Source organism: Arthrobacter sp. CJL-S3, from assembly GCF_056711635.1.
The window spans coordinates 4,267,963-4,322,890 of record NZ_CM160046.1; the positions used below are offsets into that span (position 1 = coordinate 4,267,963).

Sequence of the window (54,928 nt, forward strand, 5' to 3'; positions counted from 1 at the left end):
CTCATGGACGTCGCCTTCGGAGCTGGCGCCGTCGCCGAAGTAGACCATGACGGCAGCCTTGGGCTCCGGGGCCTGGCCGGCCGTTCCGTCCGCGAGTGCGGCCGACGCCGCGAACTTCTGGTCGCGCTGGATCCCCATCGCGTAGCCGACCGCATGCGGGGTCTGCGCCGCGAGGACCAGGGTGTAGAGGTGGAAGTTGGTGTCCTTGGGGTTCCAGCCACCGTTGGAGACGCCGCGGAACTGTCGCAGCAGTTCGGCCAGGTCCACGTTGCGGGTCAGGGCGACGCCGTGTTCGCGGTAGGTGGGAAAGATGTAGTCCTGCGGCTGGCTGGCCCGGCCGGATCCTATCTGGGCGGCCTCCTGACCGGTGAGCGGAACCCAGAGGGCCAGCTGGCCCTGCCGCTGCAGCGCGGTGGCCTCGACGTCGAAGCGGCGGATTTTCGCCATGTCGGCATAGAATCCGCGCAGTTTCTCCGGGTCAAGCCGCTCGGCGTAGTCCGAAAACACGGGATCGGAACCGAGCGTGCCATCGGGACCGAGGAGCTGCACCATCGGCTCGGCCGGATCACCCAGGCGGGCTTCGGCCTCGGCCTCAAGCCGGTCCTCTACATCGGTTCCATCGAACTCGGTAGCGGGCAGATGTGTGGCGCCCATACCGTCTCCTTGCTTGCCGCATCCGAATGCGCCGCAATCGCTGGGATATATGCCGGACCGGTAATACATTCCCGGCCCGGCATATATATTGGCTAACTCGTCCCTACTTTATCCGCAGCCGGTTGGCGGCGGCCGTTATGTTAAGCGCTAGGAACGCATCGGTGGTTTTGTATAGATCGCACAGAGTTCCAGGAAGCGGGTGTTGGCCTCGGTCTCGCCGATGCTGACCCGCACACCCTCGTTGGCGAAGGCGCGGACGGAGAGGGCCCGTTCCCCTGCCATTGCGGCGAACTCCGCACTGTCCGCACCGAGATTGAGCCACACGAAGTTGCCCTGGGCCTCCGGCACAAACCAGCCAAGGTCCCGCAGGCCGGCGGTGACGCGGTCCCGTTCATCCACGAGGCTTTGTACCCTTTCTACAACCTCGCCGAAGTGCTCCAGCGAGGTCACCGCCGCGATTTCGGCGATCTGGGACACGGCGAAGGGGGTGGCCGAAACCCGCAGATGCTGCGTGAGGTCCGGTTGGGACACGCTGTAGCCGACCCGCAGCCCGGCCAGGCCATGGGCCTTGGAGAAGGTCCGCAGGACTGCGACGTTGGGGTACTTCCGGTACATTTCGATGCCGTCGACGGCCTGCTCGTCGCGGACGAATTCCTGGTACGCCTCATCGATGACCACGACGACGTCGGAGGGAACCCGTTTGATGAAGCGCTCGGTTTCCTCGGTGGTCAGGATCGGTCCGGTGGGGTTGTTGGGCGTGCACAGCAGGATCATCCGGGTGCGCGCCGTTACCGCGGCGGCCATGGCGTCGAGATCGTGGCGGCCCTCGCCGGTCAGCGGGATCCGGACGCTCTCGGCGCCGGCCAGGCCGACGCAGATCGGGTACGCCTCGAAGGAGCGCCAGGCGTAGATGACCTCGTCGGGCTTGCCGTCGTCGTTCTGCCCGGCGAAGGTGGCCAGCAGCTGGTTCAGCGCGCCGAGGCTTCCGGCGCCGGTGACGATGTCCTCGGCGGGAACCGCCAGGAACTGGGAGAGAGCGGCGCGAAGCTTGCTGCTCAGCGGATCCGGGTAGCGGTTGAAGTCGGTCTGCGCCGCGATGGCCTGCTGCACTGCAGGGATCGGGGGCAGCGGGTTTTCGTTGGAGGAAAGCTTGTAGCTGACCAGTCCCTCGACGGGGACCGGCGGTTTGCCGGCCGCGTAGCGGGGAAGGAGGTCTACCACCGGACGGGGCCTGATGCCCCCGGCAGTGTTCTCTGATGAAGTCATGCCAACTAGCCTACTTCGGGCTGCCGCAAGAGGGGGATATGGTCCCTGCCGCTGCCGCCGGGCCTGTGACAGCATGAGCCCATGCGCTCCTTCATCGTACGAGTCATCGTCAACGGGCTGGCCCTGGCCATCGCGTGTTGGATCCTCACCGGCCTGGATATCTCCACCGCGAGCGACAGCACCATCAGCATCATCCTGGGCTACCTGTTCATCGGCCTGATCTTCGGCCTCGTCAACGCCTTCGTCAAGCCGATCGTCAGCCTCCTGTCGCTGCCGATCACCATCCTCACGCTGGGCCTTTTCACGGTCGTCATCAACGCGGGGATGCTTTATCTGACGTCCTGGATCAGCAGCTACACCACCGTGCACTTCACCATTGACAGCTTCTGGTGGACGGCGGTGTTCGCCGCCCTCATTATCAGTGCGGTGTCCCTCGTAGCGAGCTTCCTCCCCGCGCTCGACCGTTAGGGACGTCGCCCGGAACCCCGGCGCGGGCGGGAACGAGGGGCGGGAACTGGTCCCTATGCCGCGGGCTGCCGGGCGGAGTCCGGGGAAGTCCCTCCCGGGCTGCGCCGCGGCCCCGGAGCGACGGGCGTTCCCCGCTGGGGCGGCACGGCGTCGCGCCGGAGCGAGAAGCGGGTCACCGTGGCGGTTCCGCCCGCGCCGACCACGGCGGCGAACGCGGCGGTCGACGCCTGGAGTGATGGATCCCGGCTGGCCGCAACGTCCCGGGCGCCGTCTGCGTAGCGGTCCATAGCGTGGCCGGGCCCCATCCCCGGCCCCAGCCATTCATGTCCGGGGATCGGAGTGGTCAAAGTGACGGTCACCCGGTCCAACAGGTCCGGGTTGGGCGTCCCGTCCGCCCCGGGCACCCAGTCCTGCTCGTGTTCCAGGTGCAGGCTGCCGGTGCCGGGCCCGGGCTCGATCCCGCCCACGGGGGACCCTGCCGTGAGCACGAACTTCAGCTCGTAGTCGGCCAGAAACGCGCGGTCCCGGCCGAGGTTCATGGCGTGGATGCCGCCCTGGCTGTAGCCGACGGCGGCCACCTGGTCGCCCGCCTCGGCGCCGGCCTCCGCCAGGGCCTGACGGATGGCCGCTGCGGTCTCTGCCGAGTCGTAGCCGAGGCCCTCTGCGATACCGGCGGCGTCGAAGGGATTGGTGCCCTGCGGCAGTCCGTCCAGCTGCGTTCCGGGGATGATTACCGCCCAGGCGCGGTTGCCGCGCTCCCCCAGCCGGAGGACCTCAATCTCGCCGCTGTTCCGGCCGACGTCCCCGGCCCGCAGCAGCAGCCCGGCCGGTGAGACATCGACCTCCTCCGTCCGGGTCTCCCGGCCCGCGATCCGGACGGGCCGGGGCCGCAGGAAGTCCAGGCCCGGCGCGTCCGCCAGTCCCCGGATCGCGGCCCGGACACCGCCCGCCGGTCCCCCTGCCGCCGGTCCCCCGGCCGGCAGGCCCAGCAGCAGCGCCAGCCTTCCGGGCGCCAGCGAGAACTCGTCCTCCACCGTGTCGCGGATGGTCAGCGGCGGCAGGCCCGCCAGACCCCACAGTGGCCCGTATCCGGGGCCGGTCCGGCCGATCCGCAGGAGCAGGGTGTTCCTGGCCTCGGCGGACTCGTACTCCCGGTGGCTCGCCCGGACCTCACTGCAGAGTCGCTCCAGCTCCGTCCGGACGCGGCCGATGGCCTGCGCTCCCTCCCCGACGGCGGTAATCGCAGCGCTGCCGGAGGCGTACGAGTCGGACTGGAAGGGGAACAGCGCGCGGCGCACCCGTTCTGCCTCCGCCTCCGCGTCAGCCAGTTCCCGGACGAGGCCGTCCAGGGCCGTGGCGCCTGCCATCAGCTCCTCGAACGAGAAACTGAGGCCGCCCACTCCGCCGCGGATCCGCAGCATCCCGTCCGCCGGAGCGGCGGGGACGGGCGCTCCGCCGGATCCGGCCGGCGACACCTCCGCCATCAGGGCCCCGGCCGCCCCGGGGACAGAGCCACGTTCCGGGCATGCCGGAGCACGGCGGCGGCTGCCTCCTGCAGGGCTGCGCGGCTGCGGCGCAGGGAGGCGGCCTGCAGGGACACCGCCGTCCGGTAGGCCCGTCCCGCCGGGGACTGCCAGCTCTGCAGTTCCACGCGGGCCAGGCCAGCGAGCACCGCGTCGGTGTGGTCTGCGCAGGCGGCCACCCGGGCAGCGAGCTGCCGGACCTCGTAGCTGCGCGAGGCGCACGCCCCGGCATCCGAGGCCAGGACACCCCCCGCGGACACCCCTCCGCCTCCGGGGTTGTTGCTGGTGTGGGCGCCGATGTCGGCGCTCCCGCTGGTCATATCACCGACCTTAGGGACCCCCGCGCACGGCCTGAAGCCCCCCGCCCGGCCATGTGGACAACTGCCGGTCGAACCGCAGGTAGCACCGGGAACCCCGGCCGGAAGTCACATGGATCACCGCGCTTAAGGCCCGGCGGGACTTCGTGAAAGAATCGGAGCATGCCTGAAACTGCCGCCACAGCCGATACCCGCACGCCGTCCGGACGCCTGGCCCTTGCCGCGTCCTCACAACAGATCGCGCTCGGCCCGCTGGACGGCCGGTACCAGTCCGCCGTCGCGCCGCTGGTCGACTACCTCTCCGAGGCCGCCCTCAACCGCGACCGGGTCGCCGTCGAGGTTGAATGGCTCATCCACCTGACCGGCAACAGCGTGCTCCCCGGCGCCGGGCCGCTGACCGCCGAGCAGCAGGAGAAGCTGCGCGCCATCGTCACCGAATTCGACGCCGGCTCGGTTGCCGAGCTGGCGGACATCGAAGCCGTCACCGTGCACGACGTCAAGGCCGTCGAGTACTACATCGGCCGCCGCCTGCCGGGGATCGGCATCGAACCCCTGACCGCCATGGTGCACTTCGGCTGCACATCCGAGGACATCAACAACCTCTCCTACGCCCTGGGCATCAAGGGCGCCGTGGAGGACGTCTGGCTGCCCGCCGCCCGGCAGCTCGTCGCACAGATCAGCGCCATGGCCGGGGACAACCGGGCCGTGCCGATGCTTTCCCGCACGCACGGCCAGCCGGCCACCCCCACCACCCTCGGCAAGGAACTGGCCGTCATCGCGCACCGCCTGACCCGCCAGCTGGACCGCATCGCCCGGACCGAATACCTCGGCAAGATCAACGGCGCAACCGGCACCTATGCGGCCCACGTGGCCTCCGTCCCGGGCGCCGATTGGGAGCACGTCGCCAAGAGCTTCGTTGAAGGCCTGGGCCTGAGCTGGAACCCGCTGACCACGCAGATCGAAAGCCATGACTGGCAGGCGGAGCTGTACGCCGACGTCGCGCGGTTCAACCGAATCCTGCACAACGTCTGCACGGACATCTGGAGCTACATCTCGATCGGCTATTTCGTGCAGATCCCGGTCGCCGGCGCCACCGGTTCCTCCACGATGCCGCACAAGGTCAACCCGATCCGCTTCGAGAACGCCGAGGCCAACCTGGAGATCTCCTCCGGGCTGTTCGATGTCCTGGGCTCCACCCTGGTCACCTCGCGCTGGCAGCGGGACCTCACCGATTCCTCCTCGCAGCGCAACATCGGCGTCGCCTTCGGCCACTCCCTGCTTGCCATCTCCAACGTGGCCAAGGGCCTGGACCGCCTGAAGGTCGCCGAGGACGTGCTGGCCGCGGACCTCGACACCAACTGGGAAGTCCTGGGCGAAGCCATCCAGATGGTCATGCGCGCCGAGGCCATCGCCGGCATCGAAGGCATGGAAAACCCCTACGAGCGGCTCAAGGACCTGACCCGCGGGCAGCGCGTCGACGCCGCCAGGATGCAGGAATTCGTCCAGAGCCTGGGCCTGTCGGCGGACGCCGAGGCCCGGCTGCTGGCCCTGACCCCCGGCAAGTACACCGGCATCGCGGACAAGCTGGTGGACCACCTCGCATGAGGCTCCTGCTCATCCGCCACGGCCAGACGCCCGGCAACGTCCTGGGCCAGCTGGACACCGCCCACCCGGGCCCCGGGCTGACCGAGCTCGGCGAACGGCAGGCCGCCGCGTTGGCGCGGTCCCTGGCGAATGAGCAGATCGACCTTCTCTTCGCCTCCACACTGATCCGCACCCAGATCACGGCCGCGCCGCTTTCAGCCGTCCGGGGCCTGGAGATCGAGGTGCTGGAGGGCCTGCGGGAGATCGAGGCCGGGTCCCTGGAGAAGCTCACCGACAAGAAATCGCACCTGCGCTACCTTGGAACCGTGTTCGGCTGGGCGGCAGGGGAACTGCACCGCAGGATGCCTGCCGGGCCCAGCGGGCACGACTTCTTCGAACGCTACGACGCCTCGATCACACGGATCGCCGCCGCGGCCGGCGGCGACACCGCGACGGTGGCTGTGGTCAGCCACGGCGCCGCGATCCGCGTCTGGGCCGGCCTTCGGGCCAGCAACGTGGAGGCCGGCTTCGCCGCCCGCCACGCTCTCGCCAACACCGGGATTGTGGCTTTGGAAGGGGATCCCGACGCCGGCTGGCGGCTCATCCACTGGGATGACAGTCCGGTCGGCGGCCTGGCACTGGTGGACCCGGCGGCGGAGGACCCGGCCGGCGGCAGGCTGTAGCTGAATTCTCCGAACCCTAACGCGCAGGAAACACGGCCGAAACCGGCGGTGCCTACCGTTGATCTGCATAACCCTTCGGCGAAGCGAGGCAGCCATGCAGACCAACCCGCGGCTCAACATCCGGCAGGTCACCTGGGCCAACCCGGTGGGCGCGGATCTCCGTGCAGCCCAGCAGGCCGAACTCGACGCCCGCTTCGGCACGAGCGACCATGAACCCGGCCCGCCGCCGTCGGAGGCTGACACGGCCGTGTTCCTCGTCGCCCACGACAAGGCCTCCGGTCAGCCCGTGGGGTGCGGCGGCCTGCGCATCCTCGACGCGCACACCGCCGAGATCAAGCGGCTTTACGTGCTCCCGTACACCCGCGGTTCCGGGGTGGCCAGCTCCATCCTCGCGGCCCTGGAAGCGCACGCGCACAGCCTCGGCATCACGTCCATCACCGCGGAGGCCGGCTCGGTGCAGACTGACGGCCGGCAGTTCTACCAGAACTCCGGCTTTGTGCCGGTGCCGAACTTCGGGCCGTACATCGGTGTGGAGCACTCCTACTGCTACTCGAAGGCCATCGACTCGCACAGCGCCGCCCACACCGCCATGGCCTAGGCGGGTCCGGCGTTTGCCCCCGTCAGCGGGCAGCAGCGCTGCTGCGCCTGCCGGCCAGCCGCAGCAGCGCGTCGCGCAGGGGCTGGGCAGTCTCCGCGAGCGCCAGCCGCGCCATGGCGGAGGACGCCACGCGCAAGGCCTGGCTGCGCAGCAGCCTCCGCCGGTTGTACGCCCGCAGGGCCTCCGGGACGGGGCGGGAGTCAAGCATTTCCGCGAGCGTGACGGCGTCGATCAGCGCCTCGCAGGCGCCGCGCCCCAGGTTGGGGGTCATGCCGTGCGCAGCATCCCCCACCAGCACCGCACCGTCCCGCTGGTAGCTGCCGGGGAAGGGCACCGTCCAGACCCGTTGGGCCAGCGTCCGCCCCGGCGTCGCTGCGGCCAAGACGCGGTCTATGCCGGCAGCCCGGCCGCACAGCCGCGCGCGGGTGAGCGCCAGGGCCTCCTCGACGTCGATGCCGCCGGGTCCCAGCCCCGACCGGTAGGAGGCGTACCAGTAGGTCCGGCCGCGGGACGCGGGCGTGATGCCAAACAGCTGCCCGCGGCCCCAGTATTCACCGCCGCCGCCGGGCGGAACCGCTTCGTCGATGATGCCGCGCAGCGCAAGATAGGGGCTGAGCCTGGCCCCGCTGCGTTCGCCCCAGAGCCTCCGGCGGACAATGCTGTGCACCCCGTCGGCGCCGACCACCAGGCCCGAACGCGGCAGTGATGCCACCGGGCCGTAGGCTCTGGCCACCGGTGCGGGCACCGCCGCGTCCAGCAGCCGGAGCAGGTCAGCACGTGACACCCCGATGACGCCCGGTGCCCGTGCCGTCAGCAGGACGGTCCCGGCGCCGTCCCGGAGTGCCATCCCGCCAAAATCCGACCCGGCTGCAAGGACGGCCGGGAGAATCCCCACCTCATCAAGGGCCTGCTGGGCTTCCGGCCACATGGCCAGGGACGACTCAACCGGCGGCGGCTCGTCCCGCCGCTCGTGGACGGTCACCTGAAAGCGCCCGGGGTCAAGGCATGCGGCCAGCGCCAGCCCCGCGATGCCGCCGCCGACGACCGAGAGAGCGTCCATGCCCAGAGTCTACGGCCGGTGCCGGCCCCGGCGGACCCGTCATACTCCCGCCGGCCGCGCCGCCGTCGGCTAATCTCGCACTATGGAACCGGCCGACATCACCTTCCGCACCCGCAAGTGGGTGCGGCCCGAAGACCTGAACGCCAACGGCACGCTGTTCGGCGGGAGCCTGCTGAAATGGATCGACGAGGAAGCGGCGATCTACGCCATCCTCCAGCTCGGCAACGGCCGGGCCGTCACCAAGTACATCTCCGAGATCAACTTCGTCAGTTCGGCTGTCCAGGGCGATCTGATCGAGATGGGGCTCACGGCCACCCGCTTCGGGCGGACCTCGCTCACCATGCGCGCCGAAGTCCGCAACATGATCACGCGGCAGAGCATCCTCACCATCGAGGAAATCGTCTTTGTGAACCTGGATCCGCACGGCAAGCCCGCCCCGCACGGGTACACCGAGATCACCTACGACCGGGACCGGATCCCGACGCACCACCTGACGGAGACGCTCGAGGAGGACTAGGGCAGGCTGGCCAGTCAGGCCCAGAAGTCGTCGCCTTTGGCCGTGTCCTCGGAGAACTCCCGCCCTTCCGCAATCTTTCCGCCGCGGACCACAAAAGCGACGACGGTGGCCAGGTCCAGAATCCTGCCGTTGCTTTCTCCGCGGGTCTGCTGGATCGCTACCGTGTGGTTTTCCCCGCCGACGATGTCCTGGACATTGGCCTGGAACGAACCCTGGGTCCGCGCTCCCAGTTCACCGAAGTACGCCAAGACTGCATCACGCCCCTGTTTGGTCCCCGATAGCACACCACTTCCGGCGGCGTGCCAGACGGCGTCCTCCGCGAACAACTCGCTGAGGGTCGCCATATCGCCTGCGTTGAAGGCCTCGTAGCCACGCCGGACCAGTTCAGCATTTTCTGCGGCTCCCATGTCGGGCACCTCTCCGTCATCTTTGTCGGGTTGTTGGGACGGCTTAAGGCTATTCCTGGTCCCCGGGCATGTCGATGGATCCCCGTTACCGCCGGGAAAGGCCGGCGCAGCGGCGGGAAAGCAGGGCGCGCCCGGATGTTCACCGCGTGTTGACGCCGCGGGCGCCGGACGTTCACCCGGACGCGCCAGACTCGGTGGCCAAGGTCAGGCTATTTCATCGATTTGATAGCCATTTCCGCTCAATCCGGCGCCGTCCGCTATAGGCTGGCCGGACAAATGCCATCTGGCCCCGTTCAGGAATGAGTCCCACTCGTGCGCAGATTGAAAACCATGGTTGCCGGCGCCGTCGCCGTCGCCCTCCTTTCCGGTTGTGGAGCGGGCGCCGCAGCCCCCGCCGCGTCCGAAGCAGCTACCGGGCCCGCCGCCGTCGCCCCCTCGGGACCGCCCTCCGGCGAGACACTGATCGTCTACACCAATTCCAACGGTGAAGGCCGTGGCGAGTGGCTGACGGCGAAGGCGGCGGAAGCCGGCTTCAAGATCGAGATTGTCGGCGCCGGCGGCGCGGACGCCACCAACAAGCTGATTGCGGAGAAGAACAACCCGATCGCGGACGTCGCCTTCGGGCTCAACAACATGTACTTCGAGCAGGTCAAGGCCGCCGGCGCCATCGCACCGTTTACGCCCGCCTGGTCCGCGGAAGTCGACGCCGCCAAGGGCGACCCGTCCGACAGCAAGGCGTACTGGCCGCTGGTCCAGCAGGCCATCCTGCTCGGCTACAACACCGAGAAATTCAGCGCGGACGAGGCGCCCAAGGACTGGACCGATTTGTGGACCCAGGACAAGTTCAAATCCCGCTACGAGCGGGTGACCGGCCTCGGGACGGCCACCGCGCAGCTGGTCTTCGCCAGCATCCTGACGCGGTACAAGGACGAGACCGGCGACCTGGGCGTCTCGGACGAGGGGTGGCAGCAGGTCGAAGCGTACTTCAAGAACGGGACACCGGCCGTGGCCAAGACCGACCTCTTCGCCCGCATCGCCGCGGGGGACACGGACATGGGACAGATGCCCTCCTCAATCATTCTCGAACGTGAAAAGTCGTTCAGCGTCGATGTGGCGACCGTGATGCCTTCCGTGGGCGTACCGCTGGCCATCGAGCAGGTCGCCCTGGTCAAGGGAACGGACAAGCAGGACGAGGCCCTCAAGTTCATCGACTGGTTCGGCAGCGCGAAGACCCAGGGTGAGTGGTCCCAGCAGTTCAACTCCATGCCGGTGAACAAGGCCGCCGTGGCCACGGCCAAGCCCGAGGTCGTCGAATTCTTCAACACGCTCAAACAGCAGGACATCGACTGGACCTTCGTGCAGGAGAACATGGGCGCCTGGGTGGAAAAGATCGAACTGGAATACATGAGCTGACCCGAGCGCGGGCTGCCGCCGGCCAGCCGGCTGCAGCCCGCGCTTTTTCCGTTGGACACCCCGCTTCGCCGCCAGCCAAGGACAGGTTGCCATGATCCGTTTCGAGAACATCGAAGTCACCTTCGGCGACTTCACCGCCATCCCCAGCCTTGATCTCCAGGTGGAACCGGGGGAATTCTTCACCCTGCTTGGACCCTCGGGCTGCGGGAAGACGACCGCGCTCCGCACCCTGGCGGGATTCATTGAGCCGTCCGCCGGCGAGGTCTATGTCGACGGCAAGGCCGTCACCCGGCTCCCGAGCGACAAGCGCCAGGTCGGCATGGTGTTCCAGAACTACGCCCTGTTCCCCAGCATGAGCGTGTGGGAGAACATCGCCTTCGGCCTCCGGGTGCGCAAGGAGAAGCCGGCCGAAAGTGACCGCCTCGTCCGCGATATCGCCCGGCGGGTTGACCTCTCCGAGGACCAGCTGCGCAAAAACGTGGCGGAGCTGTCCGGCGGACAGCAGCAGCGCGTCGCGGTCGCCCGGGCGCTCGTGCTGCAGCCCAAGATCCTGTTGCTCGACGAGCCGCTCTCCAATCTGGACGCCAAGCTTCGCCACCAGCTCAGGCAGCAGCTCAAGGATCTTCAAAGCGAGTTCGGCATCACCACGGTCTACGTCACCCATGACCAGGACGAGGCCCTGGCGATGAGCGACCGGGTGGCCGTCTTCAACAAGGGGGTGGTGGAACAGATCGGCACTCCGCAGAGCATCTACGACGAGTCCGCCACCGAGTTCGTCTGCAATTTCATCGGGGACAGTTCACGCCTGACGGCCGGGTTCGTCGCTGAGCTGAACCGGCAGTCAAGCCACGTCCTCGATCCCGCGGCCAACTCCTACCTTCGCGTGGAAAAGGCATCGCTGGATCCCGCCGGCGGCAACGGCTCGGCCGTCCCGGTGCAGGGAACTGTCGTCTCGAAGACCTATCACGGCCTGCACAGCCGGTTCATCGTCCGCTGCCACGGTGCCGATATCCGGCTGCTGGTCAAGGAGGACGGCGGGACCCATCCCGCCACGGGCAGCCCGGCCACGGTGTACGTCCAGCCCTCCCACGTCCTCCAGTACCACCCGGAGACAGGTGTCTCGCTCAGAAACCGCCTGCAGGAAGTGACGAGCCTGTGAGCACGGCGGGCGGCTCGAACGGCGGAAGCATCCGGAGCATGCTCCGCTCCCCCGCTGTCCTGATCGTCGGGGTCGTGCTGACCTGGTTCATTGCGGCTTTTCTCGTCTGGCCCAATGCCAATGTGCTGATCCAGACCTTCTTCCCCAATGGCAGCTTCTCCGGGCGCGCCGCCGAGAAGCTCTTCTCCTCCCAGCGGGCCATGAAATCCCTCGGCAACAGTTTCCTGCTCGCGGTCGCCCTGTCCATCACGGTCAACGTGGTGGGAATCTTCATTGTGCTGGTGACCCAGTACTTCAGGATCCGCGGCTCCAGGGTCCTGTTTCTCGGTTACGCCACCACCTTCATCTACGGCGGCATTGTGTTGGCGGCCGGCTACAAGTTCATCTACGGGGACAAGGGCATCGTGACCGGTTTCCTGGTGGGGCTGTTTCCCGGCATGGATCCCGGATGGTTTTCCGGTTTCTTTGCCGTCCTGGCCGTCATGACGTTCGCCACCACGACGAACCACATGCTGTTCGTCACCAACGCGCTGAAGGGTGTGGATTACCAGACCATCGAGGCGGCCCGGAACATGGGGGCCTCCACCTGGACCATCCTCCGGCGGATCGTCCTGCCGATGCTCAAACCGACGCTCTTCGCCGTCACCGTCCTCTCGTTCCTGACCGGCCTCGGGGCCCTCAGCGCCCCGCAGGTCCTCGGCGGCCGGGAGTTCCAGACCATCACGCCAATGATCCTCACCTTCAGCAACAGCCCGACGTCGAGGGACCTCGCCGCCCTGCTGGCCGTGATCCTCGGTGTGGCCACCATCCTGATGCTGGCGGTCATGACCCGGCTGGAGAAGGGCGGAACGTACTTCTCGGTGTCAAAAGTCTCCTCCGGGCTGCAGAAGCAGCAGATCCGCAACCCCGTGGCCAACGCCCTCGTCCACACCGCCGCGTACCTGCTGTTCGCCGTCTACACGCTGCCCGTGGTGCTGATCGTGGTGTTCTCCTTTGCCGACGGAGCCGCGATCCAGACCGGCCAGCTGCTGCCGGGGAGCCTGACCTTCGACAACTACATCCGGGTCCTCACCCAGCCCTCGGGCCTGCGGCCGTTCATCATCAGCATCGTCTACAGCGCGCTGGCCGCGCTGATCGCCGTCGGAGGCCTGCTCTTCGTGGCCCGGCTCCTGCAGAAATACCGCAACTGGGTGACGTCGGTGGTGGAGTACCTCCTCCACATCCCGTGGATCCTCCCCTCCGCCCTGCTCGCCCTGGGCCTGATCCTCAGCTACGACCATCCGAACCCGTTGGTGGGCGGCGCCGTCCTGACCGGGACCACGGTGATCCTGCTCATCGCCTTCGTGACCGTCAAGATCCCGTTCACCCTGCGGATGCTCAAGGCCTCCTTCACCTCGGTCAACTCCTCGCTCGAGGAGGCCGCCAACATCATGGGCGCCAAGACGCTGTACGTGTTCCGCCGGATCCTGCTGCCGATCGTCCTGCCGGCAGCCGCGGCGATCACGGCGCTCAACTTCAACAGCATGCTCGACGACTACGACACCGCCATCTTCCTGGCCCATCCGCTGTACCAGCCCCTGGGCCTGGTGATCAAGGCCAACACCGACGGCGCCGAGGGTGTCGACGGGGTCTCCAACACCTTTGTCTACACGGTGCTGCTGATGGTCATCACGGGTGTGACGATGTATCTGGTCTACGGCCGGGCGGGCCGGAAGTCCGCCAAAGCCGGGAGGGCAGGCACGGGTGACACGGGTGGCAAGGGGAGCACGACGCCGGTCCTCGTCGAAGCGGCGCCGGCCGAGTCGGTGCGCGTCCCCTAGCCCTCCGGGCGCCGGCGTCGGAGGGCGTCCGGTGTGAGAGTGCGGCCGGTGCTAGTGCGCGCCCGGCCAGCCGGTGTAGGCCTCGGCGAGGTAGGCCCGGCCGTGGCGGGAGGATACCACCGAGTTCAGCTCGCCGAGCTGGCGGGCGCGGGCGAAGTCGTCGGCATCGACCGGGGTGTGCAGCATGGACGTCATCCAGTAGGAGAACTGCTGGGCCTTCCAGACCCGGTCCAGGGCGCGGTCGCTGTAGGCGTCCAGAAGCACGGTGTTCCCGGTCTTGTAGAAGCTGTCGAGGCCTTCAAAGAGCACCTTGACGTCGTGCAGTGCCAGGTTCAGGCCCTTGGCGCCGGTCGGCGGGACGGTGTGGGCGGCGTCGCCGGCGAGGAACAGCTTGCCGTGCCGCATCGGGGCGTGCACGAAGCTGCGGAACTTCAGGACCGTCTTGTCGATGACCGGCCCCTCCTTGAGCTCGAAGCCGTTGCCGTTGACCCGGCTGCGGAACGCGTCCCAGATCCGGTCCTCGCTCCAGTCGTTGACGTCCTCGTGCGGGTCGCACTGGAAGTACATCCGCTGGACGGTTTCGGTCCGCTGGCTGATCAGCGCGAAGCCGTTCTCGGAGTTGGCGTAGATCAGTTCGTCGGAGCTGCGCGGGGCTTCGGCCAGGATCCCGAACCAGGCGAACGGGTACTCATGGAAGTACCACGTGCGCCGGGCTTCCGGGATCTGGAATCGGCTGTGGCTGCGCGAGCCGTCCGCGCCGGCGATGAAGTCCGCCTGCAGCTCCCATTCCACGCCGTCGGCGTCGGTGAACCAGACCTTCGGCGTTCCTTCGAGGTCATGGATGGTCGTGTCGGTGACGCTGTAGCGGACGTCGCCGCCGTCGGCCTGGCGCCGGGCGGCGAGATCGAGGAAGACATCCGTCTGGGGGTAGAGCCAGACCGACTCGCCGACGAGGTCCTGGAAGTCGATCCGGTGGCTTTCGCCGTTGAAGCGCAGCTCGATCCCGTCGTGCCGGTCGCCGTCGCGCAGCACCCGGTCCGAGACGCCGCTGTCCACCAGCATGTTCACGGAGCCGTGTTCCAGGATGCCCGCGCGGACGGTTTCCGAGATTTCCCGGTGGCTGCGGATCTCGATCACGGTGGATTCGATTCCCTGTTTGGCCAGCAGGTGGGAGAGCATCAGCCCTGCCGGTCCGGCGCCCATGATGGCGACCTGGGTGGTGATGACTTTGCGGTTTGCCATGGTGTCCTCGCTTCGTTGCGGGGCCCGGACTGGTGGGCGTCGGGGGCCGTGTGGGTTCTCTGGCTCCAGTGTGCGCCCGGGCACGTGATGGGCGTTACAAGGATTCCGTTGAATGGAAGGCGGGTGACGCCGCCGCTCCCGGCAGCTGCCGGCCGATCCCGCGGGCAGCCGTCTGCAGGGCCGGAACCAGCGCCTGAAGCCGCATCTCGCGCAGGGGTACGACGACGCCGAGCGCCGCCACGGCGCGGTTCCGCGCGTCCCGCACGGGGACGGCAATCCCCCAGGTGTCCGGGTCCACGACGCCGGCCAGCTGCGCAAATCCGTGGGCGGCCGTCCCCTGGAGCAGGGTGCGGAGTTCCTCCCGCCGGACCTTGCCGGCCGGATCGTGGAACTGGTGAAGATAGTCCGCCTGGACCGGCGCCGGCTGGTTGGCCATCAGTGCCAGCCCGGCGGAGGACACGTGCACCGGCATCCGTCCGGCGATCTGGGCCCGGTTCGCCACAGAGCCGCGGCGGGAGAGCCGCTCGACGAACAGCGCCTCCCAGCCCTCCAGCACGGCCAGGTTCACGTTCTGGTTCAGCACCTGCTGGATGTCCTCCATAAAGGGCATGGCCGCCTGGCGGAGGGCCAGGGTGGGCGAATTCCGGTTGACCAGCTCCCACAGGCGCAGGCCCAGCCGGACGGATCCCCCGCTGCCCAGTTCCAGGAGTCCGTGCCCGGCCAGCTGCCGGACCAGCCGGTGGGCCGTACTCAGCGGCAGTCCGGCCCGGTCCGCGAGCTCGGAGAGGGGCAGCACGGTGACGCCCTCGGGGAACGCCGAGATCACCCGGACCACGCGGTCCACCACGGAGTCCCCGGTGCCCGAATTAGCCATCGCCGTCACTTCCGTTGAATGGATCCTGCGTCCACTCTACGCCGCCGGCGCCCCGCCGGCCCGGGGGTGCGCGCAGCGCTAGAGGGCCCGGTTGAGGCTTCGCCGCAGGAGCCAGGCGCCCAGCACGAGCAGTGCCGCGGCCATGCCGGCCAGCACGCCCAGCTCGGGCAGGACGTCACCCAGGGTGCCGTCGTGGCGCTGGATGGTCGCTAACGCCTCGTAGGCCCAGCGGTGCGGCGTGGCGAACGAGACCGCGGCCAGCGTTTCCGGGAAGAACTCGGGCGGCACCATGCAGCCGCCCAGGCCCGCCAGCACGAGTCCGGCGCCCACACCCACGCCGGCGGCGGCGGTGTCGTTGTCCATCACCGAGCCGACCATCATCGCGGCTGCGGCCGAGACGGCGCAGAAGAGGACCAGCACAAGGGCCGAGAGCCACAGATTGCCCCAGTCGACGCCGAACAGCAGCGCGGTGCCGACCATGATGAACCCGCCCTGGACGAAGGCGATGGCGAAGCGTCCCAGCGCCTGCCCGGCCACGACCCGGCCGCTGGACACAGGAGCGGACATGACCCGGCCCACGACACCGAACCGCCGCGCCTGGATCAGCGTGGCCGCACCGGTGAGTGAGCTGAGGAAGACAAAGAGCAACAGCTGCTGCGAGGCGCCGAGATCGAACTTCCCCAGTCCCCGGAACTCCTGCACGACGTCGCCGGTGTCCACGATCTGCACTGTCGGCGCCGCCACCTGCGCGGCGGCCTGGTCCAGGGCCGGGCGGGCCTGCTCCTCGGGGATTCCGGCGCCGGTCAGGGCAGCGAGCTGGCTCCGGTCCAGGCCCACGGCCTGCACGGCCGTGCGGACCTGCTGGAGCACGGCCTGGGCGGAGGACTGCGAGGCCATCACCACGGCGAGCTGGGCCTGGCCGGCGTCGAAAGCGGCAGCGTCGGCGTCGTCGAGGAACACGCCGACGTCGGTGCGGCCGCGGCTGAGGTCCGCCCTGGCCGCGTCCTCACCGCTTGCCGTGACGTCGACGCCGGCGGACTCGAGCTCCGCGGTCAGGGCCTGGGTGAGCGTGCTGCCGGGTCCGGCGATGGTCACCCGGGGCTGGCCGCTGCCAGCCCCGAATTGCGAACCGAACAGCAGAATGAGCATGAGCGGAAAAATGAAGACGAAGAAGAGGTTCGACTTGTCCCGCAGAAAGCGCCGCAGTTCCACGGTGGCGATCGCGACCATGGCGCTCATGCCTGCGCCCCCCGGTCCGGGAGGAGGCGCGAAAGGAGCAGCCCGGCCGCGGCGAACGCCAGCATAACCGCGACCGGCCCCGTCACGTCCCCGAGGCTTCCGCCCCCGGCGGAGATCCCGAGACCCCGGATGAACGCGCCGATCGGGTTGAGGTCCAGCAGCGTGGCGGCGAAACCGGTGCCCTGGACCGGGAAGAAGGCGCCGCCCGCGATCCCCAGCACCATCGCCAGGATGGACTGCGCCACGTTGGCCTGCTCCGCCGTCCGGACCAGCCGGGCCACGACGAACGTCAAGCTGGTCGCGGCCGTCACGACGCTCAGAATCAGCGCGGCCACCACGGTTGGGGAGCCGAAGGACACGCCGAACAGCTGGGAGCCGGCGGTGAGCAGGACGGCGGTGGCAACGACGCCCAGGATGAAGCCGGTGCAGGCCTTGGCCGTGATCACGGCGCCGCCGGTGATCGGCATCGACCGCAGCCGGGCCAGGGTGCCCTGTTCCCGCTCCGCGAGCAGCCCCAGCACACCGAATCCGACGGTGAACATCAGAAACAGCCCGGCCTGGCCCGCCACAAGCGTGCCGCGGAGCGAGAGTTGTTCGGCGGCGGCCTGCCCCTCGGTCAGGGTGAGCAGGGCCGGTCCGGCCGCGGCCTGCCGGGCAAGCGCCGCGAGATCCTGGGGCGGCAGCCCGGAAAGGCCGCCGGCGGCGGCGGCCACCGTGCCGGCGGCGAACTGGTCCACGACCCCCTGGACCACGGAGATCAGCACGCCGGATTCCAGCGAGGCGTTGTCACCCTCGACCAGCTGGACCGACGCTGCCTGTCCGGAGAGCACCGCGTTGCTGAAGCCCTCGGGAATGATGATGCCGAGGTCGGCGCCGCCGGACTGGGTCTCGTGCCGGACGTCCGCGGCGGGGACCCGCTTGATGGTGACGTCCATGATCTCGAGTGAATCAACGGCGCCGAGCAGAGCGGCACCCAGCTGGTCGGCGTCGTCCGCGCTGGCGACGACGGTGGCCGGCTGCAGGTCAACGGTGTCCTCACCGAGTCCGCCGAACACCAGACTCAACACGCCCATGAGCGCGAGCGGGACGATGAGGGAGAAGATGAAGACGGACTTGTCCCGGATGCGCTGGCGCAGGTCATTCGCGACCATGGTCCACAGACCGCGCATCTCAGTCCCTCAGCGCTTTGCCGGTCAGGTGCAGGAACACGGACTCCAGGTCGGGCCGGACAATCTCGACCGACGTGACGGACATTCCGGCGTGCCCGGCTCCGGTCACGATCCCTGCGAGTGCGGTGGGTCCGTCGCTGACGGTGAGGATAAGCCCGGCCCCGTCGTTGTCGACGTGCTGCACGGCCGGCAGCCCGCGCAGGGCCTCCGCGGCCCGGGACATGCTGCCGCCGCCGCGCAGGTTGATCCGGTCCACACCGCCGGTGAGCGTGATCAGTTCGTCCTGGGTGCCCTCGGCCTGGATCCGGCCCTCGTCAATGATCGCAATCCGGTCGCAGAGCCGCTCGGCCTCCTCCATGTAGTGCGTGGTGTAGAGCACCGCCATGCCTTCGACGGAGAGCCTTTCCACCGATTCGAGGATGGCGTTGCGGGACTGCGGATCCACCCCGACTGTCGGTTCGTCCAGGATCAACAGGGTGGGGCGGTGGAGCAGGCCGATGCCGATGTTCAGCCGGCGTTTCATGCCGCCTGAGTACTTCTTGGTCAGGTCACCGGCACGGTCGCTCAGGCCGATCAGCTCCAGCACCTCGTTGGTGCGCTGGGTCAGCTCCCTGCCGCGGAGCCCCTGCAGCCGGCCGAAGAACTTCAGGTTCTCCCGCGCGGTCAGGTCGGGGTAGATGGCCAGTTCCTGCGGGACCAGGCCGATCGTGCGCTTGGCTTCCGTCTCGGACGGGGTCATGGCCCGGCCCGCCACACGGACGGTTCCCCCGTTGGCGGGGATCAGGCCCGCGACCATGGAGATGATGGTGGTCTTACCGGCGCCGTTGGGTCCCAGCAGCCCGTAGGTTTCCCCGGTGCGGATGTGGAAGGAAACACCGTCGACGGCGGTCAGCTCCCCGTAGCGCCTGACCAGTCCGCTGACATCCAGCACGTCCCTCGTTTGTGTCTGTACTACTTCCACCAGCATCCCCCGCCGCTTTGTTGTGTCCAGCCTAGCCTCGGGGTCCGGCCGGGCCATGGACAGGGACCTTAGGCCCGGTGCCGTGTCCCGAGGTGCTGCTGCGTGCCGGCCGGGCCGCGGGCGCGAGACGAAACCGGAGGCCTGACGTGAGACACATCCGGAGGCCTGGCCGCGGAAGTGATAGCGTCTAGCGGTTGTTCCCCGCGCCCGGGACACGGCACACAGAACCACATCAAGTCACACCGGAGGACCCATGCTCAAAGGATTCAAGGACTTCATCCTGCGCGGCAACGTGATCGAACTGTCCATCGCCGTCGTTGTCGGCACCGCTTTCACCGCCCTGGTCGGCGCGTTTACCTCGAACATCGTGAACCCGATCATCGCGGCAGCAGGCGGGGTTGAGACCAACGGGCTGGGCTTCCCCATCTGGCCTGGGAACGAGAAGACCTTCGTCAACTTCGGCGCCGTCATCACGGCGTTCGTCACGTTTATGATCACGGCCGCCGTCGTGTACTTCATTTTCGTGGCGCCGATGAACCGGATCAACCATCTGGTCAAGAAGCGCCTCGCCACAGCGGAGCCGGAAGAGAAGCCGCTCCCGGCGGACACCGCGCTGCTGGCCGAGATCCGTGACCTGCTGGCCCAGCTCGCCAGCGCGGAACACGGGCGGACGTCCGGCCCCACTCTGGAGCGGGACGGCGAACCGGACCTTGACCGCCCGGGCGGGCAGGCCGGCGGGCGCACTGTGGAGCAGACCCTCGAGACGGCCAGCAGGCGCGGCCGCTAGTCTGAGCGGAATCGTCACCGGCCGGCAATAGGCCTGTAACAGCCGCCGGACATCATGGGACCCATGAAGCACTCAGCCCGTGGCAAGAATCACGGCGGAACACAGGACCCGGCCGCCGCCGAACTGAGCTGCGAAGTCTGCGGCCAGATGCCCGAACCGACCAAGACCCGGCTGACCCTGGCCAACGTCGCTGTCATGCTGCCGATCGAGCTGGCCGTGCATGCCGCGGTGGTGGGGACTCACCTTTCCTACGTGGCGAAGGTACTGGTCCTCACCCTGACCGCCACCGTCCTGGTCATCTGGGTCGCGGAACCATCCGCGGCGCGGATGCTGCGGCGCTGGCTGCATGCCCCGGCCCTGCGGCACCGCCGCCGGCTGGGGCCGCACCGGCCCTGTGGCGGGCCCGCACCGTACTGAAGGACCGGCCGGGGTCACTGCAGAAACTCACGCAGTCGCTGGCCAGGCTGGACACCAACATCCTGAGCATCCATGTGCACCCGGTCGACGGCGGCGTGCTGGATGAATTTGTGCTCTCCGCGCCCGGCGAGCTGGGCGAGGCGGAGCTCCTGAAGGCCCTGCGCGATGGCGGCGGCAACGACCCGCATGTCTGGCCCACCACGGCGCTGGCCATGGCTGACGGGCAGACCGGGGCGCTGAGCCTCGCGGCCAGGATCGCGGCCAACCCGGCGGAGCTGCCGCTGGCGGTCGCTGAACTGCTCCGCGCACGGATCGAGGCCAGGCCGGATACGGGCACGGCGGCTGCCTCCCAGAAGGCGCCGGCTGCCTCGGACAACGCGGGCCCGGCCCCGGCCCAGGTCCCGGACGGCACCGTGCTGAGGATCCCGACCGCCTGGCACGGTCCCATCACCTTTGTCCGCCCCGGCGAACCGTTCACTCCGGCGGAGTCCGCCCGGGCGCACCGGCTGGCCGAGCTCGCCGAGATCCTCGCGCACAGCCCGGCCACCGGCCGGTGACAGGCTGGGGGACCTCCTCAGTCCGTGACCGCTGGCGTTAATTGCCCGCTGATTTCGACATACCTCCGGCCGCTGGCCGGGCACAGCCAGCCTCCGCCGTCCTGCTTCAGCGGGTGTCCGGCCTCTCCCACCCAGCCCGCCTGCCTCGCCGGGACTCCCACCACGATGGCGTACGCCGCCACGTCCCGCGTCACCACCGCTCCGGCAGCCACCGTTGCCCACTCGCCGATGGACGCCGGAGCGATACAAACGGCGCCGGCTCCGATGGACGCCCCCTTGCCGACCGTGACGCCGACAGCGACCCAATCATCCGCATCCTTGAGCGTCCCGTCCGGCGTGATCGCCCGGGGGTGCAGGTCATTGGTAAGGACGGCCGCGGGGCCGACGAAGACGCCGTCGGCCAAGCAGGCAGGCTCATAGACGAGGGCGTAGTTCTGCAATTTGCAGTTGTTGCCCAGAACGACGCCAGGGCCCACATATGCGCCGCGGCCGATATTGCAGTTGCTGCCCACTGTGGCGTCCTCGCGAACCTGTGCGAGGTGCCAGATCCTCGTTCCCTCTCCAATGGCGGCGGTGTCTGCCACGTCCGCGGTGTCGGCGATGTTTTTCATGACGCTCCTCCTGTAAACGGGGTCTGTGCCGGTCCGGCGCTCACACTTGCGCCGGGCGTCTTCTGACTACCCGAACGGCCACGGCACCCAGTACGGCACCAAGGGTGTTGTTCACGACGTCCCCCAGACTTGCCTGGCGCTGGCTCAATGCAAGGTACTGGACGGTTTCGATTGCGGCTGAGATCAGCGCGCCCGCGACCCCTGCCAGCCACCACCGGCGGACCGGCAGGAGCAGGGCCACCATCAGCCCCAGAGGAACAAAGAGGAGGACGTTGGCCGCCCCCTCGACGTGCATGTAGGTGATGCCGGCTGTCAGGGGGTAACCCCGCACAGCGTCGATGAGATCTTTCAGCAGACCCGCCAGCGGGCGGTCCACCGGCGTCGGCCAGTCGCCGACCACCGCGAGGCCAATCAGGTAAACGGCCAGGGCGGTGAGCAGGATCCCCCGGCGCTCCTTCGCGTTCATCGCGGACCTGCCGGGGTTTTCACGGCTGTCCCAGGGCTGCCTGCAACCGGTCCGCCACATATTGCTGCTGCGCCTCGCTGATGTGGGGGAAGAGCGGCAGCGACAGCATCCCGCCGGCCGCCCGCTCAGTGACCGGGAAGGACCCGGGACCGAGGCCCAGACCCCGATAGGCGCGGCTGAGGTGCACCGGAACCGGGTAGTGGATGCCGGCGCCGATACCCGCCTCGGTCAGGGCAGCCAGCACGCGGTCCCGTTCTGGCACTCGGATGACGTACAGGTGCCAGACATCGAGGTTCCCCGGGGCCGTGCGGGGAAGCTCGACGCCGGGCAGGTCCGCCAGCAGTTCCTCATAGCGCGCCGCGGCCGTCCGCCGTCGGTCGTTCCACAGGGCCAGCCGGCGCAGCTTCGCGTTGAGCACCACCGCCTGTATGGTGTCGAGGCGCGAGTTCATGCCGACCGCGTCGTGCTGGTATTTCCGTTCGCTGCCGTGCGCGCCGAGCATGCGGACCCGGGCTGCGACGTCGTCGTCATCCGTCATGACAGCTCCGGCATCCCCGGCGGCGCCGAGGTTCTTGCCTGGATAGAAGCTCGTGCCCGCGGCCAGTCCCAGCGTGCCGGCGAGGCGGCCATGGCGGGCAGCGCCCTGGGATTGGGCGGCGTCTTCGACAATTACGGCGCCGCAGGCTGCCGCAACCGGGGCCAGGCGCTCGACGAAGGCCGTCTGCCCGAACAGGTGGACCGGCATGATGGCCCGGGTCCGGGCCGTCACCGCCTCCGCCACCCGCTCCGGATCGATCAGCAGGTAGTCCGGGTCGACGTCGACGAGCACCGGCACGGCGCCGATCCGGCTGACTGCCTCGGCGGTAGCGATGAATGTGTTGGCGGGGAGGATGACCTCCGCTCCGGCCGTGATGCCGGAGGCACGGAGTGCCAGTTCCAGGGCGTCCGTGCCGTTGGCCACCCCGACGCAATTCCGGGTACCGAGAAACCGGGCGTAGGCCTGCTCAAATTCGGCCACGGCCGGGCCTCCGATGAAGGAGGTCCGGGCGAAGACATCCTTCAGCCCAGTCTCGACTTCAGCGGCTATCTCGTCCTGCTGGGCGCCCAGATCAACGAAAGGGACGGAAATGCCTACATTCCGGGCCGGGGTCACCGCACACCACCCGCTGCGGTCGCTGCGGGTTCCAGCACCCGCGCCGGAACTCCGGCCCAGGTCTCTCCGTCGGGAACATCGCCCAAGACGGCGGCTCCCATGCCGACCCTGGTTCCGGCCCCCACCCTCGTGCCTTCCCGCACACAGGAGTTCATGCCCAGGTAGGCCGCGCGCCCGATCCTGACGCCGCCGCCCAGCGAAACGCCGGCGGCCAGGGTGGCGAAGTCCTCCACAACGTCGTCGTGGGTAAGCGTCACTCCGGGCATCATCACGACATGGCTCCCGACTGTGATCCCGGCGGTCAGCGTGACGTTGCCCAGCAGGATGCTCCCGGGACCGACGTCGCAGCAGTACGGAACCCGCACGGAAGGGTCGATCACCGTCGCGAAGCGGTGGCTCGGGAAACCGAGCCCGGCGAGTCTGGCGACAACGCGCTCGCGCCCCTTCCCCGCACCGATGCAGACGACCACCCGCGCCTCGGGGTAACGGAGGACGTGGCTGGCCGGACCCATGATGGGTGCGCCGTCCAGGGCTGACCCGACCTGGGATTCGTCATCGTCGAGGATTCCGACCACGTCGAATTGTCCGTTCTCGCGGACGCAGGCAAGCACCTCGCGGGCAAGGCCGCTGGCGCCGATCAGCAGTAACTCAGTCATGGGAATTCCCCGCAGCCTTCAGGATTGAGTCGATGACCCGGGACTGCTCGTCCGGGGTCAGCTGGTGGTAGACCGGAAGAATCACGGTGTGGTCCGTGAGCCGCTCCGTCACGGACAGGTCCGCCCGGCCGGTGTTCAGGCCGGCGTAGGCGGGCTGACGGTGCGCGGCCATGATGCCCCGGCGGGCGGATATCCCGTCACTGGCCAGCCGCTCGAGCAGTTCCTCGCGCCCGAGGGCGAAATCCGGCAGGACTTCGAACCAGAAGGACTGGAAATTGCTGGTGCCGTACGGGGGGTCTTGGCTAAAGCGCAGCCCCGCTACCCCGGAGAGCGCCTCCCGGTAGGCGGCGACAATGGTCCGGCGCCGGGTGACGGCCTCCGCCAGCCGGCCCAATTGGACGAGCCCGACGGCGGCCTGCATGTCCGTCATCCGGTAGTTGAATCCGATTTCCCCGTACTCCTCAGGCGGCGCGAGGACTGTGGTGTGCCGGTCGTTCGCGGAGACGCTCATGGCGTGTTCGCGGAGCTTCCGGGCGCGGTCCGCCCAGGCCGCGTTAGAGGTGGTGAGCATCCCGCCTTCCCCGGTGGTGAGGATCTTGCGGGGATGGAATGACCAGGCGGCGAGCTCCGCGCCCGCTCCCACCGGCCGGCCGTGGTACGTGGAGCCTGCCGCGCAGGCCGCATCCTCGACGACGGTGATGCCCAGTCCGTCGCAGAGAGCCCGGATCGGAACCAGATCGACCGGCATGCCGCCCTGGTCGACGACGATCACCGCGCGGGTGGCCGGGGTCAGGGCGGCGGCGAGTGTCCGCACGGACACGTTTCCGGTGTCCGGCTCGACGTCGGCGAACACCGGCCTGGCGCCCACATAAGTGACCGCGTTGGCGGTCGCGATGAAGGACAGGGAAGGAACCACGACGTCGTCGCGCGGCCCGATGCCGGCCACTTTCAAGGCCAGATGCAGGGCGGTCGTGCAGTTGGAGACGGCGACGGCGTAACCGGCCTGCTGCGTGCCGGCGAACGCTTCCTCGAAACGAGCCACGCGGGGCCCCTGCGCCACCCAGCCGGAGGCGATCACTTCGGCGACGGCCTCGGCCTCCTCGGTCCCGAGCCACGGCTTCATGACGTTGATCCGGCTCAGGGCCCGGTCCTGGCTGACCGTCACCGCGCACCTCCGACCCTGGCATCCGCAATTTCAACGCGCAGCGGCCGCCACCAGTCCACCAGTTCCCGCAGTCCGTCTTCGAGCCCGGTTTCGGCTCTGAATCCCAGATCGCGGAGGGCCGCGGCGGTGTCCGCCTGGCGCCGGACGACGCCGTTGACGGCCCGCTCGGGGCCGTGCTCCACGTGCAGCTCCGAATCCATGGCCCGCAACAGCGCCTCAGCCAGTTCCAGCAGGCTGGTCTCACTACCGCTGGCGACGTTGTACACACCCTCGTCCACCCCGCTGCCCGCGGCCAGGATGTTGGCCCGGGCCACGTCCCGGGTATGGACGAAGTCCATGGTCTGCTGTCCGTCGCCGAAGATCAGCGGCGGCAGCCCGTCCTCGATTCGTTCCATCCAGCGGACCAGGACCTCGGTGTAGAGCCCATGGACGTCCATCCGGGGCCCGTACACGTTGAAATAACGCAGCAGCACATAGTCGAGTCCGGACATCGCACGGAAGCTGCGGGCCATGGACTCGTTGAAGGACTTGGCGGCGCCGTAGAACGTGTCGTTGTTGTGATGGTGATGGCGTTCCGATGTCGGGAAGGTCTCCGCCATGCCGTAAACCGAGGCGCTGGAGGCCGCCACGAGCTTGCCGACCCGCTGGGTGGACGCGGCTTCGAGCACGTTGAAGGTCCCGTCGACCAGCACTTCGAGGGCCAGCCGGGGTTCCTCGGCGCACTGGGTGATCCGGATGGCGGCCTGGTGGAAGACGATGTCCTTGCCCCGGCTCAGGTCGTGGACGAGGTCCCGGTCGCGCAGATCCCCTTCGATGAGGTGCACGCGGCCGCTCGCGATCGCCGGATCGAGGTTGGCCCGCCGGCCGCGGACCAGGTTGTCCAGCACGTCAATCCTGCCGGCGCCGGCGTTGAGCAAGTGGTCCACGACCGTGGACCCGATGGTTCCCGCTCCGCCGGTGACCAGGACCTGGGCGCCCTGCAGTGTGCTCATCGGCTGGCCCCCAGCTTCGCTTCGTTGCCGACGACAATGCTGGCTTTACCGTCCGCGCTGAGGCTGTCACTGACAGCCTCCAGCACGGACAGCACCCGCAGTCCGGACGAGCCGCTGGTCCGGGCAGGGCGCTGCTGCCGGATACTGTTGGCGAATTCGGCGACCATCTGGCCCAGCGCCTCGTGTTCGGGCAGCGCCGGTGACCAGGTGTCCCCCAGCCGGTAGGAGATGGCCGAGGCCTTCCGGTCCGCCGAGGACCGGGACTGGCGCTCCAGGCTGACTCCGCGGTCGTAGACGCTGAGCCGCTGTTGGGGATTCAAGTCATCCCAGACCAGGGTGCGCCGGGAGCCGCCGACCACCAGCTGGCGGATCTTGGTCGGACTGAGCCAGTTGACGTGGACATGGGCCATGGCGTCGTTGGGCAGCGCGAACGTCAGGTGCCCGACGCAGGCATGGCCGGTACCCAGGGGATCCGCGCCGTGCGCGGCGACTTCCACCGGCCGCAGCCCCTCCGGCAGGATGAAGTCGAGGATCGACAGGTCGTGCGGGGCAAGGTCCCAGAAAACATCGACGTCCGGCTGCACCAGCCCCAGATTGATCCGGACCGAATCGATGAACAGGATGTCGCCGAGCGACCCGTCGGCGATCAGTTCCCGGATTTTCAGGACGGCCGGGGTGTAGCAGTAGGTATGGTCCGCCATCAGGACCAGCCCCCGCTCCTCCGCTTCCTCGACCATCTCCAGCCCCTTGATCCGGCTGTCGGCGAGGGGCTTTTCGACCAGCACATGCTTCCCGGCCTTCAGCGCCGTCAGGGCGATGCCGTGGTGGGTGTGGGCCGGCGTCGCAATCGCGACGGCGTCGACGTCGGCCGTGTCCAGCAACTCGTCGATGGACCGGAAGACGGGAACCCCGCCCTGGGCCGCGGCGAGCTTAGCGGCCCGCGGCTGGTCCAGGTCGACGATTCCGGCCAGCTCCCAGTCGGGACTGGCTGCGAAGTTTCGCGCCAGGTTGGGCCCCCAATAGCCCGCACCGATGACCGCTGCCCGCATCAGGCCGCGGGAGTACCCCGAACGTGTTTCATTCATTGTGTTTCCTCACTCAGTCAGTACGCGCCGGCAGGCACGCACATAGCCCTGAAGGTGCGCCATATGATGATGACGTCGCCCATGATCGACCAGTTTTCGACGTAGTAGAGATCCAGCCGCACGGCCTCATCCCACGGCAGGTCCGAACGGCCGTTGACCTGCCACAGCCCGGTGATCCCCGGTTTGATCAGCAGCCGGCGGTGCGTGTGCCGCTCGTAGCCGCCCACCTCGCGCTGCAACGGCGGCCGGGGCCCGACCAGGCTCATCTCGCCGCACAGGACGTTCCAGAACTGCGGCAGTTCGTCCAGCGAGTAACGGCGCATCCAGCGTCCGCAGCGGGTGACCCGGGGATCGTTGTGCATTTTGAAGAGAAGGCCGGCGCCGTCGTTCTGCGCCCCGAGACCTGCCAGCGCGGTTTCGGCGTCCGTGACCATTGAGCGGAACTTGAGCATCCGGAATGGCTGACCTGCTTTGCCCACCCGCTCCTGCCGGAACAAGACCGGTCCCGGGCTGTCGCGCTTGACGATGACCGCCAGGACGAGGAAGAGGGGCGAGAGCAGGACCAGGGCAGCAGCGGCCACCGCAATGTCCAGCAGCCGCTTGAAAGCGTGCTTGGCACCGCTGTACCGGGGCACATCCACGTGCATCAACGGCAGCCCTTCCACCGGGCGCCAGTGGATCCGGGGCCCCGCAACGTTGGTCAGGGACGAGGCCAGCACCAGTTCCGCCTGGTGCTCTTCCAGACCCCAGCCCAGTTCGCGGATGTACTGGTTTCCGCCGGGGACCGGGCCGGCCACGATGACCGCTTCCGCCCCGCAGCGGCCAACCGTCCGGACCACGTCATCCGTGGAGGACAGAACAGGCACCCGCCGGCCGTCGACGTCGAACGACGTCCCCCGCCGCCCGCCGGGCAACGATACGCCAAGGATCTCGTAGACCGCGCCGGACTTCCGGGCGATCCGCTTGATCACGTAGCGCACATCCTCGGCCTGGCCGATGACGATCGCCTTGACAAGGTACTGTCCCTGCGCCTGCCGCGCGTTGTACCAGCGGCGGGCAAGCCACCGGCTGACCGGCAGCAGGGTGAGTCCCAGCGGCAGGGAGACCAAGTAGAACGCCGACGCCGGCTGGACGCGGAATGCCACCAGGCCGACGGCGAGCAGCCCGAAGACCGCGCCGCTGGCGGCAGCAACACGCTTGTATTCACTGGTCCCGGCCCCCAGGATCTTTGTATCCCGGGTGCGGTAGAGGCCAAGGGCCGCAATCCACATCACGCCGAGGACTCCGCCGATGGCGGCCGCGTTAAGGTCAGCGAGCGTGCCGGTGAAGCGCTGGCCGCCGTCGAAAGGGACCAGGAACCCGGCGATGACGCAGACGAGGACCAGCACGGCATCTGTGCCCCGCAGCAGGCGGCGCAGGAACCGCGCCCATTCCCGGCCGGAGAGCCGTGCCGGCGCCGCGGCGGGCGCGGGCGCGGCAGCGCTCAGCCCCGCCGCGTCCACAGCGGGAGGCCCGGCATGCCGCGGCGGGGCGAAGGGTGAGGGGGCGCTGTGGCCGGTCTGGGACGTGTGCAGGGCGTGGGGCGCGTACGCGAGGTCGGCCGCCGTCCCCGCAGGGCGGCCGGCGGTGTATCCGGGGGTTCGGAGGGCCAGTCCGTGCGGCAGGCCCTCGGACCGCGGCGTCACCGGCACCCGCCAGGGCCAGTGGGCCGCGGACCGGCGGACCGGTCATCCGCACAAATTAAGGATGTTCGGTCCTGAGGCCGAACATCCTGGGCGACAGCGAACCAGCGTGCCATGGCGACTCCCTCCAAAGGCAATTGGCTGCATCGTTTGATGCCTGAGCCAATCAAAGTTGGTGGGGATACTTCGGTCACGAGTGGTCTCTACTCGCCTTTGCGAACCAGACACAAAAAGCCATGTCCGGGTAGTACTCACTACCCGGACATGGCCGTCCCGCGCTGATACCGGAATATTGGCAGGCAGGTAGCGCGCAGAATGCCGGTGGAGGGGGTCTACGTAGTCATCAGGATCTTCAGGGAGTCACGCTCGACGGCCACGGCGAGATGCGTTCCGGTGCCGAGGTGGTCACCGTCCAGCTGGAATTCCTGCTCGTGCTCCAGGGTGATCTCGGCGGATTTCCCCTGGAAGTACTCCACTGATTCGGTCTCCCGCTTGTTCCGGCCGAAAATTCCGGCAACAACCCCCAGCCAGCCGAGCCGGCCCCGCGGGGCCAGGACCAGCAGGTCCAGCACTCCGTCGTCGACCTTGGCGTCCGGGAAAATCTCGACTCCGCCCATGATCCGGCCGCAGTTACCGATCATGACACTGCGGATCCTGCGGCGGACGGGTTCGCCGCCGTCGACGCTGATCCTGGCTTTGACCGGTTTGCCGGGGAGTTTACGGATGCCCGCCTCCACGTACGCGAGCCAGCCCATCCGGTCCTTGAGCACATCGACAGTGTCGGCCATGATCGCGGCGTCGTAGCCGAGTCCGGCCATCACCAGGAATATCTGTTCCTCGTCGGAGTGGTTCAGCCGCGCCTTGACGACGTCGATGGCCGTTTCGCTGCCGTTGAGCACGTCGTAGCAGGCCGAGACGGGGTCGGTGATGTCGATGCCGAGGTTGCGGGCCAGGAGGTTTCCGGTTCCCAGCGGCACCAGGCCCATGGGTGTTCCGGTGCCGGCGAGCACCTCGGCGACGCAACGGACGGTGCCGTCTCCGCCCGCGGCAATCACGACGTCGACCCCGGCCTCCAGGGCCTGGCGCGCCTGCCCGGCGCCCGGGTCTTCGACGGTTGTTTCGAGCCAGAGCGGCTCGGCCCATCCCTGCGTTTCGCACAGCCGGAGGATTGCGCCCTGGAGCGACGAACCAACGGATTTGGCGGGGTTGATGACTACGGCTGCGCGCCTAACCTGTGGGGTGCTGTCAGGCGCGGAATTGTTCTCTGGCATGGCATCCTTCGGAGGCTAGGGGGCGTAGTGTGTCCCGGTTTGAAATCCTAGCGGGATTCCGCACGTAACTTCCGCAGCCGGGGCGCGAGGCGTGGACGTCCGCGCGCCGGAGTCACTAGACTGGCCATGCTCAAGTACTGGAGCATGCCGTCCCAAGCGATTTTTGGGCCGGCTGCCTGTCCGGATCAGCCTGACAGGCAGCACTCCAGGGGCGGGAAGCGGGAGTACATGTCCGAACCACAGGAGAACTACTCGGCCGAGGCCGAAGCGTCCAGCACCGATCCCCACGACTGGGGCCGGGCCATGGCGCGGGCGGTTACGCGGCTGGCGGAGCAGATCGCCCCGGCGGACAGCGAGGACATTCATGCCTGCCTTGTGGGCAAAGACCTGCATCTGAAGATCCGCGACGACGAGGCCGGCGTCACCATCACGGTCTCCACCGCACCGGCTGCGGACCCGTCCAGCTGAGCTCCCCTAACGTCCGGAGGACAGGTCCGCGGAAATGACTTCGGCGGTGGCCACCGTGGCCGCCCGCACGGAGTCCAGGTAGGCCGCCGGGTCCGGCCGGCTCGCGACCGACTGGGCCTGCAATGACACGTTGATGGCGGCGACCACCTTGGGGCCGTCGTGGACGGGCGCGGCAACGGACATCAGCCCGAGCTCGAGTTCCTGGTTGAGCAGGCACCAGCCCTGCTCCCTCACGGTGGCAAGTTCGGCGAGCAGTCCCTCGCGCGTGCCGATGGCCAGCGGGGTCAGGGGCCGGATCTCAGTGCTGGCAAGGTAGTCCTCCAGCTGGTCGGGCGGCAGCGCCGCCAGCAATACCCTGCCCATCGAGGTGGCATACGCCGGAAAGCGGGTGCCGACGGTGATGCCGACGGTCATGATCCGGCGCGTCGCGACCCGGGCGATGTAGGCGATGTCCGTCCCTTCCAGCACAGCGGCCGACGTCGACTCCCCCAGCTGCAGCGACAGCTCCTCGAGGTGGGGCTGGGCGAGCTGCGGCAGCGACAGCCCTGACAGGTAGGCGTAGCCGAGCTGCAGCACCTTGGCGGTCAGCGCGAAGATCTTGCCGTCGGTGCGGACATAGCCCAACTCCACGAGCGTGTACAGGAACCGCCGCGCCGTGGCCCGGGTGAGGTCCGTCCGGGCGGCCACCTCCGTCAGCGTCATCTTCGGATGGTCCGTGTCGAAGGCGCGGATCACCGCCAGCCCCCGGGCCAGCGACTGCACGTACTGGTCACTGGCCGCCGGCGCGCCGCCGGCCATGGCGCCCTTTGCTGCGTCAATCATTTCCATGCCTCTCGGTCCCGCACCACTTTATCCGTGCGAGCGGATGCTCAGCTTCCAGCGGCGGACGCGGACCTCAGCGGTACCGGAACCATGTCCTGCAGCTCCTCGAGCGTGCAGCCGAAGGTTTCCCGGACCTGCACGCCGTCGGGTCCGGTCAGGAAGACGGCCTTGTCCGTGTACACGCGGGTCACGCAGCCGATGCCGGTGAGCGGGTAGCTGCAGGTCTCGACGAGTTTGCAGATCCCCTCGCGGGTCAGGAGGGTCATCATGACGAAGACATCCTTGGCGCCGGTGGCGAGGTCCATGGCCCCGCCGACGGCCGGGATCGCGTCGGGGGCGCCGGTGTGCCAGTTGGCGAGATCGCCGGTCGCGGACACCTGGAACGCCCCGAGCACGCAGATGTCCAGGTGCCCGCCGCGCATGATCGCGAAGGAGTCGGCGTGGTGGAAGTAGGAGGCGCCGGGGAGTTCGGTCACCGGGATCTTGCCGGCGTTGATGAGGTCGCCGTCGATCTGGTCCCCGGTGGCTTCGGGCCCCATGCCCAGCATGCCGTTCTCGGTGTGGAGCGTGATGTTCTGCTCCGGCTGAAGGTAGTTGGAGACCAGGGTGGGCTGGCCGATGCCCAGGTTCACGAAGGAGCCGGGCTTGATGTCCCGGGCCACCAGGCGGGCCAGGTCATCGCGGCCCAGGGGCTTCTCGGAGGTCCGGATGCCGGCGCGGCTTGCCGTTTGGTCATTGGACTGGACGCTCATCTCAGGCCACGCTTTCTGTCTTGCCTGCGGCTGCGGCCACACGGACGATGCTGTTGACGTAGATTCCCGGGGTCACGATGATCTCCGGGTCCAGGCCCCCCGTGGGAACGATCTCGGAGACCTGGACGATCGTGTGCTTGGCCGCGGCGGCCATGATCGGGCCGAAGTTCCGGGCGGTCTTGCGGTAGACGAGATTGCCCTTGCCGTCGGCCTTGAGGGCCTTGATGAGCGCGACATCGGCGTGGATGGGGGTCTCAAAGACCTGCCCGCGGCCGTCGAGGATGCGGGTTTCCTTGCCTTCGGCCAGCATGGTGCCGTAGCCGGTGGGGGTGAAGAAACCGCCGATCCCGGCGCCCGCGGCGCGGATCCGCTCGGCGAGGTTGCCCTGCGGGACCAGTTCGAGCTCGATCTCGCCGGCGCGGAACTTGGCGTCGAAGTGCCAGGAGTCGGACTGCCGCGGGAAGGAGCAGATCATCTTCTTCACCCGGCCTTCCTTGATCAGCAGCGCCAGGCCTTGGTCGCCCTGGCCTGCGTTGTTGTTGACCACGGTGAGGCCGGTGGCGCCGCAGTCCATCAGCGCGTCGATGAGTTCGAACGGCTGGCCGGCGTTGCCGAAGCCGCCGATCATGACGGTGGAGCCGTCCCTGATGCTGGCGACGGCCTCGCCGACAGTGTCTACAAAGTTCAGCATTCGCTTACGCCTTTCCAGTGTTGGTTCCGGCAACGGTCATGTTTTCGAGGACGACGGCGAGGCCCTGGCCGACGCCGATGCAGATCGCGGCGACGCCCCAGCGTTCACCGGAGGCCTGCAGGGACCGTGCCAGGGTGCCGAGGATGCGGCCGCCGGACGCGCCGAGGGGGTGGCCCATGGCGATCGCGCCGCCGTGCCGGTTCACGATTCCGGGGTCGATGCCCCAGGCGTTGACGCAGGCCAGGGACTGCGCGGCGAAGGCCTCGTTGAGTTCGACGGCGCCGACCTGGTCCCAGCCGATGCCGGCCTTGGCGAGGGCCTTGTTCGCGGCCTCCACGGGGGCGTAGCCGAAGTACTGCGGGTCGTTCGCGTGCGCGCCGCGGCCGGCGATGCGGGCCAGCGGGTCCAGCCCCAGGATCCCGGCGGCGTTCTCGGACCCGAGCCAGGCCGCGGAGGCGCCGTCGGAGAGCGGGGAGGCGTTCCCGGCGGTGACGGTGCCGCCCTCGGTGCGGAACACGGTCTTGAGCCCGGCGAGCTTGCCGGCGGAGGACCCGGGCCGGATGCCCTCGTCCCGGACCAGGTCCGTGCCCGGCACCGGCGCGACGAGCCGGTCGTAGAAGCCCTCGTCCCAGGCCGCGGCGGCGAGGTTGTGGGAGTTGGCGGAGAACTCATCCTGCGCGTCCCGGGTGATCCCGTACTTCTCCGCCAGCCGTTCGGTGGCCTCGCCCAGGGACACCGTCCAGTCCGGGCGCATGGCCTTGTTCACCAGCCGCCAGCCCAGCGTGGTGGAAACCAGGGTCATGTCCCCGGCCGGGTAGGGCTTCTCGGTCTTGGGCAGCACCCACGGCGCACGGGACATCGACTCGGCACCGCCGACCAGCATCAGCTCCGCGTCGCCGGTGTTGATCTGCCGGGACGCGATGATCGCCGCGTCCAGCGAGGACCCGCAGAGCCGGTTGACGGTGGTGCCGGGGATCGAGACCGGCAGGCCCGCGAGCAGGGTTCCCATCCGGGCGATGTTGCGGTTTTCCTCGCCCGCGCCGTTGGCGTTGCCGAACACGACCTCGTCGATGCGCTCGACGTCGAGGCCCGGCGCGCGCTTCACGGCCTCACCGATCACATGCGCGGCCAGGTCATCCGGGCGGACTCCGGCGAGCCCGCCGCCGAACTTCCCAAACGGGGTCCGCACGGCGTCGTACAGAAAAGCGTGATTCATGATTCCTCTAATTTCCGTCTGAGAATCCCGACTAGGTAGCAGATAAGGCCGTTCTGAGGGCTCAAAACGGCCCAAGCTGCCAGCTAGTTGGGAGGGGTGGCTGCGTCCAGCTCGGCAAAGACTTGCTGGGCGGTCTTGAAGGCGGTGTTGGCGGAGGGCACCCCGCAGTAGATGGCGGTCTGCAGCAGGATTTCCTTGATCTCGTCCCGGCTCAGGCCGTTGGTGACGGCGGCGCGGAGGTGCATGGCCAGTTCTTCCCAGTGGCCGTGGGCCACCATCGCGGTGATGGTGACCGCGGAGCGCATCTGCCGGGTCAGGCCCGGCCGGGTCCAGATGCCGCCCCAGGCGATCCGGGTGATCATGTCCTGGAAGTCCTCGGTGAAGGAATCCTTGGCGGCGTTGGCTCGGTCGACGTGCTCGGCTCCGAGCACCTCGCGCCGGACGGCCATTCCGCCGTCGTAGATTTCCCGGCTGGTGGCCTCCGGCTGGACGACGCCGTTCCGCAGTGCGCCGCTGAGATCTGCGCCGGTCACTTGGCTGCTCCGCTGGATTCGGTCCAGGTGATGAGGCTCCGCAGCAGCTCGGCGATGTGGCCGGGCGCTTCAAACGGGGCCAGGTGTGCCACCCCTTCGAGGGTGACGGCGCTGGCGGTGCCGCCGCCGGCGGTGATCCCTTCGACGATCGCCTCGGCGAAGGACGGCGGGGCGACGCTGTCCTGGGCGCCGGCGACGGCCTGGGTGGGGACATTGATGCTGCCAAGCTCGTCCCGGACGTCGAAGCCGGCGAGGGCCTCACAGCAGAAGGCGTAGCTGAACCGGTCGGCGTCGCGCAGGCTGTGCAGCAGCCGGCCGCTGAGTTCCGGCTGGCGTTCCATGAAACCGGGGCCGAACCAGCGCTGCGCCGAGCCTTGGATCATCACGGGCGTTCCCTGCGTGCGGACGGTTTCCGCGCGTTCCAGCCAGCCCTCGGGCGTGCCAAGCTTCGCTCCGGTGCACTGCACGGACAGGCTCTTGAGCCGTTCGCCGTGTTTGATGCCAAGCTGCAGGCCGGTGGCCCCGCCCAGCGACACGCCGGCGTAGTGGAATCTCGCTCCGGGGGCGATCGAATCCACCAGGTCGACGACGGCGTCTGCCAGCTCGGCGACGGTGAAGGTTTCCTTGGCGGCCGGTGAGATGCCGTGGCCCGGCAGGTCCCAGGCGACGACGTCGACGTCGTCCCCGAGCAGGGCGCCGGCCTGGGTCCACAGCAACGTGGACGTGCCCAGCGACGGGCCCACCACGAGGAGGGGCTTGTCGCCCAGCGGGCGCTGGGGCGACAGCAGTACTGCCTTGAGAGTTGGTCTAGCCACGGGAGGCTCCGTTCAGCTCGGGGGTCGGTGATGCGGTGTGGGACCCGGCGACTGCGTCGGTGACCCGGACGCTGTAGTCCGGGTAAGCGGCGAGGATGCGCCGGGAGATTTCGGCGGCCTGGCCGAGGTAGTTGGCCGGATCGAGCAGCTGCTCCAGCCGGGCGTCGGAGAGCAGGTCCGCCGGGACGGCTGCACGGAGCAGCCGCCGGTAGGTCGCCGCCTGGTCCGCGGCCGGGACCCGGAGGGTCTCGTCCACCACCGCCTGCAGCCGCTGCCTGCCGTCCGCATTGTTCTTACCCGCGGCGTTGCCCTCCAAAAGCGGTCCGACGGCGGCCGTGACGGCCTCGCTGAGCAGCAGCGGGCCGGAAAGGTCCAGGTTCCGGCGCATGGCCTGGGGGAAGACCTGCAGGCCCTCGGCGAGTTCGCGGAGCTGCACGGCGGCGCCGAGGCCAAGGCGGAGCAGCTGGCGGAGCGCCGGCCATTCGCTGTGCCAGGCACCGTCGGGCCGTTCATCGTTGAAGTTGGCGGCGGCAACGTGCAGCTGGGCGGCGTGGCCGGGCGCCTGCAGGGCTGCGCTGCGGATCAGCACGGAGAGTACCGGGTTCTGCTTCTGCGGCATGGCAGAGGACCCTCCCCTGCCGGCTGCGCGCGGCTCGGCGAGCTCGGCGACCTCCGGCCGGCTGAGGAACAGCACGTCGGCGGCGATCTTGCCCGCAGCGTCGGTCACGGCCGTCAGGGCGTCACCGAGGGATGTCACGGCCAGCCGGTTCGTGTGCCAGGGGGCCGGGACGGCAGCGAGTCCAAGTTCCGCGGCCAGCCGGTCGGAGAGATCCAGGGGGCTGAGGCTTGAGCCCGCCGTCAGCACGGTGCCCGCGGCCAGGGTTCCGGCCGCTCCCCCGGTCTGGACGGGGAATTCGAGGGCCGCCAGGCGGCGGGCGGCAGCGGCGAGTCCGTGGAACCACTGGGCCGCCTTGAGTCCGAAGCTGAACGGCAGGGAATGCTGGGTGAGGCTGCGCCCCACGCACAGGGTGTCCGCATGCTGTCCGGCGAGGGCGGCCAGTGCCGCGGTCGTTGCCGTGAGCTCGGTCAGCAGTCCGCGGACCGCCTCCCTGCACAGCAGCATAAGCGCACTGTCGAGGACGTCCTGGCTGGTCAGCGAGGTGTGCACGGCTTTCCCGGCACCGACGCCCGCCGCGTCGAGGGCCTTGACCTGGGCGCGGAGATCCGCCAGCAGCGGGATCACCGGGTTGGCGCCGTCCTGGGCGCGCACGGCCAGGTCCGCGACGTCATAGCGGCCCACCTCGGCCGCAGCGGCGACCACCGCGGCGGATCCGGCAGGGGCGAGCCCTGCCTGTTCCAGGACCGAGGCCCAGGCGGCCTCGACCCGGAGCAGGGCGGCCAGCACGGCCCGGTCCCCGGTCAGCGCCGCCACAAAGGGCGACGCCGCCACGGGACTCAGGAGGCCAAAATCGCCCTGCAGGCCGGCGTCGCCCCCGGTGGCTCCGCTGGTTTCACGAGAGATCACTTCGAGGCACCCTCGAAGTCGAGGAACACCGTCTCGCCCGGACCCTGGAGCCGGACGTCCCAGCTCAGGCCGCCGTCGGCGTCGCGGCGTGCGATCAGGGTTTTGCGGCGTTCCGGATCCAACGAGGACAGCAGCGGATCCGCGGCCAGGGCCTCTGCGTTCTCCGGCAGGTAGATCCGGGTGAAGAGCCGGTTCATGAGGCCGCGGGCGAAGACCGCAACGGCGATGAACGGCGCCGCGCCGTCCTCGGTGGGGCCGGGGTTGACCGTGGTGAAGGTGAAGACGCCGGTGTTGCCGACGGCGCTGCGGCCGAAGCCGGTGAAGGTGTAGCCGTCGCGCACGAGCGAACCCGTGTGGTGCGGGACGTTCCCCTCGGCGTCCGCCTGCCAGATTTCCAGGATCGCGTCCGGGATCGGGTGTCCGGCGCCGTCGTAGACGGTGCCCTGGAGCCGGACGGAGCCCGGGGAACCTGGAGCCAGCAGCTCGCGGTCCTTGGTGTAGGGCAGCGCGTAGCCGTAGAAGGGGCCCACGGTCTGGCCTGGTGTCGGGGTGAGTTTACTCATGCTGGCCTTATTCATAGTCGTCTCCTGCCGCGCCCAATGCCTCGTTCTCTGTCCAGGTCCGCTTCGACCCGGTCAGGACGATGTCCCAGTTGTACGCCAGGGCCCACTCGGGTTTGGTCTGCTCGTGGTTGTAGGTGGCCACCAGCCGGTCCCGGGCGTCCTGGTCGACAATCGACTGGTAGATCGGGTCCAGCGGGAAGAGCTGGTCGCCGGGGAAGTACATCTGGGTGACGATCCGCTGGGTGAACTCCTGCCCGAACAGGGAGAAGTGGATGTGCGCCGGGCGCCAGGCGTTGAGGTGGTTCTTCCACGGGTAGGCGCCGGGCTTGATTGTGGTGAAGCTGTAGGAGCCGTCGGCGCCGGTGATGCAGCGGCCGACGCCGGTGAAGTTGGGGTCCAGCGGTGCCGGGTGCTGGTCCCGCTTGTGGATGTAGCGGCCGGCGGAGTTCGCCTGCCAGATCTCCACCAGCTGGCCGGCGACGGGCCGGCCGTCGCCGTCGAGCACGCGGCCGGAGACGATGATGCGTTCGCCCAGCGGCTCGCCGTTGTGCTGGATGGTCAGGTCCGCTTCGAGCGCGTGGACGTCCATGTGCCCGAAGGCCGGGGAGTACAGCTCGATGGTTTCCGGATCCGCGTGGTGCAGGTCCTTGGTGGGGTGGCGCAGGACGCTGCTGCGGTACGGTGCGTAGTCCAGGCGCGGCTGGATCTCCGCCGGGGCGCCGTTCTTGAGCGCCTGCGCGTAAGCGTCGCCGAGGGCTTTCATCTCGGCGCTGAGGTCCGCCTGCGACTCTGCGGCAGTGTCCAGGGCAGGGACAGCGCGCGCATCCGTCTTCGGTGCGGCCTCCGTGGCTTCGTCGGACACGTCTTCGGTGAGCGGATCCGCGTTGTAGGTCTCAAGGTTGAATTCTTCAGGCACAGCAGCCTCCTTTCGTTGGGTGTGGTGTTTGGTTTTGCTCTGGCCGGTCAGGTCGTGGGGTTCAACTGGTGCAGGTGGTCGTACTGGACGGCGTGCCGTACCGGGGCGTTGGGCGCCCCGTAGCCGTCGTAGGCTCCGCGGCGCTCCACCATTTCGAAGAACACGCTGCCGACGGTGACGGTATAGAAGTGCAGGAACTCGCCGTCGGCGTCGCGGTCGTAGAGCAGGTTGAGCTCGCGGAGAGTGGCCAGGAAGGACGGGTCCAGGTCGAACCGCGCGTCGAGGTCCTCGTAGTAGTTTTCCGGGATCTGGAGGAAATCGAGCCCCCGGTCCTTCGCGGCGCGGGCCGTCGCCACCAGGTCATCCACGGCGAACGCGATGTGTTCCTGGTAGGTCCGGCGCTGGCCGGTGCCCGCGCTTTCCTGCACCTCCGGTGCGTCTGCGGCGCCTTCGCGCTGGATCAGCGGGGCCAGGTTCAGCACCAGGCGGACGCCGCGGTCGCGGGTGAGCATCACCTGGGACCGGACGAGGCCGCTGGGGCTGGCGACTTCCGCGTACGGCTGTGGTTCCAGGGCCAGGGCGCTCGTATAAAAGAGGACGGCTTCGTCGAAATGCTGCCAGGGCTGCGCCAGATTGACGTGGTCGATCACGGCGCTCCGTCCGGCAGCCAGGCCGGCGGCGGGGGCTTCCGTTCCTTCGCCGAATTCGCGGGTCCACACGGCGGTGCCGTCGGGGCTGCCCTGGCACAGGAAAATCTCGGTGGAGTCGGGGGCGGCGAAGCCCTGGAAAATTTCCTCGTCGGCCTGGCTCTTGCGCGGCACGGCCGGGGCCTTGAGCTGCTGGGCCCGGGCCGCGGCAATGACAGGGGAGTCGACGTCGAAGCCCAGGGCCGAGATTGCGGGCGCACCGGCGGCCTGCGGGTCGAGGGAGTCCTGGGAGGAGTCCTCATTGATGATCACGCGGGCGTGGCCCATGGTCCACAATTGCACATTCTTGGTCCGGTGGCGCCCGTTGAACGCGAATCCCAGCTGGCCGAGCAGGGTTTCCAGGGCGGCGGTGTCCGCGGCCCGGACCTCGGCAAAATTGAAGCCGGCCGGTTCGGCGACCTGCGGGAGCGTGGCCAGTTCCATCGGGTAACGGCGGCGGCGCGGCGCAGCGTTATCGGCACGGGTGCCGGCGCCGTTGTCGGAGGCCTGCGCCCCGTCCAGCCATTTGGCGCTCTGCTCCTCGAGCCAGATCAGGGACCGCATGGCATCCACGGCCGTGCGGTCGGCGTCGGACTGGCGGAAGACGTCGTTGAAGACCTCGAGGGACACCGGGCCGGTGTAGCCGGCACGGACCACGTGGCCGAGGAATTTCGCGAGCGCGAACTGTCCTTCCCCCGGGAACACCCGGTGGTGCCGGCTCCAGGACAGCACGTCCATGGACAGTTTGGGCGCGTCGGCCACCTGGACGAAGAAGATCTTCTCCGGGTTGAAGGATTCGATTCTTGCGGTGTCCCAGTCGCGGGAGAGAATGTGGAACGAGTCCAGGCAGGTGCCCAGGTTGGGGTGGTCCACCGCTTCCACGAGCCGGTGGGCGTGCTCGTAGTCGTTGACATATTTGCCCCAGGCGAGTGCCTCGTAGGCCACCTTGACGCCGTGGTCCTGGGCGAGGGCGGCGAGGGCCGCGAGCTGTTCGGCCCTCAGCCCGTCGTCATCAATGCTGGCGGTGGCCACGTTGGAGCAGACCAGGATGGTGTCCATCCCGAGCCGGGACATCAGCCGGAACTTCGCTGCCGCCCGGCGAAGGTTGGCGGCGAGCAGGTCCTCCGGCACGCTGTCGAAGTCGCGGAACGGCTGGTAGAGGTCCAGGGTCAGTCCGAGGTCGGCGGCCGTCTTCCGGACCTCTTCCGGGCTCAGCGGGGAGGTGACGAGGTCCTGTTCGAAGATTTCGATCCCGTCGAAGCCCGCAAGGGCGCAGGCCTGCATTTTTTCCCGCAGGGTGCCGGAGAGGCAGACGGTGGCGATTCCGGTGCGCATCAGGCGGCCACCTCTTCCGCGGCGACGAGTTCCAGGAAGTGGGCGCGCATCCGGTCCGCATCCGCTTCGAGGCCGGTGAAGATCCGGAAGGCGTCGGCGGCCTGTCCCACGGCCATCCGGCCGCCGTCAAGCACGTCGCAGCCCTTGGCGCGGGCCTCACGGATCAGCTCGGTCTCGATCGGCCGGTAGACAATGTCCGCGACCCAGTGCCGGGCTGCCACGAGGGACATGTCCAGCGGGACGCCGGGGTGGGCGGCCATGCCCACCGGGGTGCAGTGGACCAGGCCGTCTGCCAGCGGCATCAGCTGCGGCAGCTCCGATGTCGTCCGTGCGGTGACCAGCTGGTCCGGGAAGAAACCGGAGAGTTCGGCGGCGCGTGCCGCGCAGCGGGCCGAATCGGTATCTACCAGGTCCAGTTCGCGGACCCCGGCGGTGAGCAGGGCGTAGGCGACGGCGGAGCCGGCACCCCCCGCACCCAGCTGCACCACGCGGTTCAGCCTGGCTCCCGGCAGGCCCGTGGCGAGCGCGGCGGCGAACCCGGAGAAGTCGGTGTTGTGGCCGATGAAGCGGCCGTCCCGGATGGTCACCGTGTTGACCGCACCGAGGCGCCGGGCGTCCGGAGTGACCTCGTCCAGGTGTTCCAGGACCAGTTGCTTGCAGGGGTGGGTGATGTTCAGTCCGTTGAAGCCCAGACGGTAGGCGCCGGTGAGGAGCTCACCGACGCTCTGGCCGGGAAGCCCCAGCTCGGTCAGGTCGATGGGGCGGTAGAGGTACCGGAGGCCCTGCACATCGCCTTCGCGTTCGTGCATGGGGGGCGTGAGGGACGGCGTCACGCCGTCACCTATCAGGCCCACAAGAAAGGACTCTGCTCGATTGCTCATCCGTATAGCTCCTTTGACAACGGCACTCGGCGGGCGGGGACGCGCGGGGCGCCGGCCGCGGGCCGGGTGTTGGGGATTACAGTACCGCAAAAGTTCATATGTTGCACGGTTGTTCTACTAGCGAACACTTTTCGACGGCTCATGACGGTGCGGGCCGCGGGGCTCATTGCTGGGGCAGCCGGGCAGAGAGCTCCGCCGCCGCCGACTGGAGCAGCGGAACCAGGGCGACGAGGGCCTCCGCGCCCATCCGGAACACCGGGACCGCCGTGGCCAGCGCGGCGAAGGCGTGGCCCTGGGAATTGAAGACCGGGACGGCGACGGCGCGCATGCCGAGTTCGTTTTCCTCGTCCATCAGGGCGTAGCCGCGCTTGCGCACCAGCTCGATCTCGGCCCGGAAGGCCTCCCGGTCGGTGATGGAAAATTCGGTCAGCGGCTCCAGTTCGAGTTCTTCGACGAGCTGGCTGCGGGTGGCGTCGTCGGCGAAGGCCACGAGCGCCTTGCCGACCGAGGTGGTGTGCAGGGCGCCCAGGTGCCCCGGGTCGCTTGTGACGCGGAACGTCTGCGGGCCGTCCACCTTGTTGACGGTGAGATGGTGGTGTCCGTCGCGCACCGACAGGATGGTGGCCTCGCCCGTCTCCTCCGTGACACGCCGCAGGATCGGCAGGGCCGTGCCGGCGAATCCGTGGTGGTTGGACACCCGCTGGCCGAGCTGGAAGATGCGCAGGCCCAGGTGGTAGCGGCGGCCGTCCGGCTCGTAGTCCACGAAGCCGTCGCGGGTCAGGGAACCCAGCAGGCGGTAGGTGGTGCTGAAGGGAAGCTCCGCCCGGCGGGACAGCTCGGCGGCACTCGCGCCCCGGGGCTCGTCGCCAAGCAGAACCAGCAGCCCCAGGGCCTTGCCGACCATGTCCGTCCGGGAGTCCTCCTTGCCAGCCTTGGCGCCGGCCTTGCGCCGGCTGCCGCGCCGTTGCCGGCGGGTTCTGGAAGGGTGGCGGCGGCCGCGGCCGCTTCTGTGTCTTGATTCACACTCATGGCTCAATGCTCTCACATGGTGAGAGCTATTTCTAGATAGTGATTATTTTTGTTGACAAGTGACCGCCCTCACAGTCATGATTGCTACATCGCACAAGTAGCTCCCACCATGTGGCTACTCGTCCGGGTCTTTCCACGAACCTCCGGCTGCCGCACACTTAAAGCCAGCGGCGGCCGAGACCTTCCTGATCCATCCGCGACAATGTCGTCACACAAAAGGAACTCCATGAGCCAGACACTCCCGTCTACGACGCCGGGCACTGACGCACCGGCCGGGACACCGAAGAAGGCAGCCCTCGCCAGTTTCCTCGGCAGCGCCGTCGAGTATTACGACTTCTTTATCTTCGGATCCGCCGCCGCCCTGATCTTCCCCACGGTCTTCTTCCCCGACGCCGGCGCCAACGCGGCGATTATGTCCTTCGCGACGTTCGGTTTCGCCTACATTGCCCGGCCGATCGGCGCCGTCATCCTGGGCCACTTCGGTGACCGGGTCGGCCGCCGCAAGGTCCTGATGTTCACGCTCCTGTTGATGGGCGCCTCCACCTTTATGATCGGCTGCCTGCCCGACTTCAACACCATCGGCTGGTGGGCTCCGGCACTGCTGGTGCTGGCGCGTCTCTGCCAGGGCCTCTCCGCTGCCGGCGAGCAGGCCGGAGCCTCGTCGATGACGCTGGAACACGCCCCGGACAACCGCCGCGCCTTCTTCACCTCCTGGACGCTGACCGGCACCCAGGGCGGCCAGATCCTCGCGGCCCTCGTCTTTATCCCCGTCCTGGCCCTGCCGGACGAGATCAAGTACGGCATCGGTTGGCGTATCCCGTTCTGGCTCAGCGCCGTTGTGGTGCTTGTTGCGTTCTTCATCCGCCGCACCCTGCACGAGCCCCCGGCCTTCGAGGAAGCCCAGAAGACCGCCCAGATCTCCAAGCTCCCCGTCGCCGACCTGCTCAAGCACCACTGGCGCGATGTCCTCCGCGTCGTCGCCTGCGCCTTCATCGCCGCCGTCTCCACCGTCTTCGGCACGCTGGCCATCGCCTACGCCAAGAACGTCGCCGGTGTGGACGGCACCACCACCCTCTGGCTCGTCGTCGGCGCGAACTTCATCGCCCTCGGCACCCAGCCGCTGTTCGGCATGCTCGCGGACCGGATCGGCCGCAAGCCGGTCTTCATCTACGGCGCCGTGGCCAGTGCGGTCCTGACGCCGGTGTTCCTGCTCAGCCTCGAGTCCGGCAGCGTCCCGCTGATGTTCCTGGCCGCCATCGGCTTCTTCTCCTTCGGCTACGCTGCCGCCAACTCTGTCTGGCCCGCCTTCTACGCCGAAATGTTCAGTACCAAGGTCCGCTTCTCCGGCCTGGCCATCGGCACCCAGCTCGGCTTCCTGATGGCAGGCTTCGCACCGGCGATCGTCGCAGCCATGGGCGGCACCAAGCCCGGCGGCTGGGTGCAGATCAGCATCTTCACCGCTGTCATCTGCCTCATCTCGGCCGTCTCGGCCCTGACCGCCAAGGAATCCTTCAAGATTCCCACCAAGCAGCTCGGCGTCAAGTAACCCGGCCGCAGCATTCCCGCCCGGTTACCTTGGGCCGCAGCACCGGAAGCCCGGCGTGTTCACAGGACGCGCCGGGCTTCTCCGTGTCGCGGCGGACGGACCGGAACGCCGGGTCAGCCCGTGCCGGTCGCCAGCACCTCGGCCAGATCGTACCTGACCGGCTCTTCGAGCTGTTCATAGGTGCACGAACGCGGATCCCGGTCCGGGCGCCAGCGGACAAACTGCGCCGTGTGCCGGAACCGTGTCCCCTCCATGTGGTCGTACTTCACCTCAACCACGCGGTCCGGGCGGAGCGGAGTAAAGGAAAGGTCCTTGCCGCCGCTCCACCGGCTGCCCTCGGCATTGCGCGGGGTCCGGGTCCCTTCCTCCTGCCGGGCCCAGTCCCAGGGGTGTTCCTCGAAGCTGGTCACGAGCGGCTGGAGCTCCTCGAAGAGCTCCTTGCGCCGTTGCAGCGGAAAGGCCCCCACCACGCCCACGCTCGCCAGTCCGCCCGCGTCGTCGTAGAGCCCCAGCAGCAGCGAGCCGATCCGGTCCGGCCCGGAGGTGTGTACCCGGTACCCGGCGACCACGCAGTCGGCGGTGCGGGCATGTTTGACCTTAAACATGGAGCGCTTGTCCGGCAGGTAAGGCCCGTCCAGCGGCTTGGCCACGATCCCGTCGAGCCCGGCGCCCTCGAACTGGTGGAACCACTCCTCGGCGGTTCCCCTGTCCCGGGTCGCGGCGGTGAGGTGGACCGGGGCCGCACTTCCGGCGAGCACGCGTTCCAACGCCGCGCGCCGCTCGGCGAAGGGACGGGCGGTGAGGTCCTCGTCGTCGAGCGCCAGCAGATCGAACGCGACGAAACTCGCCGGCGTCTGTTCGGCCAGCAGCCGGACCCGGCTCGCGGCGGGGTGGATCCGCTGCTGCAGGGTGTCGAAGTCGAGCCGGTCGCCGGAGGCGCCGACCATGATGATCTCGCCGTCGAGCACGCAGCGCGGCGGGAGGTTTGCCTTCAGGGCCTCCACCAGTTCGGGGAAGTAGCGGGTCAGGGGCTTGCCGTTGCGGCTGCCGATCTCCACGTCGGCGCCGTCGCGGAAGATGATGGAACGGAACCCATCCCACTTCGGCTCGAACATCAGGGCGCCGTCGGGCAGGGACGTCACGGCTTTCGCCAGCATGGGGGCGATCGGGGGCATCAGGGGCAGTCGCATGCCCCTATTGTTGCCGGGCCCCGCGCCGCCCGCCAGAGGCCCGGCGGGGCAGGCTTTCCTCGACATCCGGCCGGGCCGAGGGTAGACATGAACGATGGCTACCCTCGGTTTCCACGCATCGCACGAACAGATCAGTCCCGGCCAGCTCCTCAAGGACGTGCAGCTGGCGGAGCAGGCCGGCTTCGACGCCGCCATGTGCTCGGACCACATCGAACCCTGGTCCGCCCGGCAGGGCCATTCCGGTTTCGCCTGGTCCTGGCTCGGGGCCGCGCTGGCCACCACCAAGCTGCGCCTCGGCGTCGTGACGGCTCCGGGCCAGCGCTACCACCCCGCCATCATCGCGCACGCCTCGGCCACCCTCGCGGACATGTTTCCCGGCCGGTTCTGGCTGGCGCCGGGCAGCGGCGAGTACATGAACGAGCACGTCACGGGGGACGCCTGGCCGGACAAGGCGACGCGGCAGCAGCGCCTCGAGGAAGCCGTGCAGATCATCCGCGACCTCCACGACGGCCAGGAGGTGACCCGGGACGGCCTGGTCACCGTCCAGCAGGCTCGGATCTGGGACGTGCCGGAGATCAAACCGCCGCTGATTGCTCCGGCCGTCAGTGTGGAAACGGCGCGCCGCGGGGCGGCCTGGGCGGACGGGCTGGTGACGGTCAACCAGCCGCACGCGAAGCTGAAGGACATGCTCGCCGCCTACCGGGATGCCGGCGGCAGGGGCAAAGCCGTGCTCCAGGTGCACCTGTCCTGGGCGCCGACGGAGCAGGAAGCCGTGGCGGTTGCCCTGGACCAGTGGCGCAGCAACGTGTTTGCCCCGCCCATCCCCTGGGATCTTCCGACGGCGGCCCACTTCGACGGCGTCAGCGCCGACGTCGGGGAGGAACAGGTCCGCCAGGTCGTGAACATCTCGTCGGACACCGGGCAGCACGCGCAGTGGCTCGCCGAATATGTCGACCTCGGCTTCGACGAGCTGTACCTGCATTTCGTCGGACAGGAGCAGCCGCCCTTCATCCACGCCTTCGCGGAACACGTGCTCCCGCAGCTCCGAGGGTCCGGGACCCCACGCCAGGACCGGGAGGCCCGGCTGTGAGAATCGCCGAGACCTCCGACCTGTGGTGGAAGAACGCCGTCATCTACTGCCTGGATCCGGAGACGTTTTTCGACGGCGACGGCGACGGGACCGGAGATTTCGGCGGTCTGATCGAGCGCGTGGACTACCTCGCGGCTTTGGGAGTGACGTGCATCTGGCTGATGCCGTTCTACCCCACCCCCGACAAGGACGACGGCTACGACGTTACGGATCTGTACGGCGTGGACCGGCGGCTGGGCAACCTGGGCGACGTCGTGGAGTTCATCCGGACCGCGAAGGACCGGGGCATGCGGGTGATCGCGGACTTCGTCCTCAACCACACCTCGGACAAGCACCCCTGGTTCGTGGAGTCGCGCAAAGCGGTGGACAACCCGTTCCGCGATTACTACGTCTGGCGCAAGGACACGCCCCCGGATACCTCGGAGCAGGTGGTGTTTCCCGGCGAGGAGACCTCCATCTGGACCCAGGACAAGGCCACCGGCGAGTGGTACCTGCACATGTTCGCCAAACACCAGCCCGACCTGAATGTGGCGAACCCCAAGGTGCGGGACGAGATCGCCAAGTCAATGGGGTTCTGGCTGCAGCTGGGACTGGACGGCTTCCGGCTGGACGCGGTCCCGTTCTTCCTGGAGCTGCAGGGCACGTCCAAGGAGGACTCGGCGCAGGTCGACCCGCACGACTACCTCAGCGCGCTTCGCAGCTTCCTCAACCGCCGCAACGGCAGCGGCCTGCTCCTGGGCGAGGTCAACGTGCCCTACAAGGATCAGCTGACGTACTTCGGCGGCGCGGCAGGAAACGAGCTGAACATGCAGTTCGATTTCCTGTCCATGCAGAACCTGTACCTGTCCCTCGCCCGGGAGGACGCCCGGCCGCTGGCCAAGTCGCTCAGCTCCCGCCCGAAGATCCACCCGGACAACCAGTGGGCCATGTTTGTCCGCAACCACGACGAGCTGACCCTGGACAAACTCAGCGACGCCGAACGCGAGGAAGTCTTTGCCGCATTCGGACCGGACGAGGACATGCAGATGTACGGCCGCGGCCTGCGCCGCCGGCTGCCCACCATGCTTAACGGCGACCCCGCACGGATCCGCATGGTCTACTCGCTGATGTTCGCGCTGCCCGGAACGCCGGTGCTCTTCTATGGCGAGGAGATCGGCATGGGCGAGGACCTCACGGCGAAGGGCCGCTCGGCCGTACGGTCCCCCATGCAATGGAACGACACCGAGAACGGCGGATTTTCGACCGCCCCCGCGAAGGACCTCGTGGCCCAGGTGGTGGACGGCTACTTCGGGCCGAAGAACGTCAACGCTGCGGCGGCGAAGCGGGACCCGGGGTCATTGTGGAACTTCATGGCCACCCTGATCCAGCGCTACCGGGAGAGCCCCGAACTGGGGTGGGGCGACTTCGAACTCATCAAACAGCCCGCCGCGAAGGTGCTCCTGCACCGGTGCACCTGGGGCGGTTCGACCGTCGTCCTGGCCCACAACTTCGGGGCGGAGCCGGCGTCGGTGGCCGCGAACCTGACCTCCGTGGGGGACGCGGAGACGGGTTTCGAGGGCACCTACCTGCGGGACCTGCTGGACGGCCAGGACATCGAACTGGCGGACGACGGCGGTTTCGAGCTGGAGCTGGGCCGGTACGGCTACCGGTGGTTCCGGATCCAGCGCCCGGGTGAACGCCATATCCCGTGAGCCGGCAGCGGCTCCGGGGCCCTAGCGGACGCCGGTAACTCCCCCGGCGTCGAACGCTTACCCACGTCTTACCGGGCGGAAACGCAGCGGCAACATTGGCGAAGGACACTGGAAGTGCCGGCAAAGAGCAGGCACCACTCTCCAGTCCAGGAGGCCCCCGCCATGTTGAAGGAAGCCACAGCCCATGTAACCCGCATCCGTGCCCTGGATCAGCTGCACCGCGGCGACGAGATCGAGGCGCGCCTCAGGGTCGGCCCGAACTACGACGACGTCGTGATCCGGCGCGGCAGCGTCCAGGAAACCGCTCCCGGAATCGGCGTGGTCTGGATCATGGACCGGCAGTCCGGAACCCGGAAAGCCATCAATACGGACGAGTGCAGTCTCTGGCGGGTCGCCTGAGACCGCTAGCCTCCCGCGACGGACTGGATGATCAGGACCTCCTGGCCCGGGGAAACCTCGGTGGCCAGACCCTGCAGGCGGCGAATCTCATTCCCGTTGACGTATATATTCACGTAGCGTCGGATCGCCCCGGTTTCATCCCTTAACCGCCTCGACAGTGCCGGGTACCCCCCGGTCACCACGTCCAGCACCCCCTCCACCGTCACCGCGGTGTCTGCGGGCGCAGTCAGGAAGGACTGCCCGCCGGCCAGCGGCTGGAGCACGCTGGGCAGCACCACACTGATCCCGGCCACGGGGCTCAGGCGCTCACCGCGGCGCCGGGTCCCGCGGAGCCGGAGGCGAACGCCGGGGTGACGGCCGCGGCCCGCACGCACAGCACGTCCGGCAGGTGCGAAGCCACTTCGGCGAAATGCTCCCCCTCGTCGGCACTGGCGTAGACACTGCCGCCGCGCGTGCCGAAGTACACGCCGGCCGGTTCCGCCGCGTCAACGCACGCGGCGTCCCGCAGCACAGAGTTGAATTCCGCTCCAGGCAGTCCGTCGTCCAGCCGCTTCCAGCTCGCGCCGGCGTCGTCGGTCCGGTGGACCGCCAGCTTGCCCTCCGGCGGGATCCGCTCGCCGTCCGCCTTGAGCGGGACCACCCAGGCGGTGCCGGCCCGGCGGGGATGCGTCAGCATCACAAAGCCGAAATCCGCCGGCAGGCCTTCCGCGATCGATTCCCAGCTCTCGGCGTCGTCGTCGCTGCGGTAGACGCCGTGGTGGTTCTGCGCGTACAGCCGCCCGTCGACGGCAGCATCAGCGGCGATCTTGTGCACACACTGGCCGAATTCCGGGTTGGGGTCGGGCATGAAGTAGGCCGAGATTCCCTTGTTGCGCGGCTCCCAGGAGCTGCCGCCGTCGAGCGAGCGGTAGACGCCGCCGGTGCTCATCGCCACGTGCACCTTCTCGCCGGTGTGGTCGACGACGATGGAGTGCGCCGCGGCGCCCCCGTAGCCGGCCCCCCATTCAGCGCGATGCGGGTGGTCCCAGAGGCCGCGGTTAAGCTCGAAGTGTTCGCCGCCGTCGGTGGATTTCCAGACCGAGATCGGCTCGCAGCCGGCCCAGACAACCCCGGGCCGGGATTCGGCGTCGGGGTGGATCTGCCAGACGCGTTCCAGCGCGGCATCGGTGCCCTCGGGGAAGCGGATGGCGCCCTCAACGGGTTCGTTCCATGTTTCGCCCAGGTCATCGGAGTGGAAGACGGTGGGACCCCAGTGCTCGGAACGCACGCCGACCAGGATCCGGGTCCGGCCGTCGCGCGTGTCGATGCCGATGCTGGGGACTTCGCTCATCAGGAAGTGCGGGCCGGACAGGGACCAGTCCCTGCGGTCGGGGCTCGTCGCCAGCCAAAGGCCTTTTTTGGTGCCGATCGCCAGGACGTAACTCTCTGCTGTAGCCATGCCCAATATGCAACCACCCGAAGAGGATGCCCGCAATGGTTTTTCGCAGGCCGGTTCTGTCCGGCCCTGCGCCGCCGGCGGAACCGGCCTCCGTGCTGCGCGCCGGACGCCGGGTCAGTCGACGAATTCGGACTGCGTCTCGATGAAGTCCCAGTCGGCGTCGCTGAGCACCCCGGACACATCATCCGGGTGCGGGCCGCCGGCCTCGGCAATGCCCTGCAGCACGGTCAGCGGCAACTCGGTGGCCCGCAGGTTCTCCCGCAGCCACTCCTTGCTCGCCAGATCCAGATCCAGCCACCACATGAAGATTTCCACGGCGGTCACCCTTTCCTGAGGTTTTCAACGTTAGGCCCCACACCGGGGGTGTTCAAGTGCCGCAGGACTCTGGCTGCCTACAGGGCCGAGAGCACGTCCGCTGTCCGCTCCAGTGCGCCGGGGACCAGCGAGTAGTACGCCCAGGTGCCGCGCTTTTCGCGGTGCAGCAGCCCCGCGTCCACGAGGATCTTAAGGTGATGGGACACCGTCGGCTGGCCGAGGTGCAGCGGCTCGGTGAGGTCGCAGACGCAGGCCTCGCCGCCGTCGGAGGCCTTGACGATGGACAACAGCCGCAGGCGGTTCGGGTCGGCGAGGGCCTTGAAGAGCTGGGCCTTGCCCTGCGCCTCTTCCGCGCCCAGCACCTGCGCCCCGGAGGGGGTGCAGCAGGCTTCCGCCGCCGTGGACTCAAGCATCTGCAGGGTTGTCATGCCTCCATTATGCACCCATATTGACAGGTGTCGATATATGGGGAGATACTCGGCATATCGATCATCATCAATCTATCCAGACAGAGGGCACCATGGCTGTAACCACCAATCTTCCCGTCGCTGTCATCGGAGCGGGCCCGATCGGCCTCGCCGCGGCCGCCCACCTTCTGGAGCGCGGCCTTGAGCCGCTGATTTTTGAGGCCGGTCCGGCGGCGGGCGCTGCCGTCGAACAGTGGCGCCACATCCGCCTCTTCTCACCCTGGCGCTTCAACACCGACGCCGCCGCCACGCGCCTGCTCGCAGCCTCCGGGTGGGAAGCCCCACGGCCTACAGCGCTGCCGTTCGGCGGCGAGCTCGTCGATGCCTACCTGGCACCCCTGGCTGCGCTCCCGGCCCTGTCCTCCCGGCTGCACACCGGCGCCCGGGTGGTGGCCGTGACGCGCCAGGGCATGGACAAGACCCACAGCTGCGGCCGGGACGCCACACCGTTCCTGCTCACGGTCGAACACCCGGGCGGCGACGTCCGCGAGTACCAGGCGGCGGGTGTCATTGACGCCTCCGGCACCTGGGGCACCCGGAACCCGCTCGGTACTTCGGGACTGCCGGCGACCGGCGAATCCGCCGCAGGTGAGCGGATTTCCTCCGCCCTGCCGGACGTCCTTGACCGAGAGCGTGCGCGGTTCGCCGGCCGACGCGTCCTCGTGGTGGGCGCGGGCCATTCCGCCGCCAACACCCTGATCAACCTCGCCGAACTGGCGCGGCACGAGCCGGGCACCAGAATCCTTTGGGCCGTGCGGGGCGCCTCGGCCGCAAAGGTTTACGGCGGCGGCGACGCCGACGGCCTGCCCGCCCGCGGCCAACTCGGCGGCCGGCTGCGGCGCCTGGTCGAGGCCGGCACGGTGGAACTGCGCACCGGTTTCGGGATCACCGCCCTGACCACGAGGGCCGACGGTGTCACTATCAGCTCCGCCGACGGCCGCAGCCTGGCGGCCGACGTCGTTGTGCCCTGCACCGGCTTCCGCCCGGACCTGGACATCCTGCGGGAGCTCCGGCTGGAACTGGATCCCGCCGTGGAGGCCCCGCGCGACCTGGGTCCGCTGATCGACCCGGAATTCCACTCCTGCGGCACTGTCGCACCGCACGGCGCCAGGCTGCTGGAGCACCCGGACAAGGACTTCTACATCGTCGGGATGAAATCCTACGGCCGGGCGCCCACCTTCCTGCTGGCCACCGGCTACGAGCAGGTCCGCTCCGTCGCTGCCGCCCTGGCCGGGGACCGCGAGGCCGCGGACACCGTCCAGCTCGATCTTCCGGAGACCGGGGTCTGCTCCTCCGACGCCGGCACCAGCTGCGACGTCCCGGCCGCTTCCGCCGACCTTGTGGTCGAGACGGCCGGCGCCTGCTGCGGCACCCCCGAACCGGTCCTGGTGGGCTTTCCCACCGGACTTGCCCACGGCCGCTCCGGCGGAAACTGACGCCGCCGCGCGGCGGACTGGGCCCATGACCGCCCCCGGGGTACCGCCGCAGCCTGCCGCTGCGGGCGCTCCCCGGGGCGGCCTGGTCTCGCTCTGCATCACCCAGACGACTGGCTGGGGCCTGCTCTACTACTCCCTTCCCGCCGCCGTGCGGCCAATCAGCGAGGACACCGGCTGGGATCCTGCCCTGGTGACGGGATCCTTTTCCGCCGGACTGCTGGTGTCCGCCCTCGCCGGCATCCGCGTGGGCCGGATCCTGGACCGCACCGGGCCGCGGACCCTCATGGTCAGTGGCTCACTGATTGGTGTCCTGGCTCTGGCGCTGGTCGGCCTGGCCCCGAACCTGCCCCTGTTTGCAGCCGCGTGGCTGCTGGCGGGGACGGCTCAGGCCGCCATCCTCTATCAGCCGGCGTTCACGGTCATCAGCCGCTGGTACGGCCGCGATAGGGTCCGTCCGCTCACCACTCTGACGCTCGTGGCAGGCTTTGCCTCCACGATATTCGCCCCGCTGACCGCAGGCCTGACCGCCGCCATCGGCTGGCGCAGCACCTTCCTGGTCCTCGCGGCGCTGCTGGGGCTGGTCACGGTCCCGCTGCACGCCCGCTTCCTCAACCGCTCCTGGCCGGCCTCGGCCCATCCCGCCCGGCCCGCCGACGACCGCCGCCGGGTTCGCGCGATCACCCGGAGTCCGGAGTTCCTGGGGCTGCAGGCCCTGATGGTGCTGCTGTGCCTGGGTCTCTACACAGTGACGCTGAACATCATTCCGCTGCTGATGGAAAAAGGCGCCGATTACGCCAGCGCTGCGCTGGGCCTGGGGCTGGTGGGGGCAGGGCAGGTCGGGGGGCGCCTCCTGTTCGCCAGCATTCCGGTCCGTGCCCGCTTGGCCACAATCGCCGGAGCTGCCGCCGGAGCGGTCCTTTCGCTCGCCGTTCTCCCGGGTCCGCCCGGGCTGCTCATCGCCGCGGGAGTGCTCGCCGGAGCGGTCCGCGGCTGCCAGACGCTGCTCCAGGCCACCGTCGTTGCCGAGCGGTGGGGCATGTCCGGCCTGGGCGCCCTGCAGGGGCGCTTTGCCGCCCCGCTGACCGCGGTGACGGCGCTGGCCCCTGCCGCCGGCCCTGCGCTGGCTGCCTGGCTGGGCAGCTACACCGGGATGGCGTACGCCATGGCGGGTGCCGCCGGCCTTGCCGCCCTGCTGGCGGGCGCGATGCTCACCGTCGGAGCGAACCGCAATGGATCACCCGGCACGAAAGGGACCTCTTCCGCACCGCTGGCCAGCGGAAAGTCCGGGGAGTAAGTCCCTGTTCCTGACGTAGGGCGGGCGCCACAATTGAGTATGTCTGCCGAACGCACAAGTGGTCCGCCGCCCCTTGTGGTCGGCGTGCTCCCGGGACAGAGCCCCGAAGTGCTGCAGACCGCCGCCTCACTGGCCTCGAAACTCGCCGCCCCGCTGATCTGCGCCCACGTGGATGAGGCGAGTTACCTCGTGGAGTGGGATCCCGCGCGGTCCGCGCACCGGCTCTCACTGCACCCGGAGACGGACAACGCCGAAATCCGGGCCGTGACCCAGGAGCTGCGGAACAGCATCGGCTCGGCCTGCGACGCCCTCGGCATCCACTGGACCCTGCGGACGCTGGCCGGGGACCCGGCCCGGGCTTTGGGCCGGCTGGCAGCCGAGGTCGGTGCCACGATGATCATCGTGGGCACCCCGGAACCCGGCCTGGGTCACCGAATTTCCGCTGCCCTCAACGGTTCGGTGGCCGCGTGGCTCAGCCACCACCAGGACCATCCGATCCTCATCGTTCCGGTCCGGGCCGCCGTCCACCACCGGACCAGGCACGGCTCCTGACATGGTGCCTGACTGTGGGCCGGCGTGACCGTGCCGCTGGATCGGGAAGCCGTCGCCGCCGCGTATCGGCGCAACTGCGCAGAGCTCGAAGCGACCCTGGCAGCGGCCTCGCCCGACGCCCTCCACCGCCGCAGTGCGGGCACCCGCTGGACCAACGAGGAGCTGCTGTACCACATGGTGTTCGGCTACATTGTGGTGCTGGCCCTGCTTCCCTTGGTGCGGATCTTCGGACGGCTGCCTGTTTCCGCTAACCGCGGTTTCGCGTCGCTGCTGAACGCCGGTACCGTCCCGTTCGACGTCGTCAACTACTGGGGTTCCAGAGGGGGCGCACGTATCTTCCACCGCCGGCGGATGGCCGCCCTGCTGCGTCGGGTGACCTCGGCGCTGGAACGGCGGCTGCGGCGGGAGACGGACCCCGGCCTGGCCCGCCGGATGTACTTCCCGACGCGCTGGGACCCATTCTTCAAAGAGACCATGACCCTGGCGGATGTCTACGCATACCCCGTGGCGCATTTCGCCTTCCATGCCGCCCAGCTTTCCCTGGACGCGGACCCGGGGGAGCAACGGGGCTCCCGAAAGTAAAGTGAATGTTGTTATTCGGGGTGCTGGCTTTCTCCGCCCGCCGCCACGTAAGCTTGGATGCGTAGGCGGGAGAAAGACCGCCGACCCAAAGACAGCTCCGGAGTGCGTATCCCCCAATAACGCACTCCGGAGCTCTTTTGTGTCCGGACATTGCGCCCGAGTGAAGGCGGGGGATACCCCCGCAGGGTACTTGCTTCATACCCCCTGGGGGTATATGTTGGGCTCATGAACGAGCCCGAAGTCCCCGTCATGGAACCCGCGGACGCCGAGCAGCATCAGCAGCACGGCTATTCCGCCAACAAGGACGCCTACCTGCTGCGGCTGAAGCGTATCGAGGGCCAGGTGCGCGGCATCGCCCGGATGGTCGATGAGGACAAGTACTGCATCGACATCCTGACTCAGGTCGCCGCCGTTACTAAGGCCCTGCACGCCGTCAGCCTTGGACTGGTGGAGGAGCATATCGGCCATTGTGTCGTCGGCGCCGCCTCCGAACCGGACGCGAAGCTGCGGGCTGAAGCCATCGACTTCAAGGTCAAGGAGGCCACCGATGCCATCGGCCGCCTGCTGCGGTAGCGGCAACACCATCCACCAACCGTCGGGGCTGACGAACCACCAGCAGCCCACCCACAAGGAGCAAGCCATGAGCACCGTTTCCACCACCGTCAACGTCTCCGGAATGACCTGCGGCCACTGCGTGTCCTCCGTGAGCGAAGAGCTCGAATCCCTGGCCGGCGTTGAAGCCGTCGACGTCGACCTCAACTCCGGAGGCATCTCCACCGTCACGATCACCTCCACCGGCGCCCTGTCGCCCTCCGAGATCGGCGAGGCCGTTGCCGAAGCGGGATACCTGGTCGTGTCCAACCAATCCTGAGCACGGCCGCCAGGCACACCCCGCGCAGC

General features: G+C 68.7%; 57 protein-coding genes and 1 pseudogene (1 of these 58 cut by a window edge). 21 read left to right on the top strand and 37 right to left on the bottom strand.

Annotated elements, in window-relative coordinates; translation table 11 throughout:
• Both pdhA and AC06G6_RS19605 read right to left on the bottom strand, forming a co-directional pair.
• Window positions 1-654 carry the 5' portion of a pyruvate dehydrogenase (acetyl-transferring) E1 component subunit alpha gene (gene pdhA / locus AC06G6_RS19600; protein ID WP_479824926.1) on the bottom strand. It extends 621 nt beyond the left edge of the window, so 654 of the gene's 1,275 nt are visible here — the first part of the coding sequence; its start codon is at window positions 652-654; the stop codon falls past the left edge of the window.
• 147 nt (window positions 655-801) lie between these two features.
• Entirely contained in the window at window positions 802-1,920 is a 1,119-nt protein-coding gene (locus AC06G6_RS19605; RefSeq protein ID WP_479824928.1) for a histidinol-phosphate transaminase, read from the bottom strand.
• An 81-nt stretch (window positions 1,921-2,001) separates the two neighbouring features.
• Between AC06G6_RS19605 and AC06G6_RS19610 the strand changes: the two genes are divergently transcribed.
• The gene (locus AC06G6_RS19610) at window positions 2,002-2,388 is read left to right on the top strand and encodes a phage holin family protein (RefSeq protein ID WP_479824930.1); all 387 of its coding nucleotides are present in this window, start codon (window positions 2,002-2,004) and stop codon (window positions 2,386-2,388) included.
• Between the two features lie 53 nt (window positions 2,389-2,441).
• Here AC06G6_RS19610 and AC06G6_RS19615 read toward each other — a convergent pair whose 3' ends face one another.
• On the bottom strand, window positions 2,442-3,872 hold the full coding sequence (locus AC06G6_RS19615) for a hypothetical protein (RefSeq protein WP_479824932.1): 1,431 nt from the start codon (window positions 3,870-3,872) through the stop codon (window positions 2,442-2,444).
• Window positions 3,872-4,231 (bottom strand): hypothetical protein, encoded by a 360-nt coding sequence (locus AC06G6_RS19620; RefSeq protein ID WP_479824934.1) that lies wholly within the window; start codon window positions 4,229-4,231, stop codon window positions 3,872-3,874. Before AC06G6_RS19620 ends, AC06G6_RS19615 begins: the two co-directional genes overlap by 1 nt.
• 159 nt (window positions 4,232-4,390) lie before the next feature.
• Here AC06G6_RS19620 and purB point away from each other — a divergent pair, with 159 nt between their 5' ends.
• The 3 genes from purB (at window position 4,391) to AC06G6_RS19635 (ending at window position 7,093) form a co-directional block, all read left to right on the top strand.
• Window positions 4,391-5,833: an adenylosuccinate lyase gene (gene purB / locus AC06G6_RS19625; RefSeq protein ID WP_479824936.1), complete on the top strand. Its 1,443-nt coding sequence runs from the start codon at window positions 4,391-4,393 to the stop codon at window positions 5,831-5,833.
• Window positions 5,830-6,495, top strand: coding sequence for a histidine phosphatase family protein (locus AC06G6_RS19630; RefSeq protein WP_479824938.1), 666 nt, complete (start codon window positions 5,830-5,832; stop codon window positions 6,493-6,495). Before purB ends, AC06G6_RS19630 begins: the two co-directional genes overlap by 4 nt.
• A 94-nt stretch (window positions 6,496-6,589) precedes the next feature.
• Complete coding sequence (locus AC06G6_RS19635) at window positions 6,590-7,093, top strand: GNAT family N-acetyltransferase (RefSeq protein WP_307456849.1); 504 nt, start codon at window positions 6,590-6,592, stop codon at window positions 7,091-7,093.
• 22 nt (window positions 7,094-7,115) lie between these two features.
• On the opposite strand, the gene AC06G6_RS19640 is transcribed toward AC06G6_RS19635, so the two are convergent.
• A complete protein-coding gene (locus AC06G6_RS19640; protein ID WP_479824940.1) occupies window positions 7,116-8,153 on the bottom strand; it encodes an FAD-dependent oxidoreductase in 1,038 nt (345 codons plus the stop codon).
• An 82-nt stretch (window positions 8,154-8,235) separates the two neighbouring features.
• Between AC06G6_RS19640 and AC06G6_RS19645 the strand changes: the two genes are divergently transcribed.
• Window positions 8,236-8,670, top strand: a complete 435-nt coding sequence (locus tag AC06G6_RS19645) for an acyl-CoA thioesterase (RefSeq protein WP_082492650.1) — start codon at window positions 8,236-8,238, stop codon at window positions 8,668-8,670.
• 14 nt (window positions 8,671-8,684) lie between these two features.
• Here the strand turns inward: AC06G6_RS19645 and AC06G6_RS19650 are convergent, their stop codons facing one another.
• Window positions 8,685-9,077: a nuclear transport factor 2 family protein gene (locus tag AC06G6_RS19650; protein ID WP_479824942.1), complete on the bottom strand. Its 393-nt coding sequence runs from the start codon at window positions 9,075-9,077 to the stop codon at window positions 8,685-8,687.
• 312 nt (window positions 9,078-9,389) lie between these two features.
• Between AC06G6_RS19650 and AC06G6_RS19655 the strand changes: the two genes are divergently transcribed.
• The 3 genes from AC06G6_RS19655 (at window position 9,390) to AC06G6_RS19665 (ending at window position 13,469) form a co-directional block, all read left to right on the top strand.
• Window positions 9,390-10,490 (top strand): extracellular solute-binding protein, encoded by a 1,101-nt coding sequence (locus tag AC06G6_RS19655; protein ID WP_479824944.1) that lies wholly within the window; start codon window positions 9,390-9,392, stop codon window positions 10,488-10,490.
• A gap of 91 nt (window positions 10,491-10,581) precedes the next feature.
• On the top strand, window positions 10,582-11,649 hold the full coding sequence (locus AC06G6_RS19660; protein ID WP_479824946.1) for an ABC transporter ATP-binding protein: 1,068 nt from the start codon (window positions 10,582-10,584) through the stop codon (window positions 11,647-11,649).
• Between the two features lie 38 nt (window positions 11,650-11,687).
• Window positions 11,688-13,469 (top strand): ABC transporter permease, encoded by a 1,782-nt coding sequence (locus tag AC06G6_RS19665; RefSeq protein ID WP_479824948.1) that lies wholly within the window; start codon window positions 11,688-11,690, stop codon window positions 13,467-13,469.
• Between the two features lie 51 nt (window positions 13,470-13,520).
• On the opposite strand, the gene AC06G6_RS19670 is transcribed toward AC06G6_RS19665, so the two are convergent.
• The 5 genes from AC06G6_RS19670 to AC06G6_RS19690 form a co-directional block, all read right to left on the bottom strand.
• A complete protein-coding gene (locus AC06G6_RS19670; RefSeq protein ID WP_479824950.1) occupies window positions 13,521-14,711 on the bottom strand; it encodes a 4-hydroxybenzoate 3-monooxygenase in 1,191 nt (396 codons plus the stop codon).
• A gap of 94 nt (window positions 14,712-14,805) precedes the next feature.
• The gene (locus AC06G6_RS19675; protein WP_479824952.1) at window positions 14,806-15,585 is read right to left on the bottom strand and encodes an IclR family transcriptional regulator; all 780 of its coding nucleotides are present in this window, start codon (window positions 15,583-15,585) and stop codon (window positions 14,806-14,808) included.
• A 78-nt stretch (window positions 15,586-15,663) separates the two neighbouring features.
• Entirely contained in the window at window positions 15,664-16,824 is a 1,161-nt protein-coding gene (locus AC06G6_RS19680) for an ABC transporter permease (protein WP_479824954.1), read from the bottom strand.
• Window positions 16,821-17,993 (bottom strand): ABC transporter permease, encoded by a 1,173-nt coding sequence (locus AC06G6_RS19685; RefSeq protein ID WP_479824956.1) that lies wholly within the window; start codon window positions 17,991-17,993, stop codon window positions 16,821-16,823. Before AC06G6_RS19685 ends, AC06G6_RS19680 begins: the two co-directional genes overlap by 4 nt.
• Window position 17,994: 1 nt before the next feature.
• On the bottom strand, window positions 17,995-18,960 hold the full coding sequence (locus tag AC06G6_RS19690; protein ID WP_479828777.1) for an ABC transporter ATP-binding protein: 966 nt from the start codon (window positions 18,958-18,960) through the stop codon (window positions 17,995-17,997).
• A gap of 247 nt (window positions 18,961-19,207) precedes the next feature.
• Here AC06G6_RS19690 and mscL point away from each other — a divergent pair, with 247 nt between their 5' ends.
• Window positions 19,208-19,741 carry a large conductance mechanosensitive channel protein MscL gene (mscL, locus tag AC06G6_RS19695; protein ID WP_479824958.1) on the top strand — a complete coding sequence of 178 codons (534 nt, stop codon included), beginning with the start codon at window positions 19,208-19,210 and terminating at the stop codon, window positions 19,739-19,741.
• Between the two features lie 63 nt (window positions 19,742-19,804).
• Window positions 19,805-20,715, top strand: a pseudogene (locus AC06G6_RS19700) (ACT domain-containing protein).
• A gap of 17 nt (window positions 20,716-20,732) precedes the next feature.
• On the opposite strand, the gene AC06G6_RS19705 reads toward AC06G6_RS19700, so the two are convergent.
• The 9 genes from AC06G6_RS19705 to AC06G6_RS19745 form a co-directional block, all read right to left on the bottom strand.
• Entirely contained in the window at window positions 20,733-21,326 is a 594-nt protein-coding gene (locus AC06G6_RS19705; RefSeq protein WP_479824960.1) for an acyltransferase, read from the bottom strand.
• A gap of 40 nt (window positions 21,327-21,366) precedes the next feature.
• Complete coding sequence (locus AC06G6_RS19710) at window positions 21,367-21,792, bottom strand: VanZ family protein (protein WP_479824962.1); 426 nt, start codon at window positions 21,790-21,792, stop codon at window positions 21,367-21,369.
• A gap of 19 nt (window positions 21,793-21,811) precedes the next feature.
• The gene (locus tag AC06G6_RS19715) at window positions 21,812-22,945 is read right to left on the bottom strand and encodes a DegT/DnrJ/EryC1/StrS family aminotransferase (RefSeq protein WP_479824964.1); all 1,134 of its coding nucleotides are present in this window, start codon (window positions 22,943-22,945) and stop codon (window positions 21,812-21,814) included.
• Window positions 22,942-23,601 carry an acetyltransferase gene (locus AC06G6_RS19720; RefSeq protein ID WP_479824966.1) on the bottom strand — a complete coding sequence of 220 codons (660 nt, stop codon included), beginning with the start codon at window positions 23,599-23,601 and terminating at the stop codon, window positions 22,942-22,944. The genes AC06G6_RS19715 and AC06G6_RS19720 overlap by 4 nt, the downstream gene beginning before the upstream one ends.
• Complete coding sequence (locus tag AC06G6_RS19725) at window positions 23,594-24,766, bottom strand: DegT/DnrJ/EryC1/StrS family aminotransferase (RefSeq protein ID WP_479824968.1); 1,173 nt, start codon at window positions 24,764-24,766, stop codon at window positions 23,594-23,596. The genes AC06G6_RS19720 and AC06G6_RS19725 overlap by 8 nt, the downstream gene beginning before the upstream one ends.
• Entirely contained in the window at window positions 24,763-25,758 is a 996-nt protein-coding gene (locus AC06G6_RS19730) for an NAD-dependent epimerase/dehydratase family protein (RefSeq protein ID WP_479824970.1), read from the bottom strand. Before AC06G6_RS19730 ends, AC06G6_RS19725 begins: the two co-directional genes overlap by 4 nt.
• A complete protein-coding gene (locus AC06G6_RS19735; RefSeq protein ID WP_479824972.1) occupies window positions 25,755-26,843 on the bottom strand; it encodes a Gfo/Idh/MocA family protein in 1,089 nt (362 codons plus the stop codon). Before AC06G6_RS19735 ends, AC06G6_RS19730 begins: the two co-directional genes overlap by 4 nt.
• Window positions 26,844-26,860: 17 nt before the next feature.
• On the bottom strand, window positions 26,861-28,528 hold the full coding sequence (locus AC06G6_RS19740) for a sugar transferase (RefSeq protein WP_479824974.1): 1,668 nt from the start codon (window positions 28,526-28,528) through the stop codon (window positions 26,861-26,863).
• Between the two features lie 329 nt (window positions 28,529-28,857).
• Complete coding sequence (locus AC06G6_RS19745) at window positions 28,858-29,796, bottom strand: diacylglycerol/lipid kinase family protein (RefSeq protein WP_479824976.1); 939 nt, start codon at window positions 29,794-29,796, stop codon at window positions 28,858-28,860.
• A 228-nt stretch (window positions 29,797-30,024) separates the two neighbouring features.
• Here AC06G6_RS19745 and AC06G6_RS19750 point away from each other — a divergent pair, with 228 nt between their 5' ends.
• Window positions 30,025-30,264, top strand: a complete 240-nt coding sequence (locus AC06G6_RS19750; RefSeq protein ID WP_479824978.1) for a hypothetical protein — start codon at window positions 30,025-30,027, stop codon at window positions 30,262-30,264.
• 6 nt (window positions 30,265-30,270) lie between these two features.
• On the opposite strand, the gene AC06G6_RS19755 is transcribed toward AC06G6_RS19750, so the two are convergent.
• The 12 genes from AC06G6_RS19755 to AC06G6_RS19810 all read right to left on the bottom strand — a co-directional run bounded on the left by AC06G6_RS19755 (window position 30,271) and on the right by AC06G6_RS19810 (window position 41,903).
• Window positions 30,271-31,086, bottom strand: a complete 816-nt coding sequence (locus tag AC06G6_RS19755; RefSeq protein ID WP_479824980.1) for an IclR family transcriptional regulator domain-containing protein — start codon at window positions 31,084-31,086, stop codon at window positions 30,271-30,273.
• Window positions 31,087-31,133: 47 nt separating this feature from the next.
• Window positions 31,134-31,838: a 3-oxoacid CoA-transferase subunit B gene (locus AC06G6_RS19760; RefSeq protein WP_479824982.1), complete on the bottom strand. Its 705-nt coding sequence runs from the start codon at window positions 31,836-31,838 to the stop codon at window positions 31,134-31,136.
• Window position 31,839: 1 nt separating this feature from the next.
• Complete coding sequence (locus AC06G6_RS19765; RefSeq protein ID WP_479824984.1) at window positions 31,840-32,529, bottom strand: 3-oxoacid CoA-transferase subunit A; 690 nt, start codon at window positions 32,527-32,529, stop codon at window positions 31,840-31,842.
• 4 nt (window positions 32,530-32,533) lie between these two features.
• A complete protein-coding gene (locus tag AC06G6_RS19770) occupies window positions 32,534-33,745 on the bottom strand; it encodes a thiolase family protein (protein WP_479824986.1) in 1,212 nt (403 codons plus the stop codon).
• A gap of 83 nt (window positions 33,746-33,828) precedes the next feature.
• A complete protein-coding gene (pcaC, locus tag AC06G6_RS19775) occupies window positions 33,829-34,278 on the bottom strand; it encodes a 4-carboxymuconolactone decarboxylase (protein ID WP_479824988.1) in 450 nt (149 codons plus the stop codon).
• A complete protein-coding gene (locus AC06G6_RS19780; protein WP_479824990.1) occupies window positions 34,275-35,093 on the bottom strand; it encodes an alpha/beta fold hydrolase in 819 nt (272 codons plus the stop codon). Before AC06G6_RS19780 ends, pcaC begins: the two co-directional genes overlap by 4 nt.
• Window positions 35,086-36,618, bottom strand: a complete 1,533-nt coding sequence (locus tag AC06G6_RS19785) for a lyase family protein (protein ID WP_479824992.1) — start codon at window positions 36,616-36,618, stop codon at window positions 35,086-35,088. Before AC06G6_RS19785 ends, AC06G6_RS19780 begins: the two co-directional genes overlap by 8 nt.
• Window positions 36,615-37,181, bottom strand: coding sequence for a protocatechuate 3,4-dioxygenase subunit alpha (gene pcaG / locus AC06G6_RS19790; RefSeq protein WP_479824994.1), 567 nt, complete (start codon window positions 37,179-37,181; stop codon window positions 36,615-36,617). Before pcaG ends, AC06G6_RS19785 begins: the two co-directional genes overlap by 4 nt.
• 7 nt (window positions 37,182-37,188) lie before the next feature.
• A complete protein-coding gene (pcaH, locus tag AC06G6_RS19795; protein WP_479824996.1) occupies window positions 37,189-38,097 on the bottom strand; it encodes a protocatechuate 3,4-dioxygenase subunit beta in 909 nt (302 codons plus the stop codon).
• A 47-nt stretch (window positions 38,098-38,144) separates the two neighbouring features.
• The gene (locus AC06G6_RS19800; RefSeq protein WP_479824998.1) at window positions 38,145-40,118 is read right to left on the bottom strand and encodes a bifunctional sugar phosphate isomerase/epimerase/4-hydroxyphenylpyruvate dioxygenase family protein; all 1,974 of its coding nucleotides are present in this window, start codon (window positions 40,116-40,118) and stop codon (window positions 38,145-38,147) included.
• On the bottom strand, window positions 40,118-40,999 hold the full coding sequence (locus tag AC06G6_RS19805) for a shikimate dehydrogenase (protein ID WP_479825000.1): 882 nt from the start codon (window positions 40,997-40,999) through the stop codon (window positions 40,118-40,120). The genes AC06G6_RS19800 and AC06G6_RS19805 overlap by 1 nt, the downstream gene beginning before the upstream one ends.
• 163 nt (window positions 41,000-41,162) lie before the next feature.
• On the bottom strand, window positions 41,163-41,903 hold the full coding sequence (locus AC06G6_RS19810; RefSeq protein WP_479825002.1) for an IclR family transcriptional regulator: 741 nt from the start codon (window positions 41,901-41,903) through the stop codon (window positions 41,163-41,165).
• A 351-nt stretch (window positions 41,904-42,254) separates the two neighbouring features.
• Between AC06G6_RS19810 and AC06G6_RS19815 the strand changes: the two genes are divergently transcribed.
• A complete protein-coding gene (locus tag AC06G6_RS19815) occupies window positions 42,255-43,574 on the top strand; it encodes an MFS transporter (RefSeq protein ID WP_479825004.1) in 1,320 nt (439 codons plus the stop codon).
• Window positions 43,575-43,687: 113 nt separating this feature from the next.
• Here the strand turns inward: AC06G6_RS19815 and AC06G6_RS19820 are convergent, their stop codons facing one another.
• Window positions 43,688-44,764, bottom strand: coding sequence for an ATP-dependent DNA ligase (locus AC06G6_RS19820; protein WP_479825006.1), 1,077 nt, complete (start codon window positions 44,762-44,764; stop codon window positions 43,688-43,690).
• Between the two features lie 94 nt (window positions 44,765-44,858).
• Here AC06G6_RS19820 and AC06G6_RS19825 point away from each other — a divergent pair, with 94 nt between their 5' ends.
• From AC06G6_RS19825 to AC06G6_RS19835, 3 genes are all read left to right on the top strand, one after another.
• A complete protein-coding gene (locus tag AC06G6_RS19825; protein ID WP_479825008.1) occupies window positions 44,859-45,854 on the top strand; it encodes a TIGR03885 family FMN-dependent LLM class oxidoreductase in 996 nt (331 codons plus the stop codon).
• The gene (locus AC06G6_RS19830) at window positions 45,851-47,545 is read left to right on the top strand and encodes an alpha-amylase family protein (protein WP_479825010.1); all 1,695 of its coding nucleotides are present in this window, start codon (window positions 45,851-45,853) and stop codon (window positions 47,543-47,545) included. The genes AC06G6_RS19825 and AC06G6_RS19830 overlap by 4 nt, the downstream gene beginning before the upstream one ends.
• Window positions 47,546-47,707: 162 nt before the next feature.
• Window positions 47,708-47,944, top strand: a complete 237-nt coding sequence (locus AC06G6_RS19835) for a hypothetical protein (RefSeq protein ID WP_307456947.1) — start codon at window positions 47,708-47,710, stop codon at window positions 47,942-47,944.
• Window positions 47,945-47,949: 5 nt separating this feature from the next.
• Here the strand turns inward: AC06G6_RS19835 and AC06G6_RS19840 are convergent, their stop codons facing one another.
• The 4 genes from AC06G6_RS19840 to AC06G6_RS19855 all read right to left on the bottom strand — a co-directional run bounded on the left by AC06G6_RS19840 (window position 47,950) and on the right by AC06G6_RS19855 (window position 50,125).
• Window positions 47,950-48,237: a MoaD/ThiS family protein gene (locus AC06G6_RS19840; protein ID WP_479825013.1), complete on the bottom strand. Its 288-nt coding sequence runs from the start codon at window positions 48,235-48,237 to the stop codon at window positions 47,950-47,952.
• A 5-nt stretch (window positions 48,238-48,242) separates the two neighbouring features.
• Entirely contained in the window at window positions 48,243-49,382 is a 1,140-nt protein-coding gene (locus AC06G6_RS19845; protein ID WP_479825015.1) for a WD40/YVTN/BNR-like repeat-containing protein, read from the bottom strand.
• Window positions 49,383-49,496: 114 nt separating this feature from the next.
• On the bottom strand, window positions 49,497-49,697 hold the full coding sequence (locus tag AC06G6_RS19850; protein WP_307456954.1) for a hypothetical protein: 201 nt from the start codon (window positions 49,695-49,697) through the stop codon (window positions 49,497-49,499).
• A 77-nt stretch (window positions 49,698-49,774) separates the two neighbouring features.
• Window positions 49,775-50,125, bottom strand: a complete 351-nt coding sequence (locus AC06G6_RS19855; protein WP_479825017.1) for an ArsR/SmtB family transcription factor — start codon at window positions 50,123-50,125, stop codon at window positions 49,775-49,777.
• Window positions 50,126-50,217: 92 nt separating this feature from the next.
• Here AC06G6_RS19855 and AC06G6_RS19860 point away from each other — a divergent pair, with 92 nt between their 5' ends.
• The 6 genes from AC06G6_RS19860 (at window position 50,218) to AC06G6_RS19885 (ending at window position 54,899) form a co-directional block, all read left to right on the top strand.
• Window positions 50,218-51,600 carry an FAD-dependent oxidoreductase gene (locus AC06G6_RS19860; RefSeq protein ID WP_479825020.1) on the top strand — a complete coding sequence of 461 codons (1,383 nt, stop codon included), beginning with the start codon at window positions 50,218-50,220 and terminating at the stop codon, window positions 51,598-51,600.
• Window positions 51,601-51,625: 25 nt separating this feature from the next.
• Window positions 51,626-52,894: an MFS transporter gene (locus AC06G6_RS19865; RefSeq protein WP_479825022.1), complete on the top strand. Its 1,269-nt coding sequence runs from the start codon at window positions 51,626-51,628 to the stop codon at window positions 52,892-52,894.
• 39 nt (window positions 52,895-52,933) lie between these two features.
• Window positions 52,934-53,446 (top strand): universal stress protein, encoded by a 513-nt coding sequence (locus tag AC06G6_RS19870; protein WP_479825024.1) that lies wholly within the window; start codon window positions 52,934-52,936, stop codon window positions 53,444-53,446.
• 24 nt (window positions 53,447-53,470) lie between these two features.
• Window positions 53,471-54,028 carry a DinB family protein gene (locus AC06G6_RS19875; protein WP_479825026.1) on the top strand — a complete coding sequence of 186 codons (558 nt, stop codon included), beginning with the start codon at window positions 53,471-53,473 and terminating at the stop codon, window positions 54,026-54,028.
• Between the two features lie 225 nt (window positions 54,029-54,253).
• Window positions 54,254-54,601, top strand: a complete 348-nt coding sequence (locus AC06G6_RS19880; protein WP_479825027.1) for a metal-sensitive transcriptional regulator — start codon at window positions 54,254-54,256, stop codon at window positions 54,599-54,601.
• A 67-nt stretch (window positions 54,602-54,668) separates the two neighbouring features.
• Complete coding sequence (locus AC06G6_RS19885; RefSeq protein WP_479825029.1) at window positions 54,669-54,899, top strand: heavy-metal-associated domain-containing protein; 231 nt, start codon at window positions 54,669-54,671, stop codon at window positions 54,897-54,899.
• Window positions 54,900-54,928 lie beyond the last annotated feature (29 nt).

Bases quoted from the DNA above. Each gene is read 5' to 3' on its own strand.
- AC06G6_RS19605 (WP_479824928.1), bottom strand. From the start codon at position 1,920: ATGACTTCATCAGAGAACACTGCCGGGGGCATCAGGCCCCGTCCGGTG.
- AC06G6_RS19610 (WP_479824930.1), top strand. From the start codon at position 2,002: ATGCGCTCCTTCATCGTACGAGTCATCGTCAACGGGCTGGCCCTGGCC.
- AC06G6_RS19615 (WP_479824932.1), bottom strand. From the start codon at position 3,872: ATGGCGGAGGTGTCGCCGGCCGGATCCGGCGGAGCGCCCGTCCCCGCC.
- AC06G6_RS19620 (WP_479824934.1), bottom strand. From the start codon at position 4,231: ATGACCAGCGGGAGCGCCGACATCGGCGCCCACACCAGCAACAACCCC.
- purB (WP_479824936.1), top strand. From the start codon at position 4,391: ATGCCTGAAACTGCCGCCACAGCCGATACCCGCACGCCGTCCGGACGC.
- AC06G6_RS19630 (WP_479824938.1), top strand. From the start codon at position 5,830: ATGAGGCTCCTGCTCATCCGCCACGGCCAGACGCCCGGCAACGTCCTG.
- AC06G6_RS19635 (WP_307456849.1), top strand. From the start codon at position 6,590: ATGCAGACCAACCCGCGGCTCAACATCCGGCAGGTCACCTGGGCCAAC.
- AC06G6_RS19640 (WP_479824940.1), bottom strand. From the start codon at position 8,153: ATGGACGCTCTCTCGGTCGTCGGCGGCGGCATCGCGGGGCTGGCGCTG.
- AC06G6_RS19645 (WP_082492650.1), top strand. From the start codon at position 8,236: ATGGAACCGGCCGACATCACCTTCCGCACCCGCAAGTGGGTGCGGCCC.
- AC06G6_RS19650 (WP_479824942.1), bottom strand. From the start codon at position 9,077: ATGGGAGCCGCAGAAAATGCTGAACTGGTCCGGCGTGGCTACGAGGCC.
- AC06G6_RS19660 (WP_479824946.1), top strand. From the start codon at position 10,582: ATGATCCGTTTCGAGAACATCGAAGTCACCTTCGGCGACTTCACCGCC.
- AC06G6_RS19665 (WP_479824948.1), top strand. From the start codon at position 11,688: ATGCTCCGCTCCCCCGCTGTCCTGATCGTCGGGGTCGTGCTGACCTGG.
- AC06G6_RS19670 (WP_479824950.1), bottom strand. From the start codon at position 14,711: ATGGCAAACCGCAAAGTCATCACCACCCAGGTCGCCATCATGGGCGCC.
- AC06G6_RS19675 (WP_479824952.1), bottom strand. From the start codon at position 15,585: ATGGCTAATTCGGGCACCGGGGACTCCGTGGTGGACCGCGTGGTCCGG.
- AC06G6_RS19680 (WP_479824954.1), bottom strand. From the start codon at position 16,824: ATGAGCGCCATGGTCGCGATCGCCACCGTGGAACTGCGGCGCTTTCTG.
- AC06G6_RS19685 (WP_479824956.1), bottom strand. From the start codon at position 17,993: ATGCGCGGTCTGTGGACCATGGTCGCGAATGACCTGCGCCAGCGCATC.
- AC06G6_RS19690 (WP_479828777.1), bottom strand. From the start codon at position 18,960: ATGCTGGTGGAAGTAGTACAGACACAAACGAGGGACGTGCTGGATGTC.
- mscL (WP_479824958.1), top strand. From the start codon at position 19,208: ATGCTCAAAGGATTCAAGGACTTCATCCTGCGCGGCAACGTGATCGAA.
- AC06G6_RS19705 (WP_479824960.1), bottom strand. From the start codon at position 21,326: ATGAAAAACATCGCCGACACCGCGGACGTGGCAGACACCGCCGCCATT.
- AC06G6_RS19710 (WP_479824962.1), bottom strand. From the start codon at position 21,792: ATGAACGCGAAGGAGCGCCGGGGGATCCTGCTCACCGCCCTGGCCGTT.
- AC06G6_RS19720 (WP_479824966.1), bottom strand. From the start codon at position 23,601: ATGACTGAGTTACTGCTGATCGGCGCCAGCGGCCTTGCCCGCGAGGTG.
- AC06G6_RS19730 (WP_479824970.1), bottom strand. From the start codon at position 25,758: ATGAGCACACTGCAGGGCGCCCAGGTCCTGGTCACCGGCGGAGCGGGA.
- AC06G6_RS19735 (WP_479824972.1), bottom strand. From the start codon at position 26,843: ATGAATGAAACACGTTCGGGGTACTCCCGCGGCCTGATGCGGGCAGCG.
- AC06G6_RS19745 (WP_479824976.1), bottom strand. From the start codon at position 29,796: ATGCCAGAGAACAATTCCGCGCCTGACAGCACCCCACAGGTTAGGCGC.
- AC06G6_RS19750 (WP_479824978.1), top strand. From the start codon at position 30,025: ATGTCCGAACCACAGGAGAACTACTCGGCCGAGGCCGAAGCGTCCAGC.
- AC06G6_RS19755 (WP_479824980.1), bottom strand. From the start codon at position 31,086: ATGATTGACGCAGCAAAGGGCGCCATGGCCGGCGGCGCGCCGGCGGCC.
- AC06G6_RS19760 (WP_479824982.1), bottom strand. From the start codon at position 31,838: ATGAGCGTCCAGTCCAATGACCAAACGGCAAGCCGCGCCGGCATCCGG.
- AC06G6_RS19765 (WP_479824984.1), bottom strand. From the start codon at position 32,529: ATGCTGAACTTTGTAGACACTGTCGGCGAGGCCGTCGCCAGCATCAGG.
- AC06G6_RS19770 (WP_479824986.1), bottom strand. From the start codon at position 33,745: ATGAATCACGCTTTTCTGTACGACGCCGTGCGGACCCCGTTTGGGAAG.
- pcaG (WP_479824994.1), bottom strand. From the start codon at position 37,181: ATGAGTAAACTCACCCCGACACCAGGCCAGACCGTGGGCCCCTTCTAC.
- AC06G6_RS19800 (WP_479824998.1), bottom strand. From the start codon at position 40,118: ATGCGCACCGGAATCGCCACCGTCTGCCTCTCCGGCACCCTGCGGGAA.
- AC06G6_RS19805 (WP_479825000.1), bottom strand. From the start codon at position 40,999: ATGAGCAATCGAGCAGAGTCCTTTCTTGTGGGCCTGATAGGTGACGGC.
- AC06G6_RS19810 (WP_479825002.1), bottom strand. From the start codon at position 41,903: ATGGTCGGCAAGGCCCTGGGGCTGCTGGTTCTGCTTGGCGACGAGCCC.
- AC06G6_RS19815 (WP_479825004.1), top strand. From the start codon at position 42,255: ATGAGCCAGACACTCCCGTCTACGACGCCGGGCACTGACGCACCGGCC.
- AC06G6_RS19820 (WP_479825006.1), bottom strand. From the start codon at position 44,764: ATGCGACTGCCCCTGATGCCCCCGATCGCCCCCATGCTGGCGAAAGCC.
- AC06G6_RS19825 (WP_479825008.1), top strand. From the start codon at position 44,859: ATGGCTACCCTCGGTTTCCACGCATCGCACGAACAGATCAGTCCCGGC.
- AC06G6_RS19835 (WP_307456947.1), top strand. From the start codon at position 47,708: ATGTTGAAGGAAGCCACAGCCCATGTAACCCGCATCCGTGCCCTGGAT.
- AC06G6_RS19845 (WP_479825015.1), bottom strand. From the start codon at position 49,382: ATGGCTACAGCAGAGAGTTACGTCCTGGCGATCGGCACCAAAAAAGGC.
- AC06G6_RS19855 (WP_479825017.1), bottom strand. From the start codon at position 50,125: ATGACAACCCTGCAGATGCTTGAGTCCACGGCGGCGGAAGCCTGCTGC.
- AC06G6_RS19860 (WP_479825020.1), top strand. From the start codon at position 50,218: ATGGCTGTAACCACCAATCTTCCCGTCGCTGTCATCGGAGCGGGCCCG.
- AC06G6_RS19865 (WP_479825022.1), top strand. From the start codon at position 51,626: ATGACCGCCCCCGGGGTACCGCCGCAGCCTGCCGCTGCGGGCGCTCCC.
- AC06G6_RS19870 (WP_479825024.1), top strand. From the start codon at position 52,934: ATGTCTGCCGAACGCACAAGTGGTCCGCCGCCCCTTGTGGTCGGCGTG.
- AC06G6_RS19880 (WP_479825027.1), top strand. From the start codon at position 54,254: ATGAACGAGCCCGAAGTCCCCGTCATGGAACCCGCGGACGCCGAGCAG.
- AC06G6_RS19885 (WP_479825029.1), top strand. From the start codon at position 54,669: ATGAGCACCGTTTCCACCACCGTCAACGTCTCCGGAATGACCTGCGGC.